We start from the raw sequence: 57,141 nt of genomic DNA, 5'->3' as shown, positions 1-57,141 counted from the left end.
GGCGTCCGGGCGGTCCACGTACAGCCCGGTCACGCCGTCGACCACGGTGTCCAGGTAGCCGCCGGTGCCGAGCGTCACCGCCGGGACGCCGAACGCCGCGGCCTCCAGCGGCGTGAGCCCGTAGTCCTCGTACGACGTGGCCACCAGCAGCGACGCGTGGCCGTACAGCCACCGCAGCTGCGCGTCGTCGACCTTGCCGACGAACCGCACCCTCTCGTCCGCCAGCCGTTCGAGCCGCTCGCGGTCGGGGCCGTCGCCGACGACGACGAGGGGCAGCCGGAGCCGCCGCGCTGCCGCGACGACGACGTCGACGTTCTTGTACGGCAGCAGCCGCGCCACGCACAGCAGGTAGCCGGGGGCGATCCCCGGCATCGCGGTCACGGGCCCCTCCGGCTCCATCGCGGGCGGGGGCGGCACGACCTCGGCGTCGATGCCGTAGGCCTCGCGCACGGCGCGCCGGGCGACGGTCGAGACGGCCAGGTACACGTCGGCACGGGCGGCGGCGGCCGTGTCGGACGCCCGCAGCCCGGGGCCGAGGAGGTCGAGCGCGGCGCCGGCGATCCCGGTCCGCCAACGGTCCTTCCAGGCCCGCCCGGAGGCCCCGGAGAGGTACCGGTCGCGCTGGTAGAGCCAGCGCGCGGGCGCGTAGCAGTACACGACCGTGCGCCGCGCGCCGCGGTAGCGGTGCGCCCACCCGCTGGAGCTGGCGAGGAGCACGTCGGCGTCGACGGGCTGGCTCTCGACCGCGCCGCGGAGCAGCGGCAGGGCCAGGCGGTGGTGGCGCCGCAGCGTGCCGACCCGGTCCAGGCGCGACGGGCGCACGTCCACGTCCGCGAACTCGGGGAAGGTCCCGTCGGGGTGGTACAGCGTCGTGTAGAGCGGTGCCGACGGGAAGGCCCGGGCCATCGTCAGCGCCACCCGCTCGGCGCCGCCGCGCTGCGTCAGGTAGTCGTGCGCCAGTGCCACCGTCGGGCCCATGGTTCCTCCTCGTGCGGACGGTCGGGACCGCCCGTCGAGCGTAAGGAGACCGGCGCACGGAAAGGACCCCGCGGCGACCTTTCCACCCGGGTGAAGAGCCCGGTCAGGCCGCGGGCCGGGCCGCGTCAGACGTCCGTGTCAGACCTTCGTGTGGAACTTCCCCTGCGCGGCGAGGAGCCCCTCGGCGAGCACCATCTCCACGGCGTCGGCGGCGTCGTCGACGAGGATGGGCAGGTCCTTGCGCTCGGTGGCGGAGAAGTCCTTGAGCACGTGGTCGGCGGTGTCCATGCGCCCCGGGGGGCGCCCGACGCCGACGCGGACGCGGACGTAGTCCTTGGTGCCGAGGGCCTTGGTGATGTCGCGCAGGCCGTTGTGGCCGCCTTCGCCGCCGCCGGACTTGAGCTTGATGGTGTCGAACGGGATGTCGACCTCGTCGTGCACGACGACGACCTGGGCCGGGTCGACGCCGTAGTACTTCACGAGCCCGGCGACCGGGCCGCCGGACGTGTTCATGTACGTGGTGGGCTTCGCCAGCACGACGCGGGGGCCGGGGCGCCCGCCGGGCAGGACGCCGAGCCGCGTCTCGGCGACGACCGCCTGGGCGCGCGCGTGCCGCGAGAACCGCGCTCCCGTGCGTTCGGCGAGCAGGTCGAGCACCATGTGCCCGACGTTGTGCCGGTTGCCCGCGTACTTCGGGCCGGGGTTGCCCAGCCCGACCACCAGCCAGGGGGTGTCGGTCATCTGCGTTCTCTCTCCGTGGTGCAGCAGGTGGTCGGCCAGCTCAGGGCGCGGACGCGCGAAGGGCGCCCGGAACCGAACGGTACCGGGCGCCCTGGGCGTGAGGCGTGTCAGCCCTCGGTGGACTCGGCGGCCTCGGTGGTCTCCTCGGCGGCCTCGCCCTCCGCGGCCTCCTCGTCCTCGGCGGCGACCTCGGCGCGCGGCTCGGCGATCTGGACGACGGTCGCCTCGGGGTCGGTGAGCAGCGTGGAGCCCTTCGGCAGCTCGACCTCGCCGGCGGTGACGTGCTGGCCGGCCTCGAGGCCCTCGATGGAGACCTCGACCGACTCGGGCAGGTGGGTGGCCTCGGCCTCGACCGACAGGGTCTGCGCCTCGACGAAGTGGATGGTGCCCGGGGCCGACTCGCCCACGACGTTCACGGTGACGTCGACGGCGATCTTCTCGCCGCGCTTCACGAGCAGCAGGTCGATGTGCTCGATGACGCCGCGGACGGCGTCGCGCTGGATGTCCTTGACGACGGCCATCTCGGACTTGTCGTCCAGCTCGATGGTGAACAGCGCGTTGGAGTGGCGCGTGGCGAGCATCGTCTCGTGGCCCGGCAGGGTGATGTGCAGCGGGTCGGTGCCGTGCCCGTACAGGACGGCGGGGATCTTGTTCTCGCGACGGATGCGGCGGGCGGCGCCCTTGCCGAACTCGGTGCGGGCCTCGGCGGCGAGCTTGATGTCGGACACGTGGATCACTCCTGGGATGTCTGTGCGTGCCGACGGCCAGAGGGAGCCGTCGGCTGTCCACGAGGTGGTGGTCCCCGCGAACTGCGGTTGCGTCGGCGTGGGACACGTGACGGACGCGATCGAGAGCGCGCCGTGGGGGCACCCGCAGAGTGCGGTGCACCGACAGCCGCCCAGTCGATCACGGAAATCCGACGGATCCTGCGCTGAGGGTGGCGGCCGGGTCGCAGGTGCTGGACCTGTACGACCTGGGTGACCGGCGCCCGTCAGACGTCCCTCGCCGAGGCAACCGGACGAGTATAGCCCCCTCGGGACGGGGTGTCAGTGCCGGGCGTCCTCGCCCGCGCGCGCCCGGGCCCGCGCCGCCCCGCGGGGGCGGTAGACGACCTGCGCCTGGAAGACGAACCGCACGACGAACGCGACGAGGATGAGCACCGCCTGCACCAGCTCGGGGTGCGGCACGGCGCGCTCGACGATCCACCACAGCAGCAGGGTGCGGACCGCGGCCTCGGTGCCGTTGAAGGCGAAGGACCGCACGAAGCGGCCCCAGAAGCCGTGCGCGCCGTCACGCAGGTCGGCGAACACGAACCGCTCCTGCAGCAGGAAGTTGATGACGATCGTCACGGCGTTGGCCCAGATCACCGCGGGGAGGTAGTGCACGCCGAGCCCCTGGAGCCCCGCGAGGATCGCGAGGTTGAGCACGGCGCCGAGCGCACCGATCAGTGCGAACGGGGACAGCCGGCCGAACCGGAGCAGGGTGAGCTGCTGCACGTAACGCAGCCCGTTGGCGACGGTCGCCTTCGACCGGCCCGCGAACCGTTCCCCGAAGACGAACGGTTCCTCGACCACGACGAGCCGCTGCCGCGCGAGGATCTCGAGCAGGATCTTGAAGCCGCGCGGGCGCAGCCCCGCGAGGTCGACGGCGCCGGTGCGGACGACGAAGAACCCGGTCATGGGGTCCGAGACGTCGCGCAGCTTGACGGGGAACATGGACCGGGCCAGCAGCCCCGAGGCCTTGGAGACCCAGCGCCGGTAGCGCCCGTCGAGGCCGCCGGCGTCCCCGCGGCCCGTGTACCGGGAGGCGACGACGACGTCGGCGTCGGTCTCGCGCGCGGTGGTGAGCAGCACGGGCACCATCTCGGGCGGGTGCTGCAGGTCGCCGTCCATCACGACGACGCGCTCGCCGGCCGCGGCGCGCAGGCCGGCGACGACGGCGCCCGAGAGGCCGCCGTCGGGCACCTCGCGGTGGATCAGGCGCACGGGCACCGCGGAGGTGGCGGCGACCCGTTCGATGACGGCGGGGGTGTCGTCCTTCGAGTCGTCGACGAACAGCACCTCGACGCCACCGGGCGCGACGCGGCGGCCCTCGCCGTCGGGGCCGAGCGCGGCGGCGAGCCGGCGGACCAGCTCGGCGACGTTCGGGCCCTCGTTGTACGTGGGGACCACCACGGTCACGTCCACCGTCATGTCACCGTGCCTCCCCTCCGGGGGACGCCGCGGCCCGGGACGACGCACGCCCCGGGCCACCGGCGTCGGTCAGGCGTTGCCGTCGAACAGGCTCGTCACGGAGCCGTCGTCGAAGACCTCGCGGATGGCGCGGGCGACGAGCGGGGCGATGGACAGCACGGTGAGCTTGTCGAACCGCTTGTCGGCCGTGATCGGCAGCGTGTCGGTGACGACGACCTCGGTGGCGCCGCACTCCTGCAGGCGCTGCGCGGCGGGGTCGGACAGCACGCCGTGCGTGGCGGCCACGGTGACGGAGCGGGCCCCGGCGTCCATGACCACCTTGACCGCCTCGGCGATGGTGCCGCCGGTGTCGATGAGGTCGTCGACGAGCACGCAGTCGCGCCCCTCGACCTCGCCGACGACGCGGTTGGCGACGGCCTGGTTGGGGCGCGTGACGTCGCGCGTCTTGTGGACGAAGGCCAGCGGGCAGCCGCCCAGCTTGGCGGCCCACTGCTCGGCGACGCGGATGCGGCCGGCGTCGGGCGAGACGACGGCGGCGTTGGACACGTCCACGCGGGTGCGCACGTAGTCGACCAGCACGGGCATGGCCCACAGGTGGTCGACCGGGCCGTCGAAGAAGCCCTGGATCTGCGGCGTGTGCAGGTCGATGCTGAGGATCCGGTCCGCGCCCGCCGTCCTGAGCATGTCGGCGACGAGGCGGGCCGAGATGGGCTCGCGGCCACGGCTCTTCTTGTCCTGGCGTGCGTACGCGTAGAACGGCGCCACGGCGGTGATCGAGCGCGCCGAGCCGCGCTTGGCCGCGTCGACCATGAGCAGCTGCTCCATGAGCCACTGGTTCACCGGGGCGGTGTGGCTCTGCAGCAGGAAGATGTCCGAGCCGCGCACCGACTCGCTGAACCGCACGTACGTCTCGCTGTTCGCGAAGTCGTACGCCGACACGGGCAGCAGCTCGATGCCGAGCTCCTTCGCCACGGCCTCCGCGAGCTCCGGGTGCGCCCGGCCGGTGGCGAGGACGAGCGTGCGCTCACCGGTGCCGGGGATGAAGTTGTTCATCGCTGCGTGCTTCCTTCGGTCGGGTCGGCGGTCGGGTCGGAGCTGTCGGCGGGAGGCACCACCGGGATGGCGCCGGTGAGGGCATTGTGCGCGGCGAGCTGGCGCTGCGCCTGCGCACCGAGCTCCCCGCCCGAGCCCTCGGTGCGGGCGCGGGCGGCGGCCTCGGCGGCCGGCGTCCCGGGCCAGCGGCGCTCGACCCAGCCCTCGACGTTGCGCTGCTGCGCGCGGGCGACGCCGAGCGCGCCGGCGGGGACGTCCTTGATGATGACCGAGCCCGCGGCCGTGTACGCGCCGTCGCCCACCGTGACGGGGGCGACGAACATCGTGTCGGCGCCCGTCTTCGCGTACGAGCCGATCACCGTGCGGTGCTTCTTCTGCCCGTCGTAGTTCACCGTGACCGACGCGGCGCCGACGTTGGTGTGCTCGCCGATGGTGGCGTCGCCGACGTACGACAGGTGCGGCACCTTGGAGCCCTCGCCGATCTGCGCGTTCTTCGTCTCGACGAAGGTGCCGATCTTGCCCTTCGTGCCCAGCTCGGTGCCGGGGCGCAGGTAGGCGAACGGGCCGACGGACGCGTTCTCGCCGATGACGGACAGCGAGCCGTGCGTGCGCACGACGGTCGCGCCGGGGCCCACCTCGACGTCGGTCAGCGTGGTGTCCGGGCCGATCGTCGCGCCCGAGGACACCTTCGTGGCGCCGTGCAGCTGCGTGCCGGGCAGGAGCGTGACGTCGGGGGCGAGCTCGACGTCGACGTCCACCCAGGTGGTCGCCGGGTCGACGACGGTGACGCCGGCCTGCATCCACTCCGTGAGCACGCGGCGGTTGAGCTCGGCGCCCAGGGTCGCGAGCGCCACCCGGTCGTTGACGCCCTCGACGAGCATGGGGTCGTCGCTCAGCACGGCGCGCACGGCGCCGCCCTCGGCCCGCGCGGACGCGACGACGTCGGTGAGGTAGACCTCGCCCTGCGCGTTGTCGCGGTCCAGGCCGCCGAGCCCGCGGCGCAGCACCGCGGCGTCGAAGACGTAGACCGAGCTGTTGATCTCGCGGACCTCGAGCTGCTCGGGCGTCGCGTCCTTGTGCTCGACGATCGCCACGACGTCGCCGGTGCCGGGCTCGCGCACGATGCGGCCGTAGCCGTTCGCGTCCGCGACCTCGGTCGTGAGGATCGTTACGGCGTTGCCGTCCGCGTGGTGCGCGGCGAGCAGCTGGCCGAGCGTGGCGCCGTCCAGCAGGGGGATGTCGCCGGCGAGGACGACGACGGCGCCGTCCAGGCCGTCGCCCAGGGGGTGGTCGCCGCCGTTGGCGTGGTCGGCGTGCAGCTCGTCGTCGACGGCGTCGTCGTGCACGAGCTGCGCGGCCCGACCGGCGTGGGCGCGGGCGTCGAGCGCGTCGAGCGCGCACTGGACGGCGCGACCGGTGCCGGGGATCTCGTCCTGGTCGACGACGAGGGCCGCCGGGTCGATCTGCGCCGCGGCGGCGGCCACGACGTCGCGCTCGTGGCGGACGACGACCGCCACCTGCTGCGGGTCGAGCTCGCGGGCCGCGGCCATCGCGTGCCCGAGCATCGTCCGCCCGCCCAGGGCGTGCAGCACCTTCGGTGTCGCGGACCTCATCCGCGTCCCCTGCCCCGCGGCGAGGACGACGACGGCCGCCGGTCTCGCCACGGTGTCGTCCTGAACGTCGTCCTGAACCACGCGTCCTGCGGCGTCCGGTCCTGTCGAGACCACGAGTGCTCCGTCTCTTCTCGGGTGTGCTCTGTCGATGGTGCCGAGCTCCGCCCCCAGGACTCGAACCTGGACCAAAGGCACCAAAAACCTCTGTGCTGCCGATTACACCAAGGCGGATCGGTCCCCCGGGCCGGGTTCACGCCCCAGCAGGCGCGGCACCGTCGGGCGTCCGTCCTCAGTCTGCCAGGTCCGCACCACCGCCCCGGCACGCGTCCCGCCCCTCGGCGTCCACCGGCGCCGTGGCACGCGCCACACCGGCCGCATCGTCCGGAGGGCACAATGGGGCCCATGCCCACCGACTCCCGTGCGCCCAAGCGTCCGCCGCGCGCCCGGATGACGGCGAGCCAGCGGCGCGAGCAGCTGATCGCGGTCAGCCGCGGCCTGTTCGCCGAGAAGGGCTTCGACGGCACCAGCGTCGAGGAGATCGCCGCCCGCGCCGAGGTGTCCAAGCCGGTGGTCTACGAGCACTTCGGCGGCAAGGAGGGCATCTACGCCGTCGTGGTCGACCGCGAGGTCCGCGCGCTGACGTCCGCGCTGACCGGCGCGCTCGAGGAGGGCGGCCACCCCAAGGTGCTGGTGGAGCGTACGGCGCTGGCCCTGCTCGGGTACATCGAGGCGTCGGAGGACGGCTTCCGCATCCTGGTGCGCGACTCCCCCGTCGCCCAGGCCACCGGCACGTTCTCCAGCCTCATCGGCGACGTCGCGACCCTGGTGGAGCACATCCTCGGCGACCAGTTCAAGGCCAACGGGCTCGACCGCAAGGCCGCGCCGCTCTACGCGCAGATGCTGGTGGGCATGGTCGCGCTCACCGGGCAGTACTGGCTCGACGCCCGCAGCCCCGACAAGGCCGAGGTGGCCGCGCACCTGACCAACCTCGCCTGGAACGGGCTGTCCGGGATGGTCAAGAAGCCGGAGCTGACGAAGTCCCGCTGACGGCGCGTCGAGCGTCAGCCGGGGCCGACGAGGTGGTCGAGCAGCCGGTCGACGACGGCGAGCGCCGTCTCGCCGGTGACGTGCCCGGCGAGGACACCCTGGGTGAGCCCGGCGGCCGACGCGAGCACCACCTCCGCGTCGAGCCGTGCCGCGTCGAGCCGGGCCGCGTCGTCCGGCCCTGAGCCCTCCCCCGCGCCCGTGCCGTCTCCGCGCGCCCGCAGCAGCAGCGCCGCGACGAGGTCGACGAGCGCCCGCGGGGCGCCGCGCAGCTCCTCCGGCGTGACGGCCTCGTTGGTCAGGGCGGCGGCGTGGAAGGCCGCGAGGACGACGGCGTCCGCGCGGCGGGCGTCGTCGAGCGGCAGCAGCGCGGCGAGCACGGCGCGCAGGACGGCGCGGGGCGGAGCCGGCTCGGCGCTCTCCCCAGGGGACGTCCCGCCGCCGAACCGGGCCGCCGACCCCTCGATCACCGCGCGGTGGGTCGCGACGAGCAGCCCGTGCTTGTGGCCGAAGTAGTACTGCACGAGGCGCACGGAGACGCCCGCCTCGGCAGCGACGGCCTGGAACGTGGCCGCCTCGAGCCCGTCGCGCGCGACGACCCGGCGGCAGGCGTCGGTGATCTGGCGGCGGCGTTCGTCGTGGTCCACCCGTCGCGGCACGGGTCACTCCCCTCGGCGGTGCTGGTCGGTCGCGTTGATGATACGTCCGTACCACGTTGGTGGTACGGTCATACCATTAACCCGCGCACCAGGAGGTCCGATGCCGTCGACAGGCCGGTTCACCAGCGAGGCCGCACGCACCGCCTACGAGGCGGCGTACCGCGACCTCGAGACCCGCTGGCCGCTGCCGTCCGAGGACGTCCGGGTCGAGACCGCCTACGGCCCCACGCACGTGCGACGCTCCGGCGCCGGGACCCGTACGCCCCTCGTGCTGCTGCACGGGCTGAACGGCACGGGCCTGAGCTGGCACGGAGTGGTGCGCTCCCTCGCCGCGGACCGCGTCGTCTACGCGCCCGACGTCGTCGGCACGGCCGGGCGCAGCGAGCAGACCGCCGCGCTGCGCTCGGCCGACGACTACGCCGCGTGGGGCGTCCAGCTCCTCGAGGGGCTCGGGCTGGAGCGCGCGCACGTCCTCGGCTACTCCGAGGGCGCCTGGTTCGCCGCGCTGCTGGCGTCCGGCACGCCCGACCGCGCCACCGACCGCGCCACCGACCGCGTGGGCGCGCTCGTCCTCGGCGAGGGCATCACCGCGCTGGTCAGGCCCGACCGGAAGGTGGTCTCACGCATGGTCCGGGCCGCGGCCCTGCCGACGGCGCGCCACCTCGCCCGCCTCGACGAGTGGCTGACCCCCGGCGTGACGCTCGCCGACGAGGACCGCGCCCTCGCCCGCGCGGCCCTGCGCTACCGCCGTCGGACGCCGTGGCCGAGCCCCCTGACCGACGAGCGGCTCCGCGCGATCACCGCGCCCACCCTGGCGTTCTTCGGCGCGGCCACCAGGCTCGGCGACCCGGTCGCCGCGGGCCGCCGCGTCACCGACCAGGTGCGCGGCTCCCGCGTCGAGCTCGTGCCCGGCGGCGGGCACGGCGTCCTGTGGCAGCTCCCCGACCAGGTGCTCCCGCTCGTCGACGGGTTCCTGCGCGAGCACGACGACGCCTGACCCCCGAGCCGTCAGGGCCACGCGCAGCCCGTCGTGCGCGTGGCCCCGACAGGTCACTTGCCGTCGAGGTAGCCGTTCGCGTTGATGACGTACTTCGTCGCGGCGCCGGCGTCGAACTCGGCGTACCCCTGCGGGGCCTGGTCGAGGGTGATCGCCTTCGCGTTGACGTTCTTCGCGATCTGCACCCGGTCGTGCAGAATCGCCTGCATCAGGCCGCGGTGGTACTTCATCACGGGGCACTGGCCGGTGGTGAACGCCAGCGACTTCGCCCACCCCGTGCCCAGGCTGAGCGAGAGCGACCCCTTCTTCGCGGCCTCGTCGATGCCCCCCGGGTCGCCGGTGACGTACAGCCCCGGGATGCCCAGCGCGCCGCCCGCGGCGGTGATCTCCATCAGCGAGTTCAGCACCGTCGCCGGGGCCTCGTGCCCGGAGTCCGACCCGTGCCCCTTGGCCTCGAAGCCGACGGCGTCGATCGCGCAGTCGACCTCGGGGACCCCGAGAAGCTGCTCGATCTGCTCGGCCGGCCCGCCCTTCGTCAGGTCCACGGTCTCGCAGCCGAACGAGCGGGCCTGCGCGAGCCTGTCGGCGTTCATGTCCCCCACGACGACGACGGCCGCGCCCAGCAGCTGGGCGCCGGTCGCGGCCGCGAGGCCCACCGGGCCGGCCCCGGCGACGTACACCGTCGACCCCACCCCGACGCCGGCGGTCACGGCACCGTGGAAGCCGGTCGGGAAGATGTCGGACAGCATCGTCAGGTCCATGATCTTCTCGAGCGCCTGGTCCTTGTCCGGGAAGACCAGCAGGTTCCAGTCGGCGTACGGGACCAGCACGTAGTTCGCCTGCCCGCCGACCCAGCCGCCCATGTCGACGTACCCGTACGCGCTGCCCGGGCGGTCCGGGTTCACGTTGAGGCAGATGCCGGTCTTGCGCTCCTTGCAGTTCTTGCAGCGCCCGCACGCGATGTTGAACGGGACGGAGACGAGGTCGCCCACCTTGACGAACTCGACGCCGGGTCCCACCTCGACGACCTCGCCGGTGATCTCGTGGCCCAGCACCAGATCCTTCGGCGCGGTCGTGCGGCCGCGGACCATGTGCTGGTCCGACCCGCAGATGTTGGTCGCGACGGTCCTGACGATCGCGCCGTGCGGTACCTGCCGGCCGACGTTCGCCGGGTTCACCCCGGGGCCGTCCTTGAGCTCGAACGTCGGGTAGTCGATGTCGATGACCTCGACCTCGCCCGGCCCCTTGTACGCGACCGCGCGATTCGTGTCTGCCATGGTGCTCCTCCTTGAACACGTCCGGCCCGGTCTGAGCCGGTCCTCCGACCGTAGGCGCGTCGCGCGTCCTCGGCAGGTCGAGCGCGGGTCGCCCCGACGCGCTGCCGTTGTGCCCGGCGCGGGGGTCTGCTAGGCCTGCGGGTATGACCCGCGTCACCGTCCGACGCCGCGTCAGGCGCGTCACCATCGGCGGCCGCACCGCGCGCCGCGACGACCTGCTCGCCGGCGAGGAGCCGCTGGAGATCCGCGTGGGCGGGCGCTCGTACGCGGTGACGATGCGCACCCCGGGGCACGACGTCGAGCTCGCGACCGGCTTCCTCGTCTCGGAGGGCGTGGTGACCGACGGCGCGCAGGTCGCCGGCGCGCGCTACTGCGCGGGTGCCGGCCGGGCCCCGGGCGAGAACGCCTACAACGTGCTCGACGTCGCCCTCGCCACGGGCGTGCGGCCGCCCGACCCGGCGCTCGCGCGCGAGTTCTTCACCTCCAGCGCCTGCGGTCTGTGCGGCAAGGCGTCGATCGACGCGGTCTTCACCCGCAGCGCGTTCGACGTCGCCGACGACGCCGTCCGGGTCGAGGCCGCCCTGCTGGCCGCCCTGCCCGACCGGCTGCGCGCGGCGCAGGACGTCTTCGCCCGCACCGGGGGGCTGCACGCGGCAGGACTGTTCGACGCCGCGACCGGCGAGGCCCTGGTGGTGCGCGAGGACGTCGGCCGGCACAACGCGGTCGACAAGGTGGTCGGCTGGGCCGCCGCGGCGGGGATGCTGCCGCTGCGCGGCACGGTGCTCGTGGTGTCGGGGCGGGCCAGCTTCGAGCTCACGCAGAAGGCCGTCATGGCGGGGGTGCCGGTGCTCGCCGCCGTCTCCGCGCCGTCGTCGCTCGCCGCGGAGCTCGCGGACTCCGCGGGGCTCACGCTCGTCGGCTTCGTGCGCGACCCGACTCTCGTCGTCTACGCCGGCGACCACCGCGTCGTCGAGGACGGCGGGCACCGCGACCGGAGGGGGGACGCCGCATGACCACGCAGCAGCCGGAGGACGTCCGGGACGAGGGCGAGCCGCTGGAGCCGCAGCCGGAGGAGGTCCGACCGCCGAAGGACTGGGCGGCCGGCGTGCCCGGCATCGTGCACGCGCTGGTCCCGGCGCTGCGCGACATGGGGCCCACTCGCACCGCGCGCCTGCTGCTGTCGATGAACCACCGCGAGGGCTTCGACTGTATGAGCTGCGCCTGGCCGGACCCGGACCGGCGCAAGCCCGCCGAGTTCTGCGAGAACGGCGCGAAGGCCGTGACGTGGGAGGCGACGCCGCTCGTCGTCGAGCCGTCGTTCTGGGCCGAGCACCCGGTCTCGGACCTGCTCACCCGGACCGAGCACTGGCTCGGGCAGCAGGGGCGGCTCGTCGAGCCGGTGCACAAGGCGGCCGGGTCCGACCACTACGTCCCGGTCACCTGGGACGAGGCGTTCGCGATCCTCGCGGACCGGCTGAACGCCCTCGGCTCCCCCGACGAGGCGTCGTTCTACACCAGCGGGCGCACGTCCAACGAGGCCGCGTTCGTCTACCAGCTGTTCGTGCGCGCGTTCGGCACGAACAACCTGCCCGACTGCTCCAACATGTGCCACGAGTCCACCGGCGCCGCCCTGGGCGAGACGATCGGCGTCGGGAAGGCGACGATCACCTACGACGACTTCGCGCTGGCCGACCTCATCGTGATCATGGGGCAGAACCCCGGCACCAACCACCCGCGCATGCTCACCGCCCTGGAGGAGGCCAAGGAGAACGGGGCGAGCATCGTCGCCGTGAACCCGCTGCCCGAGGCCGGGCTCAAGCGGTACAAGAACCCCCAGACGGTGCGCGGCCTGGCGGGTCGCGGCACGGGGCTCGCCGACCAGTTCCTGCAGATCCGGTTGGGCGGCGACATGGCCCTGCTGCAGGCGGTGTCGAAGCGGGTGCTCGACGCCGAGGCGGCCGCGCCCGGCACGGTGCTGGACCACGAGTTCCTCGCCGCGCACACGTCGGGGCTCGAGGAGCTCAGGGCGCACCTGGCGGACCTCGACGAGGACGCCGTCCTGGCCGCGACCGGCCTCACGGGCACCGAGATCGACGAGCTCGCCGACCGCTACCTGCGCGCCGAGCGCGTCATCGTCACGTGGGCGATGGGCCTGACGCAGCACACCAAGGCCGTGCCGACCATCAAGGAGATCGTCAACCTGCTGCTCCTGCGCGGGAACATCGGCCGGCCCGGCGCGGGCGCCTCCCCCATCCGCGGCCACTCCAACGTGCAGGGCGACCGCACGATGGGCATCTGGGAGCAGATGCCGGACGCCTTCCTCGACGCGCTCGACGCCGAGTTCGGGCTCCGGGTCCCCCGGCAGCACGGCCTCGACGCGGTCGGCACGGTCGAGGCGATGGCCGCAGGGCGCGTGAAGGCGCTCGTGGCCCTGGGGGGCAACCTCGTCGGGGCGATCTCCGACACGGGCGCCGCCGAGGAGGCGGTGCGCCGCGCCGACCTCACCGTGCAGATCTCGACGAAGCTCAACCGGTCGCACGCCGTCGTCGGCCGGGAGGCGCTCATCCTGCCCACGCTGGGCCGCACCGACGTCGACCGGCAGGCGTCGGGGGAACAGTTCGTGTCGGTGGAGGACACGGTCTGCGCGGTGCACGCGTCGCGCGGCAAGGTCGAGCCGGTCGCGCCGGGCCTGCTGTCGGAGGTCTCGATCGTCACGCGGCTGGCGCGCGCCGTGCTCGGCGCCCGCCCCGACGGCCCGGGCTCGACGGACCGCCCCGTGGACTGGGCGGCGATGGAGCGGGACTACGACGTGATCCGCGAGCACATCGCGAGCGTCGTGCCGGGCTGCGAGGACTACAACGCCCAGCTGCGGCGCCCGAACGGCTTCCGCCTGCCGCACGGCCCGCGCGACTCGCGCACCTTCCCCACCTACGACGGGCGGGCCCACCTCACCGTCAACGAGCTCGCGCCCGTCGAGTGCCCGCCCGGCCGCCTGCTGCTGCAGACGATCCGCTCGCACGACCAGTTCAACACCACGATCTACCGCCGCGACGACCGGTACCGCGGCATCAAGGGCGGCCGCTCCGTCGTGCTGGTCAACCCCGACGACCTCGCGGAGCTCGGCATCGCCGACGGCGCGACGGTCGACGTGCACTGCGAGTACCACGACGGCGTCGACCGCGTGCTGCGCGGCCAGCGCGTCGTCGCCTACCCGACGGCGCGCGGGTGCGCCGCCGCCTACTTCCCCGAGGCGAACGTGCTCGTGCCGCTGGGCGCGACCGCGGAGACGAGCCGCACGCCGGTGTCCAAGGCGGTCGTCGTCCGGCTCGAGCCCGCCTGACGCCGACGTGGCTCGCACCGTGCCGAGGTAGTTCAGGCCCCGCCGAGGTAGTTCAGGCCCCGCCGAGGTAGTTCAGGGTTCCTGCGCGCGGGGCTCGACGAGGGCCTCCGCGAGCGCGTCGAGGGCCGGCAGCGCGCGGAGCGCGGCGTCGCGCACGTCGTCGGGCACGCCCCCGAGCCGGCGGCTCCAGAAGTCGCGGATACGGGCGAGGTGCTCGTCGGCCAGCGGGGTCGCGACCAGCCGGACGGTCCGCCGGTCGCCGTCGGCATGCTCGCGCACCACGAGCCCCCGCGCCTCGAGGGTGCGCAGCGCGGTGCTGACGTTGCTGCGCGCGAGCCCGGTCGCGACGGCGATGCGCGACGGCGTCGGGCGGGCCGTGCGGTGGACCTCGCGGATCACGGCCACCTCGGTGCCGGTCAGCGGGACGATGCCGCGCAGCTCCGGGGAGCGGACGTCCAGGTGGCGGGCCACCTCGACGACGGCGTCGGCGAGGTCGGCGAGGCCGGGCGTGACGATCGTCTCGTCGGGCATGGCCCGATCCTAGGCGGTCTCGATAGTTATAGTTTCATAATCATTCTGCCCGGGTCCGCCCGGGCATCTCTCTGCCCGAGCCGCCCGCCGCCCGGCGGCGCGCGACCACCTCCGAGGAGCCACCGTGAGCAGCGCCCCCACCCTCGCCCCCGACGCCATCGCGTCCCCGACGGCACGCCGCCCGCTGCGCGGCCGCCCGGGGCTGACGCTCGTGGGCGTCGCCTTCGGCCTGTTCCTCGTGGGCCTGGACGCCACCGTCGTCTCGATCGTCAACCCCGCGATCGCCGCCGACGTGGGGACCACGTTCGTCCAGCTGCAGTGGGTCACGCACAGCTACCTGCTCGGGCTGGCCGTCACGCTGATCCTGGCGGGCAAGCTCGGCGACCGGTACGGCCACCGCACCCTCTACCTGGCCGGGCTCGTGCTGTTCACCGTCGCGTCGACCGCCATCGGGCTGTCGACCACCGCCGCCGGGCTCATCGCGTTCCGCGTGGTCCAGGGCGTCGCGGCCGGCGTCCTCATGCCGCAGACCCTCGCGATGCTGCGGGCCACGTTCCCGCGCGAGCGCTTCGGCATGGCCGTCGGGATCTGGGGCGGCGTCTCCTCCATCGCGATCGCCGTCGGCCCCACGCTGGCCGGCGCGCTCGAGGCGGCCGCCGGCTGGCAGTCGGTGTTCTTCGTCAACATCCCGGTGGCCGCGGTCGGCCTCGTCTACGGGCTGTGCCTGCTCCCGCGCACCAGCTTCCCCGCCACGGGCCGGTTCGACCTGCGCGGCGTCGTCGTGCTGGCGCTCGGCCTGGTCGCCACCGTCTTCGCCATCGTGCAGTCCGAGGCCTGGGGCTGGGGCGACCCCCGCACCCTCGCACTGCTCGGCCTCGGCGTGCTCGTCATCGTCGGCTTCGTCGTCCTGGAGGGGCGCACCGAGGCGCGCACGGGCGACGCCCTGCTGCCGCTGTCCCTCTTCCGCGGGACGACGGTCGGGACCGGCGGGCTGATGATCGCCGCCAACTTCTTCGTCCTCATGGGGGCCACGTTCCTGCTGCCCATGTTCTTCATCAACCTGCGGGGCGTCTCCGCGCTCGACGCCGGCCTCATGCTGCTCCCGATGTCCGCCGTGTCGATCGTGTCGGCCCCGGTCGGCGCCCTGCTCGTGGCGCGGATCGGCACCCGCGCCACCGGCACCTTGAGCCTCGGCCTCACCGCCGTGGGGCTGCTGGTGCTGCTCGGCGCGACGGCCACCTCGCCGTACGGGGTGATGGCGGCCGCGTTCGTCGTCCTCGCGATGGGCACCGGCATGACCATCACCGCGGGCGCCGAGGCGATCGTCGGGTCCGCGCCGGTGCACCTGGCGGGGGTGGCCGGCGGGTTCCAGTCCACCTGCATCCAGATCGGCGGCGCCCTCGGCACCGCCGTGATGTCCGCCGTCGTCGCCGCCCACGTCCACGCCGGCACCGCCGGGCTCGGCCTCGACGACGGCGAGCACCAGGGCCTCGTGCAGGGCTCCGTGCCCGCCGGGCTGGACGCCGTCGCCGCGCGGACCGCCGAGGGCGCCTACGTCGCGGGCGTGCACGCCGCGTTCCTCGTCGCCGCGGCCGTCGTCGCCGTCGTCGCCGTCGTCGCGGCCCTCACCCTGCGCCCGAAGCCTCAGGCGAGGTAGTGCGAAGCCCGCCGAGGTGGCTCGAACTACCTCGGCACAGATCACACGCGTCAAGATTCTTGACGTCGAGAGACCGGGAGTAGTCTCGGCGCATGGATGTGGAGGCACGGTCCGACGAGGTCGACCGGATCGTCGACGCGTGGCGCCGCGAGCGCCCGGACCTGGACGTCGAGCCGCTGACGGTGTTCTCGCGCGTCAGCCGGCTGGCGCGGCACCTGGACCGCGCGCGGCGCGGCGCGTTCGCCCGGCACGACCTGGAGACCTGGGAGTTCGACGTGCTGTCCGCGCTGCGGCGCGCCGGCGAGCCCTACCGCCTGTCCCCCGGCGTCCTCGTCGCCCAGACCCTCGTGACGAGCGGCACCATGACCAACCGCATCGACCGGCTCGAGGAGCGCGGGCTGGTGGAACGCCACCGCGCGCCGTCCGACCGACGCGGTGTGCTCGTGCAGCTCACCGCCGCGGGCCGGCAGCGGGTCGACGCGGCGATGAGCGACCTGCTCGACGTCGAGGCCCGCGTGCTCGACGCGCTGCCCGCCGCGGTGCGCCCGCAGCTCGCCGCGCTGCTGCGCACCGTCGTCGCCCAGTTCGACGAGTGACCCGCGTGCCCACCACGCCGCCCCGCCCGGAGATGCCCGCCGCGTGACGTCCTACCCCTCCCCCTCCGCCCGCGACGACGGCGCCCGCGCCGGCCTCCTGCTGGCGGCGCTGCTGCTCGTCGCGCTCAACCTGCGGGCACCCATCACGTCGCTGCCGCCCGTGGTCGACGACGTCGCCGCCGCCCTCCAGCTCACGCCCGCGGGTGCGGGCCTGCTCACCTCGGTCCCGGTGCTCTGCTTCGCGCTCTGCACGCCGCTGGCGTCGGTGCTGGTGGCCCGGCTGGGACCGGAGCTCGCGCTCGGCGCCTCGATGGCGGGGATCCTCGCGGGCACCCTGCTGCGCTCGGCGGGCTCCGTGCCGACGGCGCTCGCCGGCAGCGCGGTGCTCGGTGTCGCGATCACGATCGGCAACGTCGCGGTGCCGGTGGTCATCACCCGCGACTTCCGCCGTCGGGCCGCCGCGGTCACGGGCGCGTACAGCGCGACGATGAACCTCGGGTCGACGTTCACCACGATGCTCACCGTGCCCCTCGCGACGGCGTTCGGCTGGCAGTGGGCGCTGGCGGGCTGGGGCGTCCTCGCGGTGGTCGCGCTCGCGGCCTGGGTGCCCGCCGGGCGACGGCTCGCCGCCCGGGGACGGGCCTCGGCCCCGCGGGGGGACGGCGGCGCCCGCGTCCGGCCGCCGTCGGCGCGCGCGGAGCTCGACGCCCTCGACCCGCACGCCCGGTCCGCCGTCCGGCGGCTCGTCGTCCTGCTGTCGGTGGCGTTCGCCGGGCAGGCCTTCGGCTACTACGCGGTGACGGCGTGGCTGCCCGAGATCCTGCACGACCGGCTCGGCATGACCGCCGCCGGCGCGGGCAGCGCGGCGGCCCCGTTCCAGCTGTGCGCGGTGCTGGGGTCGTTCCTCGTGCCGGCGGCGTTCTCGCGCGGCCTGTCGGCGCGCGCGGTCGCGGTCCTCATGGCGGCGATGTGGATCTCCCTGCCGCTGGGGCTGCTCCTCGCGCCCGGGCTGTGGTGGCTGTGGGTGGGGCTGGCGGGCGCCGCCCAGGGCGGCAACTTCACCGTCATCTTCACGCTCGTGGCGCAGCGCAGCCCGGGCGTCGCGGTGGCGCGCCGGTCGTCGGCGGTGGTGCAGACGGCGGGCTACGGGTGCGCGGTGCTCGCCCCCACGACGATGGGCGCCGTGCACGAGGCGTCCCACGGCTGGACGACGCCGCTGGCCCTCGTCGCGGGTGTGCTCGCCACGATGGCCACGGCGATGTGGGTGGCGTCGGCCCGGCCCGCCGACCCGCCTAGCGGTCCTCCGTCAGGGTGACCGCGAGGGCGCCGAGCGCCCGTAGCGTCTCCTCCGCGTGCGACTCGTCGTAGCCGCGGGTGCACACCGCGACGACCAGGGCGCCCGGGCCGGGCGTGCCGACGAACGCGACGTCGTGCCGGATGCCGTCCACCCAGCCCGACTTGGAGCCGTACGGCACGCCCTCGGGCACCGCGGCGGTGAGCTGCCGGTCGGTCTGGCGCGCGAGCAGGTCGATCATCCAGAGCGTGCGCTCCGGCCCGGCGAGCTGCCCGGTGACGACCGCGGACATCAGCGCCGCCAGGTCGGCCGGCGTGGTGCGGTGCGAGTCGCCGCGGGCCTCGGCGGCCAGGTCGCTGTACTTGCGCCCGACGACGCTCGCGGCGGCCCCGACGTCCGCCAGGACGCGGTTGCAGGCGTCGAGGCCGACGAGGTCGATCACCATGTTGGTGGCCTCGTTGGACGACACGACGATCATCCGCTCCACCACCAGCCCCACGGGCATGGACGTGCCGGGCGGCGGCATGCCCGGGTCGAGGTCGTCGGGCTCGATGCGGTAGTCGGGCTCGCCCGGCACCTGGGAGCGGAAGGTGTCGGTGCTGGCCACCTCCTCGTCGAGCGTGAGCTCCCCGGCGTCCAGCGCACGGGCCGCCGCGACCAGCACGGCCAGCTTGACGGTCGACGCCGCGTAGAACGGGGCGTCCGCGTCGCGCTCGGCGAGCACCTCGCCGCCCGCGCGGCGCACCTGGTAGGCGACGACGGGGACGCCGTCGGAGTGCGTGCCCGTGCTCGGCATCAGCGCACCCCCGAGACGTGGTGGGCGTGGTCCCGGCCCTGGTCCTCGGCGTGTCGTGGGCGTGTCCCGTGCTCACGGCGGTCGTGGACCACGGCGGCGAACGCGGCCACGAGCGCACGGGCCTGCTTCTCGTTCTCGGGGGCGCGCTCGAGGGCGGCGGCCAGCAGCTCGTCGCGGTCGAAGCCGAGCTCGGCGAGCTCGTCGACGTCCCAGGTGCCGATGCGCTCCGGCGCCGCCTCGGGGTGGAACTGGAGCCCCCACGCGACGTCGCCCACGCGGAACGCCTGGACACCGCACGCGTCGCTCGTCGCGAGGTGCACGGCCCGCGGCGGCAGCCCCGTGATCGAGTCGACGTGGCTCTCGACCATGCGGACCTCACCGTTCTCGGCCAGCCCGCCGAGCGGTCCCAGCAGCGCGTCGTCGGCCGCGTCGTCGAGGAGGCGCACGGGGCACAGCCCCTTCTCCGTCTCCCCCGACCGGCCCGTCACGGTGCCGCCCGTGACGTGCGCGAGCACCTGCCCGCCCAGGCAGATGCCCAGCACGGGGACGCCGGCGTCCAGGGCCTCGGCGACGAGCGCGCGCTCGTGCGGCAGCCACGGCGCCCGCTCGTCCTCGTCGGGCAGCAGGCCGCCGCCCAGCAGCACGAGACCGGCCACCCCGTCGGGCGCGGCTCCCCCGCCCGCGAGCGACGGGACCTGCTCCACGAGGTCCGCGCCCTGCACGACGACGGCGGTGGCGCCGTCCGCCTCCAACCAGCCCGGCAGGCGGCCCGGGCCGCTGTGCGGCGAGTTCTGGACGAGGACGACGGTCGGTCGGCGGTCGGTCACGGTCAGCGCTCCCTGCTCTCGAGGACGGGGCCTTCGGGGACGGTCTCGGGCACGGCGGCGGCACCCGCCGTCGGGCGCCCGCCGAGCGCGGCCGCCTCCCGGGCGAAGTGGCACGCGGCGGCGTGCGGCACGGTCGGTACCGTCGGCGCCGTCGGCGGCGTCGCCCCACGAGCGCCGACGTCGCCCTCGCCGTCGAGCCGGCCGAGCGGCACGAGCACCGGGTCCTCCGTGCGGCACCGCGCGGGAACGGCGTCCGCGCCGTCGACACCGTCCGGCGGCACGGCCCCCTCCTGCGCGGCGAGCCGGTGGGCGAGCCAGCAGCGCGTGTGGAAGCGGCAGCCGGACGGCGGGTCGGCGGGCGAGGGCGGGTCGCCCTCGAGCATCAGCTCGTCGTCGCGCCGGACGGTGGGGTCGGGCACGGGCACCGCGGACAGCAGCGCCCGCGTGTACGGGTGGTGCGCGTCGTCGTACACCGCGGGCCGGTCGCCCTCCTCGACGACGCGGCCCAGGTACATGACCGCGACCTCGTCGGCGATGTGCTGCACCACGGCGAGGTCGTGCGCGATGAACAGGTAGGCGAGCCCCAGCTCGTCCTGGAGGTCCTCCAGCAGGTTGATGACCTGGCCCTGCACGGACACGTCGAGGGCGGAGACGGGCTCGTCGCACACGAGCACCCGCGGCTTGACCGCGAGCGCCCGGGCGATCCCGACGCGCTGCCGCTGCCCGCCGGAGAACTGGTGCGGGTAGCGGTGGGCGTGGTCGGGGTCGAGGCCGACGAGCTCGAGCAGCTCGGCCACCGCGCGTCGCCGGCCGCCGGCGGGGACGGCGTCGCGGTGGATGCGGAACGGCTCGGCGACGATCTCCCCCACCGACATGCGGGGGTTGAGCGACGTGTACGGGTCCTGGAAGACCATCTGGACGTTGCGCCGCAGCTCGCGGCGCGCGGCGCGCGACATCGTCGAGACGTCCTCGCCGTCGACCAGCACCTGCCCGCGCGTCGGCTTCTCGATGCCGACCAGGACGCGCGCCAGCGTGGACTTCCCGGAGCCGGACTCCCCCACGAGGCCGAGCGTGCGCCCGCGGCGCAGCGCCAGCGAGACGCCGTCCACGGCCTGCACCTGGCCGACCGTGCGCTTGAGGACGACGCCGCGGCGCACCGGGTACGACTTGGCCAGGTCGCGCACCTCGAGGACGACGTCGTCGGACGTCGCGGGTGCGGCGGCGGGGTCGGTCGTGACGGTCTCAGGCACGGGCGCCTCCCAGGAGCTCGGCGGCGAAGTGGCAGGCCGACGTCCGCCCGGGGGCGACGTCGTCGAGCGACGGCTCGTCGGTGCGGCAGACGTCCTGCGCGAGGTCGCACCGCGGGTGGAACGAGCAGCCCGGCGGGACGCGACCCGGTGCCGGGGGCCGGCCGGGCACGACGGGCAGCCGGCCGCCGACGGCGTGCTCGTCGCCGGCGCGGGTGTCGAGCCGCGGCACGGAGCGCAGCAGGGCCCGCGTGTAGGGGTGCGCGGGCGCGGCGTACAGGTCGCGCACGGGCGCGTGCTCGACGGCGCGGCCCGCGTACATCACGGTGACGTCGTCGGCGACGCCCGCGACGACGCCGAGGTCGTGGGTGATCAGCACGAGCCCCATCTGCCGCTCCGCCTGGATCTCCGCGAGCAGCCGCAGCACCTGCGCCTGCACGGTGACGTCGAGCGCCGTCGTCGGCTCGTCGGCGATGAGCACGTCCGGGTCGAGGGCCAGCGCGGACGCGATCATCACGCGCTGCCGCATGCCGCCGGAGAACTGGTGCGGGTACTCGTCGACCCGCTGCGCCGCGTTCGGCACCTTCACGAGGTCCAGCAGCTCGACGGCGCGCCGCCGGGCCTCCCGCCGCGACGTCCCGGTGCGCGCCCGCAGGGACTCGGTGAGCTGGTAGCCCACCGTGTGCACCGGGTTGAGCGCGGCCAGCGCGTCCTGGAAGACCATCGCGACGTGCGTGCCGCAGTGCGCCCGGTGCTGGGCGGGCGACAGGGCGAGCAGGTCGGTGCCGCGGTAGCGCGCGGTGCCCCGCACGACGCGCGCCGTCGGGGGCAGCAGCCCCATCACGGCCAGCGAGCTCACCGACTTGCCGCAGCCGGACTCGCCCACCAGGGCCAGGGTGCGGCCCGCCTCCACCCGGTAGCCGAGCCCGTCGACGGCGCGCACCGCGCCGTCGTCGGACCGGAACTCGACCGCCAGGTCCTCCACCTCGAGCAGCACGTCGCCGGCGGACCGCTCGGTGTCGGTCGGTGTGATCAGGGTTTCCGTCATGTCGGTCACCGGAGCCTCGGGTCGAGGGCGTCGCGCAGGGCGTCGCCGAGGGCGACGAGCGCCAGGACCGTGAGGACCAGGCACCCGAGCGGGTACAGGAGCAGGTACGCGTACCCGCCGGTCACCCAGTCCGCACCGTTCGTGATCATGATCCCCCAGCTGATGGCGGGCGGCCGCACCCCGATGCCGAGGAACGCCAGCACCGCCTCGGTGCTGATCACGCCCGCGATCGCCGTCGGCACGAGCGCCGTGACCGGGCCGATCGCGTTGGGCAGCACGTGCCGCACCATGACGCGCAGGTCGGAGGCGCCCAGCGCGCGCGCCGCCGTCACGTAGTCGAGGTTCTTGGCCTCGAGGGTGGCCGCGCGCACGTAGCGCGCGTAGGCCATCCAGCCGAACAGGGTCAGCACCACCGCCGGCAGGAGGATGACGTCGAACGTGCCGCCGCCCACGCTCACCTTGCGGAACAGCGTGAGGAGCAGCAGGGCGGCGAGCAGCAGCGGGATCACGAGGAACACCTCGATCGTGCGGGACACCACCGTGTCCACCCACCCGAGGTAGTACCCGGCCAGCAGGCCCAGCGTGACGCCGATGACGAGGGACGCGCCCACCACCACGAACGCCAGCGTCAGCGACGGACGGGCGCCGTGCACGAGCTGGGCGAGCAGGTCGCACCCGTGCACGTCGGTGCCGAGCGGGTGCTCCGACCCGAGGCCCTGCGGGCGGATCTTCGAGTTCCCGATGACGCAGCTCTGCGGGTTCGTGCTGGTGAACAGCCGGGGGAAGGCCGCCATCACGGCGAAGAAGACCACGACGACGGCCGCGGCGATCACGTCGGGCCGGCGGCGCAGACGGCGCCAGGCGTCCCCGCCGAGCGACGTCGACGCGTCGACCGCCGGCGCGTCCGGGGTGGTGGTGGCCGCCGTGGGTTCGGGTGCGGTGCGGTCAGGCATAACGGATCCTCGGGTCCAGGGCGGCGTAGGCGATGTCGACGACCAGCATCACGACGACCGTCACCGCGGCGAGGATCGTCACGATGCCGAGGATGAGCGCCACGTCCGCGGCGCGGACGGCCTCCCAGAGCACCCCACCCATGCCGTAGATGTTCATCATCCCCTCGGTGACGACGGCGCCCGCGAGCGCCTCGGTGAACGTCAGGCCGACGGCGGTCACGACCGGCACCGCGGAGTTGCGCACCACGTGGTGGGTCACGACGTGCCGCTCGTTCAGTCCGCGCGAGCGCGCCGTGCGCACGTGGTCGCCCGCGTACGACTCGAGCTGGCTCGCCCGAACCAGGCGGATGAACGCCGCCGACCCGGCCAGGCCGAGCAGGATGCCGGGCACGAGCAGGGTCGCCCACGGGTGGTCGTCGTCGAACGACGGCCTGAACCACAGGGCGGGCAGGCTGTCCGCACCGAACGAGTCCTCGGCCCAGCCGTTCAGCGGCACCGCGAACACGTACCGGTACACGAGCAGCAGCACGAAGATGGGGAACGCGTCGATGAGCACCGACGTGAGCCGGATGCCGTGGTCCGCGGACCGGTCGCGCCGGCGCGCAGCCATCGTGCCGAGCCCCATCCCGAGCACGAACCACACGATCGTCACCACGAGGAACAGCTTGAGCGTGTTCGGGGCGGCGGTCGCGACGATGTCCGTGACCTCGCGGCCGCGCAGGTTGGTGCCGAAGTCACCCTGCGCGTACTGCCCGAGCCGCTCCACGAACGGGCCCAGGCACGGGTTGCCGGTCTGGTCGTAGCAGGGGTCGTCGAGGCCGTAGCGCGCCTCGACCGCGGCGAGCTGCGACGCGGTCGGCACCTTGTCGCCGAAGAACGCCAGGGCGGGGTTGCCGTTGAGCTGGATCGCGAACGTCGTGAGCAGGTGCAGCACGAACATCACGAGCAGCAGGGTCGCCACCCCCAGGAGGGAGCGGCGCAGGATGTAGCGGCCCATTCACAGAACTTTCTGGTGGTGATGCCGGTCGAGCCTGTCGGGACCCTGTGACGCGGTCCCGACAGGCCCGACCGACGACGTGGTGACTAGCCGTTCGTGACCTCGAGGAGGCGCAGCTTGGGCTCACCGCTGAACGGGTCGAGCACGACGTTCGACACGTTCTCGCTGTAGTAGTCGGTGTTCTGCGCGACGAAGAGCGGGATCGTCGGGAAGTCGGCCGCGAGGATCTTCTCCGCCTCCTGGTACTGGGTGATCGCCTCGTCGAGCGTCGCGGCCTCGTCGCCGGCCTGGATCGCCGCCTCGAAGTCCGCGCTGTAGTACCCGAACTCCACGTTGCCGTTCTTCTCGTCACCGCTGCCGTACACGGGGGCGAGGTAGTTCTCGTTCAGCGGGTAGTCCGGGAACCAGTTGGCGCGGAACGGGCCGTCGAAGTCGCGGGCCGCGCGCCGGGCGAAGTAGTCCGGCGTCGCGTCGAGCTCGTACGGGATGCCGAGGGTCTCCTGGATCGAGTCGCCGACCGCCTTGAACAGCTCCTGCTCGGTGGCGTCCTGCCCGAGGTGGATGGTCAGCTTCTCGCCGTCGGGCCAGCCGCCGGCCTTCTCCAGCGCCGCCTTGGCGGCGTCCGGGTCGAAGGTGCACCACTCGCACGTGCCGCCGGTGCCGCCGGGCACGACGTCGGGCACCACCCAGCTGTCGGCGGGCACGCGCTGGCCGGGCAGGAGGGCGTCGATGATGCCCTGCCGGTCGACGGCGAGCGAGATCGCCTTGCGGAACTCGACGTCATCCCACGGCCCGTCCTCGTAGAGCGGGAAGGCCATGTAGGTCAGCGCGGCGCCCGGGCCCTCGACGTACCGCTCCTGCAGGTCGGGGTCGTTCGCCGCGGCCTGCTGCTCGGCGGGCGGCGGCACCGCGAAGTCGAGGTTGCCGGCCTGGAAGTCCGGCCAGTTGTCCTCACCCGTGTACTCGGTCCACTCGATGGTGCCGTACTCGGGCGTCTCCTCGAGCGTGTAGTCGTCCCAGCGCTGGGCGGTGAGGTTCACGCCCTGGTCCCACTTCTCGACCTGGAACGGGCCGTTGCCGATCGGCTGGACGGCGCAGGCCTCGATGTCGTCGAGGCACGCCTGCGCGATCGGGAAGAACCCGGTGTAGCCGAGCATGGTCCCGAAGCCGGCGAACGGGCCCGTGAGGGTGACCTCGAGCGTCTGCGGGTCGACGACCTTCAGGCCCGACAGCGTGTCGGCCTCGGGCTCCTTGGTGACGTTGCCGTCGTCGTCGGTCTCGCCCTGCATCTCCTCGTAGCCGGTGATGCGCTCGAAGAAGTAGTTGTTCGCCATGGCGTTCGGGCCGTACGCGGCGTAGTTCCAGGCGCGGGCGAACGCGTCCGCGTCCACCGGCTCGCCGTTCTGGAACGTCAGGTCCGGCTTGATCGTGATGGTCCAGACCGTGTTGTCCTCGGTCTCGACGCTCTCGGCCACGTAGTTGTACGGCTCGGTGGTCTTCGGGTCGTACCGGACCAGCCCGTCGTAGACGACGTCGAGCACCGAGATGTTGTCCCCGACGTTCGAGTCCATCGGCAGCAGCGTCTCGACGTCCTGCGAGAGCGACAGGTGCAGCGTCGCGTCCGGGTCGCTGCCGCCGCCTCCCCCGCCGCCGTCCGTGCCGTCGTCGTCCCCGCCGCCGCCCGAACAGCTCGCCAGCACCAGCGCTACCGCTGTCGCCGCGGCCGCCGCGGCCGCCTTTCGCCCCATCGTCACCGGCTTCTCCCCACGTCCTGGTCGCTCAAGGCGCCGTTGCCCTGCCGTGTTCACGTCGTCGTGCACGGTCGCCGCCCCCGACAGAGCGGGCACGACGACGTTGCCGTGGAACATATCGCCATCATGGCCTCCCGTGGTGAAAATCACTGTTAAGGATGGGTAACGATCGACCGCGTGTCGCCGTCACCCACCTGTGCGCACAGGTACTCGACCAGGGACCGGACGCCGAGCTCCCACCGGGGGACCTCCTCCGTGGGCCGCACAACGTTGACCAGCGTGCCGAGGTGCAGGCTGCTGATGGCCACCGTGTCGCCCGGGCGGTGGGTGAAGCCGCCACCGGGCACGTCGCGGTCCCGCGTCGGGGCGAAGAGCGTCCCGGTGAACAGCACGAACCCGTCCGGGTACTGGTGGTGGTCGCCCCAGGCCGCGCCGACGAGCTCCTCGAACGTGCGGCTGAGGCGCCCGACGTCGTTCTCGTCGGCCAGGACGAAACCGTCGTCGGCGCCGTCCACACGCAGGGCGAGGCGCTCCGACCGGAGGGTGTCGAGGGTGAGGTGCTCGTCGAGGAGCCGCACGAACGGTCCGAGCGCGGTCGACGCCGTGTTGTCCTTCGCCATGCCGAGCAGCAGCGCGCTGCGGCCCTCGACGTCGCGGAGGTTCACGTCGTTGCCGAGGGTCGCGCCCCGCGGCCGGCCGCGGGAGTCCACGACGAGGACGAGCTCGGGCTCGGGGTTGCTCCAGCGGGAGAACCGCGGGACGCCCACGGACGCGCCCGGACCGACGGCGGAGAGCACCGGTCCCTTGGTGAAGACCTCGGGGTCCGGCCCGAGCCCCACCTCCAGGTACGGCGACCAGAGCCCGCGGGACTTCAGGACCTCCTTGACCCGGGCCGCCTCCGCCGACGCCGGCACGACGGACCCGACGACCGCGCCGATGGCCGAGCCCACGGCCGCACGGACCTCGGCGGCCCGCTCCGGGTCGCCGGCGCACCGCTCCTCGATGACCCGTTCGAGCATGCTGTCGACGAAGGTGACGCCGCATGCCTTGATCACCTGCAGGTCGACGGGCGCGAGCAGGCGCGCCACGGTGGGATCGTCGTCCTGCGGCGCGGCGCGCAGCTCGTCGAGTCGCCACCGGCGGGTCGGTGTCGCCGCCCGGACCTGCTCGACGACGTCGTCCAGCTCGAGCAGCCCGGCGACGGTCGGCGCGACGTCGAAGAGGTCGACGACCTCGTCGCCGCGCACCACGACGGGCCGCGGCCCGCGGGTCACGGGATCCCAGACGCGGCCGACCAGGGTCGCCCGCGCCGCGTCGGCCGGGAGCAGCTCCCGCACCGAGGTCGTGCCCGCAGTGCCCGCAGTGCCCGCAGCGGGCACGCTCACGACCGCGCCGCCGTCCCGTGCACCGCGGCGCGGTCGCCGACCCGGCGCCATCCCTCGCCCGCGGGGAACTCCCACGCCTCCAGCGACCCGGGGTGCATCTCCGCCCCAATACCCGGCAGGGCCGGCGCCTGGTACCGGCCGCCGCGGACGCGGACCGGCTCGACGAAGTGCTCGTGCAGGTGGTCGACGTACTCAATCGCGCGGTCCGCCATCGTCCCGCTCACGGCGGCGTAGTCGAAGAACGAGAAGTGCTGCACGAGCTCGCAGAGCCCCACCCCGCCGGCGTGGGGGCACACGGGCGTGTCGAACCGGGCGGCCAGCAGCAGGTTCGCCACGTTCTCGTTGACGCCCGCGACCCGGGTCGAGTCGATCTGCATGACGTCGATGCCGCCGGCCTGCAGGAGCTGCTTGAAGACGATCCGGTTCGCGACCGCCTCGCCCGTCGCGACCTTGACCGGTGCGACGGCACGGCGGATCGCCGCGTGGCCCAGGATGTCGTCGGTGCTCGTGGGTTCCTCGATCCACCACGGCCGGAACTCGGCCAGCGCGTTGACCCGCTCGATCGCCTCGTCCACCTCCCACCGCTGGTTCGCGTCGATGGCGATGCGCACGTCGGGCCCCACCGCCTCGCGGGCCAGCCGCAGTCGTCGACGGTCGTCGTCCAGGCTGCCGCCGACCTTGAGCTTGATCAGGTCGAAGCCGTCGGCCACCGCCTGCCGGGAGAGTCGGACGAGCTTCTCGTCGCTGTACCCGAGCCAGCCGGGGGTCGTCGTGTAGGCGGGGTAGCCGTGCGCGGTCAGCTCGGCGACGCGCTCGGACCGGCCCTGGGCGCCGGTGCGCAGGATCTCGAGCGCCTCGTCGGGGGCGAGGGCGTTGCGGATGTGGGTGAAGTCGACGACGCTGACGAGCTCCTCGGGCGTCATCTCGCTGAGCAGGCGCCACAGCGGCTTGCCCTCGCGGCGGGCCCGCAGGTCCCAGAGGGCGTTGACGAGCGCGCCGCACGCCATCTGGCCCACGCCCTTCTCCGGGCCCAGCCAGCGGAGCTGGGAGTCGTGCACGAGCAGCCGCGAGGCGGCGCCCAGGTCGCCGACCAGGCCGTCGACGTCGAGCCCGGCGAGGAGGCGGCCGTAGCTCTGGATCGCCGCGACGACGACGTCGTTGCCCCGCCCGCAGGTGAAGACGAAGGCGCGGCCCTGCTCGCCGTCGGACGTCGTGAGCGTCACGTACGCCGCCGAGTAGTCCGGGTCGACGTTCACCGCGTCCGAGCCGTCGAGCTCGAGCGAGGTGGGGAAACGGATGTCACGTGCCTGGACGGACGTGATGCGGGACATCGAGGCTCCTTACGAGGACGGACGCGTGTCGTCCGGGGTGGATGGTTGCCGCGCGGCGAGCACCTCGCGCACGGGGGACGTGTGGAAGGCCGCCGCGAGCACGAGCGCGAACGGGGCCGGGACGAGGAGGAACAGGCCGTTCGACACGCCCGTCGACACCGCGACCCCGAGGGCGCCGACGACGGCGGCGGCGACGAAGGGCACGGGGCGGCGGGCGAAGAGGTGGAGCGCGAGCAGCCAGGCGCGGGGGCCCGAGGGCTCCGGGCAGCTCGCCCGCAGCGGCAGCAGCACGATCCACGCCACCGACGCGAGGACGGTGGCCGTCGTGCCGACGCCCGCGGGGAGCAACGTCCACGCGCCGCCGCCCGCCGCGCGCGCGACCAGCGCGACGACGGTGAGCGCGGCCAGCACGGCGGGGACGAGTGCGGCACCGATCGCCCCCGCGGCCACACGACGCACCGCCGCCCCGTAGTCGCGCACCCCGACGTCGTCGCCCGTCGCGACGTCGCAGCAGCAGGCCACGAGCGCAGCCAGGGTCGGCGACACGGCGACGACGGCGACCGCGGCCCCGAGCACGGGCGAGGCGTCCCCGGCCACGACCGCGGCGGCCGACGCCGCCGTCACCGCGACACTGCCCACCAGCAGCACGGGCAGGTGGGCCCAGGCGCCGCGGAACGTGGCACGCAGGTACGGGTCGGCCGGCGCCCGGCCCGGGCGTGCCGTCGCTCCCGGCACGGTCAGCCCCGGATCCCGGCGGTGGCGATGCTGGCGACGAAGTGCCGCTGGAAGACCAGGAACACGACGAGCACGGGCAGCACCACGGCCGTGATCGCGGCGAACACGCTGGTCGGGGACACACCGCCCTGGGCGGACTGCAGCGCGACCAGGCCCAGCGGCAGGGTCATGTTCTCCGGCGTGCTGATGAAGATCAGCGGCGCGAAGTAGGAGTTCCACGAGGCCTCGAAGACGAGGATCGCCACGGCGGAGATCGCCGGAGCCGACAGCGGAACGACCATCCGGAACAGGATCCAACCGTGCCCGGCGCCGTCCAGCTTGGCCGCGTCGTCGAGCTCCCGCGGGATGCTGTTGAAGTACTGGCGCAGGAAGAAGATCGAGAACACCTGGATGAGCGCGGGCAGCCAGAGGGACGCCAGCGTGTCCACCAGGCCGAGCGCCCGCATGAGCATGAACACCGGGATGACCAGCAGCTGCGCCGGGACCATGAGCGCGGTCAGCATCACGAAGAAGATGCCGTCGCGCCCCCGGAAGCTGAACCGCGAGAACCCGTAGGCGGCCAGCGCGCTGACCACGAGCGACCCGAGCGTCGCGACCACCGCGACCACGACGCTGTTGACCGCCATCCGGCCGAACGGCAGGAGGTCGCCGACGGTCGCGAAGTTCTGCAGCGTCGGGTCCACGGGCAGCCAGTTCGGCGGGACCTGGAACGCCTTCGCCGGGTCGGTGAGGCTGGTCGAGACCAGCCACACGAGCGGGGCCACCATCACGAGCCCGACCGCGACGAGGACGACGTCGAGGACGACGGAGCCGGTGGTGGGCCGGCGTCGGCGGAGCACGGGTCCGGACGGGGCGGGACGGGGCGGGGCGGCGGTCGTCATTGCTGGTACACCCACTTCCTGGACGCCCAGAACTGCAGCAGCGTCACGAGCATGATCACGACGAACACGACGATGGCGACGGTCGAGGCGTAGCCGATCTGGAACGCCTGGAAGCCCTGCTCGTACAGGTACATGACGAGCGTGGTGGTGGCGTCGTCGGGCCCGCCGCCGGTGATGATCTGGATCGGGTCGAAGATCTGGAACGCCCCGATGAACGTGACGACGGTGGCGAAGAAGAGCGTCGGCGACATCATCGGGACGGTGACGTTCCAGAACACCTGGCGCCGGTTCGCGCCGTCGGTCCGGGCTGCCTCGACGAGCTGCTGCGGCACGGTCTGCAGGCCGGCGAGCATGATGATGAAGGTGAACCCGAGCGTGTGCCAGAAGTCGATGCCGATGATGGCTGGCAGCGCCCAGCCCGGGTCGAGGAACCAGTCCGGCGGCGTGAGGCCGAGCCGTTCGATGTAGTGGTTGACCAGGCCGAACGCCGGGTCGAGCATGTACTGCCACAGCAGCGCGACGGCGGCCCACGAGATGATGAACGGGAAGAACACCGCGGTCCGGACGAAGTAGGAGACGGCCCGGCGGGCGACCCGGTTCACCGCGAGCGCCAGCAGCAGGGCACCCACGACGTGCGTCACGACGGAGGCGAACGCGAAGACGAACGTGTTCCCGAACGCCTGGAGCAGGGTCGGGTCCTCGAACAGGAGCCGGAAGTTGTCCGCCCCGACGAACTCCGGCGGGGTGAGCATGTCCCACCGGAAGAGGCTCAGCCCGATCGCGACGAGGAACGGGCCACCGATGAAGACTCCGAAGAGCACCAGCGCCGGGCTGATGAACAGGTAGCCGAGCCAGTCACGGCCCAGGCCACCGGCACGCGGCCGGGCGGGTGCCGCGGGGGCGACCCGCGCGGGAGGGTTCTGGGTGACGGTCACAGCAACGGCCCGATCTTGTCGTAGGTCCGGTTGAGCTGGCTTCGCGCGTCGGAGTACCCGGAGACCACCTGCAACCACCCTTCCTCGACGGCGTCCTGGATCTCCGGGCCTCGTTCGGGCGAGGGCACCGGCGTCGCGTACTCGAGCTCGAGCGCGTCGACGAGCCGCTCGCTGCCTCGCGGCGCGCCGCCGAGGAAGGCGTCGCCGCGGGCGACGGAACGGCGCGCGGGCACGATCGTGCCGCCGGTCCGCGCGTAGAACTCGCCGGCGTCGCGCGACATCAGGTACTTGATGAAGGTCCAGGCGTCCTCGGTGTGCTGGGACTCGTCGGTGATGTCCCACGCGTCCCAGCCCACGGGCGTGCCGTGCACCCCGTTGTTCGGGAAGTCGACCACCTGGATCTTGTCGGTCAGCCCGATCCGGTCGGCGTTGACGATGCCGAAGGCCCCGTCGTGGAACGACGCGAGCCTGCCCTGCTGCATGAGGGTCGGGGGGTCGTAGCTGCCCCCCGGGTCGGGCGCGTACCCGGCCTTGACGAGGGCGCGCGCCATCTCGGCCGCCTCGACGGCTTCCGGGCTGTTGATCGTCGCCTCGCGCCAGTCCGCGTCGAGGCTCGACGTCCCGTTGTTGGTCAGCCAGGGCAGGACGTCGTGCCAGTACCCGTTCTGGACCGTCATGAGGAAGGCGCCCTGCGCCTTGACCTTCCGCCCGGCCGTCATGAGGTCGTCCCAGTGCCACCCGTCGTCGGGCACCTCGACGCCGGCGCGGTCGAGCAGCTCCGTGTGGCAGAACTGCACGATGGGGTTGTAGCCGCCGGGGACGTAGTACGTGTGCTCGTCGGGCGAGCCGTACCGCTGGGTCCAGGTACGCAGCTTGTCGTGGATGTCGTCGTAGTACTCGTCGACCTCCGCCTGGTCGGCGGCGATGAGGTCGTCGAGCGGCGCGAGCACCCCCTTGGACGCGAAGAGCCGCTGCCCCTCGGTCGCGATCTGCACGATGTCCGGAGGCTGGCCGCCGGCGATCTGCGTGGCGACGGCGTAGACGAACTGGGCCCAGCTGCCGGACTTCCCGGACGCGGCGAGCGCGATCTCGGGGTGCTGCTCGTTGAACTCGGCGAACAGCGCCTCGAACTGTGCTCGTTGGTTGATGTCCCCGAGGTAGACGAAGTCGAGATCCCCCTGCGCCTCCGGCCGGGACCGTGTGCTGCACCCGGCGAGCCCGCCCGCGAACGGGAGCAGCGCTGCGCTGCCCAGGACCTCGAGCATCCGTCGGCGGGTCAGGCCGGGTGCCGGCCGGCCCTTCCCCGCGTGTGGTGCGTTCATCGCTTGCTCCATCCGTCGTCGCACAGAGTGGGAACGGCTCGCCGGTCAGCGGACCACGGCCGCCTGTTCGGGCGTCGTGGTGGCGGTCTCGACGCACCGGACGCCCGGGTCGCCGTGGACGGGGACGACCTCGACGTCGCCTCCGTCGGTGCGGTGGACGTACCCCCAGCCGCTGCCGGTGAGCACGGGGAGCCGCTCCCCCGGGCGCGGGGTCCGGAGCACGAGGGTGCCGGAGACGGAGTCCCACGACCGCCCCGTCAGGGCGTGGAGCACGGTCCACCCGGCCATGCCGCGGACGTAGTGGTCACCGCACTCGACGTGGTTGTACGGGTTGCGGCGGGAGCCGTCGTACCGCGCCCACAGCCCGCGCAGGATCGCCCAGCCCTCGTCGTCGAGCCCCTCGCGGAGGCAGTGCGCGGCCACCTGCTGCTCGGTGCCGGTCCACACCTCGTCGGCGTAGCGGGTCGGCACGTCGGGCCGGCCGCCCGTGGGCCACGAGCAGACCAGCAGGCCGGTGTCGTCCCGGTCGGCGAACACGCGGTACGGGTGGTCGAAGCCCTCGAACCCGGAGCGCAGGTTGTGGCGCAGGATCGCCCGCAGGGCCGACCGCACGTGGGCGGCGGGCAGGACGTGCCCGAGGTCGAGCTCGTGCGCCCACCACTGGCCGATGAGCTGGTCGGAGAGGCAGCCCTGCCCCCACTGGTACTCGTCCGGCTCGTCCGGGTCGAGGACCTGGACGTAGTACTCGCCGTTGAAGAGCAGCGCGTCGTAGGCGGCGCTGCCGCGCTCGAACAGCGCGTGCAGCTCGTCGGCGAGCGCCGCCTCGTCGCGCAGCCGCGCCATCTCCTCGAACGCCCGCAGCGCGGCGAGCCACAGCGTGCCCATGAAGCTGTTGACCCCGCGCAGGTCGATGTCGTGGGTGCTCGGCTGGATGCCGCGCAGCACCCCGGTCGACCCCGGGTCCCACTTTCCGCGCACGTGGTCCAGGAGCAGGAGGAGCCTCGGCCACCTGGTCTCGAGCCAGTCCAGGTCGACCGCCCCGCTGCGCAGCTCGCGATAGCACTTGAGGACGACGCCGAGCATGCCGTCGAGCGCCGGCTCCTCGGGTCCGCCGATCGGCCGTCCCCACAGCTGCGGGAGGTAGGTCGGCGAGATCACCCGGTGCGGGACGGAGCCGTCGGGCGCCTGCAGGACGTCGAGCTCGGTGTCGCGCATCGAGCGCTCCAGCTCGGGGAAGAGAGCGGCGAGGGCGTGCTCGTAATTCCACACGTGCGTGCAGTTCAGCGGGCACGACCCGCCGGTGTCGCCGGCGTGACCGCGGGTGGAGGCGCCGTTGACCCCCTCGAACCCGAAGAAGGCCCCGTCGGCCGTGCGGAAGCAGGTCGGGCTGCGCAGCGCGGCGGCCTGGGCGGCGAGGTGCTCGACCGCCTCGTCGTCCCACCCCGACCCGGCCAAGAGGTCGGTCCAGGCGCGCGAGTCGCGTTCGAGGTCCGACCATTCCTCCTGGACCCGCCTGGCCACGTCGAGGGCGTCGTCGTACACCGTCGTGTAGTGGTTGCCGAGCCAGAACCTCGTCGGCCCCCACTGCGGGTTCGCCTCGCCGAACTGGTTGAAGTTCACGTACCGGTTCGGGAAGTGCCACGTGATGGCGTACCGCACGACGACGGTCTGCCCGGGCGCGAGGTGCATCGGCGCGGCGAGACCGCCGTTCCACGTGCTCCCGGCGGGGCTCGGCCCGACGGCCCCGGCAGGGGCGCCGGGCTGGTGGTCGGCCAGGTGGCCCGCGGCGTCCAGACGGGTGCGCTCGGCGAACGGGGACCGCGCGTCGAGGAAGCCGATGAACTCCGCGGGGTCGGTCCACTGCGGCATCGCCGCCGTGTAGGGGGTGTCGCAGGTGAGGACGGCCTGCCCGGCCCCCGCCGCCAGCGGGTCGAGCCCGGCGTTCTCCATGACCAGCGAGGTCCATCCGCGCGACCGGCGCACCCGGTTCGTGTTGCCGCCGTACCCGGCGGCGTGCACGCCGTCCGCCGGCGACGCGCCGTCGCGCCCGACGGGGTTCTGCATCGCGGCGCCGAGCCACGCACCCACGGGGAGGTCGGAGGTGTTCGTCAGGGTGAAGGTGAACATCGCCGCCGGTATCGAGCTGCGGTCGACGTCGAGCGGCACCATCGGCGTGAACGCCTGCATGCCGACGCGCACCGGTCCGTCGAGGTCGTAGTCGAGCTCGGCGAACGGGTAGGCGCCGCGGAAGGTGGTGCCGCGGACCCCGCCGAAGCGGGCGACGAGGTCGCGCTGCCAGGCGGGCACCTCGTGGTCGGTGACCAGGGGCGCCGGGTCGGAGGGCTCGGCCGGGGCCGCTTGAAGGACGCGCGTCTCGCTCAGGGGTGGTTCGCCGCGCTGCACCCGGAGCGCGAAGAACGTGTGCGGCAGGTCGCCGCGGTGGTTGCCGATGTGGTGGAGCTGCCACTGTCGCAGGCCGCCGTCCGCGCAGACGGCGACGTTGCCGGTGCCGATGCCGCCCAGCGGGAGGGCGAGGCTCGCGCCGTCGCCGTCGTGGATGTTCCTCATTGCACGTCCGCCAATCCGAGTGGGTCTCATTCGCGCCGTTCGAGCTCTGAGCAGGGAGATGGGGTCACTTGAAGCCGGCGTTCTTGATGGACTCGACGATCTGCCGCTGGAAGAAGAAGAAGATCAGCAGCGTGGGCAGGGCGGCGACGGTGGCCGCGGCGAGCACGTAGTTCCAGTCCCCCACGTACTGCTGCTGGAACGTCGCGATGCCGAGCTGCACGACGCGGAGGTCGGGGTCCGAGGTGATGGTCAGCGGCCAGACGAACGCGTTCCAGTTCGCCAGGAAGAAGAACACCGCGAGGGCCGAGAGGATCGGCTTCGACAGCGGCAGGATCACGCTGCGATAGATCCGCCAGTAGCTCGCCCCGTCGACCAGGGCCGCCTCCTCCAGCTCGGCCGGGAGCGACACGTAGAACTGCCGCAGCAGGAAGATCCCGAACGCGTTGAAGATCGCCGGGACGATGAGCCCCGCATAGCTGTCCACAAGCCCCAGCGCGCGCACCACGACGAATGTCGGGATGAGGATCACCGGCAGGCTCACGAGCAGCGTGGAGAAGATCAGCAGGAAGAGCGTGTCGCGGCCCTTGAACTTCAGCCGCGCCAGCGCGTACGCCGCCATCGAGTGGAACCACAGCGCCAGCACGGTGATCGTCGCCGAGATGAAGAAGCTGTTCAGCATGTACCGCAGGAACGGCACCTCGGTGAAGACGTACCGGTAGTTGTCCAGCGTGGGGGCGCTCGGCAGCAGGGTGGCACTGTTCACCTCGGCCGCCGTCTTGAACGACCCGGAGACCATCCACACGAGCGGGAAGATCGTCAGCAGCCCCAGCACGATCCCCAGGACAAGGAGCGCCACCTTCGAACGCGTCCACCGCCTGTCGGTGCGGCGGGTGCGGACGGGGCGTGCCGGCGCGTCGGCCGCGGCGTCGTCGCGGGGCGGGGTGCCCGTCAGGGTGTCAGTCATTGTCGAAACGACCTCCTCGGGTCACCGCGAACATGAGCGCCGACCACGCGAGCATCACCAGGACCAGGACGGACCCGATCGCGGCGGCGTAGCCCAGCTCGCCGAACAGGAAGGCCTGCTCGTAGATGTAGAAGATGAGCAGCGTCGTCGAGCCGGCCGGGCCGCCACCGGTGAGGACGAACACGAGGTCGAGGCCGCCGGTGATGACGCTGACGGTGGCGGTGATGATCACGAAGAAGCTGGTGGGCCGCAGCAGCGGCAGCGTGATCGCACGGAACCGCTGCCACGCGCCGGCCCCGTCGATCCGCGCGGCCTCGTAGTACTCGCCGGGGATGTCCTGCAGGCCGGCCAGGAAGATCACCATGTAGTAGCCCATCTGGAACCACACGGTCACGACCACGACGGTGCCGAGCGCCAGGCTGGGCTCCCCCAGGAACGACACGTTCTCGAACCCGAGGGACGCGGCCACGCGGCTGAGCACGCCGGTCCGGTCGCCCAGCATGAACTCCCAGACCATCGCCACGACGACGAGGCTGATGACGTACGGCACGAAGAGCATGCTGCGGATGGCGCCGACGAAGGGGATCTTCTGCTGCACCAGCAGCGCGAGGCCCAGCCCGACGACGAAGATCGCCGGGACCACGCCGACCAGGTAGAGCAGGGTGATCCGCACACTGCTCCAGAACTGCGGGTCGCCCGCCATGCGGACGTAGTTGCCGAGCCCGATGAACTGGAACGACCCGAACCCGTCGATGCGGAAGAACCCGAGCACCACCGCGAGGACCATCGGGACGGCGACGAAGACGAGCAGCCCGAGCGAGTCGGGCAGCAGGAACCAGAACGCGGCGCGGCGCTGCCGCCGCTCCTGGGCGGCCCTGCCCACGCCGTCGGGGCGCGGGACCGAGCCCGCCCGCGCCCGTCCGGCGGTGCGTGAGACGGTGACGGCACTCATACCAGCGGCCCTCCCTCGTAGGTCTCCATGTAGCTCTCGATCGCCGACTGCGCGGCCTCGGCCTCGACCCGCGCGTCGGCGCCCGCGAGCATGACGTTCTGGATGGCGTTGGAGACGGCCTTGTAGATGACCGGCGGGTAGCGGGGCTCGCCCCGTCCGGTGGGCAGGATCTCGTCCCGGAACTGCTGCATCACGGGGTTCTCGAACGCCCCGGAGTTGCCGATGGCCTCGGTCACGGAGCGGCGAGCAGGCATGTTGCCCTTCGCGACGCCGTTCCACCGCGCCGCGGCGTCGACCGACTCCTTCGACGTCGACCCCATGACCTCGACGGCGAACCGGGCGGCCGACTCCGGGTCGCGGCCACGGCTGTTCACCACCCAGGCCCAGCCCCCGAGCGCCGTCACCGACTCCCCGCCCGGCGGCACCGGGAGGCGGAAGACGCCGTAGGGGTGGTCGGGCGCGTTCTGGCGCATGGCCTCGACCTGCCAGACGCCGGTCTGCCACATGGCCGCGTACCCGTTGGTGAACGCGCCGACCAGGTCGCCGCCCGCGGGGAGGGTCCGTGCGGCGGCGCCGCTGCCCACCGCGTCCCCGTACATGGCCAGCGCCTGGACCGCCGCGTCCGAGTCGAACGTCGGCCGCTGCGTCCGCGGGTCGACCACGTCACCGCCGCCCTGCCAGACCCACGGGTAGAAGGTGAAGTTCTGGTAGTAGCTCGGCGTCGTGTCGAGCACGAGGCCCGTCCGCGGACCGCCGGTGAGGCGGCGCCCCAGCTCGAGCATCTCCTCCCACGTCGTCGGGAGGTCGCCCTCGGAGAGCCCGGCCTCCTCGAACGCGGGGATGTCGTAGAAGATCGCCAGCGGCTCCTGCTCCATCGGCAGCCCGTAGACCTTGCCGTCGACGGTCCGGGTCGCGAGGGCGTCGGGGTAGAAGTCGTCGATCGCCTCCTGCGACATGTAGGGGGTGAGGTCGGTGAGGACCCCGCCGTTGTAGTAGCGCAGGAAGTCCCCGGGTGAGATGAGGAAGATGTCCGGCCCGTCCCCGGAGGCGAACGCCGTCGCGAGCCGCGTGTTCGTGGGGTCGGTGTAGGCGGGGATGTAGACCATGTCCACGGGCCGCTCGCCGGCGGCGGCCCAGCGCCGGGTCCCCTCGAGGAACCACTGGCTCTGCGCCACGATGTTCGGGTCCTGCTGCGGCGCGGGGGCGTACATCTGCCAGAACTGCATCGGGTCGGCCGGGGCGCCGACGGCGCGCGTGCAGCCCGCCGTCGCCCAGGCCGCGGCGAGCGTCCCCGCGCCGGCCACGCCGAGTCGCAGCACGTCCCGGCGGCTGACCTGCCGTCCGTTCAGGTGTCGACCGTTCATGTCGGACCTCTCTGTCAGAGCACCTCGAGGGCGTCGGCGTCCGGGGTCTCCGGGCGCCGGGCGGTCGGGCGGTCGAGGTAGAAGAAGGCGGTCGAGGCGATGTCGTCGTGCAGCGGCAGGTACCGGTGCCCCGAGCGCCAGCCCAGGGCCTGGATGTCGACCGTGAGGTCGGAGGCGAAGTGGATCGGGTCGGCCACGTGCCAGCGGTACATGCCGAACCGCTGCTGCGACCGGTACAGGCCGTCCGGCCGCAGGATCTGGTGCAAGCCGAGGTACGGCGTCGTGAACGCGGTGTACCCCTGCCCGGGGACGTCGAAGTTCCAGGCACCGCCGAAGTAGTCCTCGGTCCCGGTGCCGCAGATCGTGGGGTATCCGCCGCCGTCGCCGTCGAGGTCGCCGTCGAGGTAGAACTTGATCTCGCCCTCGCCCCACCACCCGGAGCTGTTCACCCCCCAGGCGAGGTACGTGCCGACGTAGTGGCCCTGCCCCTCGACGCCGGCGAGGATCGGGTGGGTGGTGCGGTCGGGCAGGGGGTTGCTGCGGCGCCACTGCGCGTGCAGGTAGCCGGCGCCCTCCTCGGCGGCCTGCTCCCCGACCTCGTACGTGACCTGGTAGTACACGACGGCGGTCTCGGACCCGAGGTTCTCGATCGTCAGGTGCGCGGACTCGCGGAACGGCATCGGCCAGTAGCTGTTGAAGCCGCCCTGCGGGTTGACGGCCACCGTCGCCGAGCTGAGCTGGGCGAACTCGCCCCACCCCTGACCGAAGAAGTCGCCCACGGGGACCTCGACCGCGGGCTCGGCCGCGCCGTCCCAGGAGGCGCGCAGCAGCAGCGATCGCCAGTGGTCGGTGTGCGTCGTGAGCCACACGTGGGTGATGCGCCCGGGCCCGGCGATCCGCGCCATGTCGAAGGTCTCGCCCGGGCCGATCTCGACGCTCGGGGAGACCTTCCACCCCGTCCCCAGATCCCGGGCGGGCCCGGCCCCGGTGCCTTCGGTGGCCCGGCCGCCGCCCCCCTTCTCCCCGGTGAAGTTCTCGGGGCTGATGGAACGGGTGGCGACGGGCCGCAGCGCGGCGATGTCGCTTCGGAACATGTCCTGTCTCCTTCGACGAGAACGGGTGTCACATGCTGTAATCGATTTCACGGATGCTAGGAGCCGACGGCGGCAGGTGTCAACCACCTGGGCACCACCACGTGACCGGGCTGCCATAAGGTGGGCCCACGTTCCCCGGGAGGGCGAGATGACGAGGATCAAGGACGTCGCGGCACGGGCGGGCGTGTCGACCGCGACGGTGTCGCGGGTGCTCAACGGCGCGACGGTCACCCCCGACCTCGCCGCGGCCGTGCGTCAGGCCGTGGACGATCTGGGATACACCCCGGACCGCACCGCCCGGTCCCTGCGCCGGCGACACTCCGAGCTCATCGCTCTCGTCGTGCCGGACATCGAGAACCCCTTCTTCACCTCGCTCGCGCGCGGCGTCGAGGACGTGGCCCGCGAGGCCGGACTGTCCGTCGTGCTCTGCAACACCGACGAGGAGACCGCGGCGCAGGAGCACTACCTGCGCATCGCCGCCGACGAGAACATGGCAGGCGTGGTCGTCGCCCCCGCCGGCCCCTCCCCGTGGCTCGCCAAGCTCGCGGGGCGCGACCGCGCCGTCGTGGTCGTCGACCGCGAGGTGCCGGACGACGTGGACCAGGTCGTGTTCGACAACGTCGACCTGGGCCGCCGCGCCACCAGGGCGCTCGTCGCGCAGGGGCACCGCCGCATCGCCTGCGTCACCGGGCCCCACGCCACGCCGACGGCCTCGGACCGTGCCCGGGGCTGGCGCGAGGCGCTCGCCGAAGCCGGGCTCCCGGCCCCGGACGACCTCCTGGTGCACGCCAGCTTCCGCGTCGAGGGCGGCGAGAGCGCGGGTCGGCAGCTGCTCGACCTGCCCGAGCGGCCCGACGCCGTGCTCGCGACGAACAATCTCGTCGGCGTCGGCGTGCTCCGGGTGCTGTCGGCGGCTCACCACCCCGAGGTGGGCCTCGGGATCATCGGCGACCTCCCGTTCGTCACGTCGCGCATGGACAGCACGGTGCTGCTGCCGCTGCGCCCCCGCGAGATGGGGCTGACCGCCGCCCGCATGCTCGTGGCACGGATCCAGGGCGAGCCCGGGCCTGCCCGGCGGGTGGTCCAGCCCACGCGGCCGATCGCCATGGACGGCACCTCGCTCTGACCCCCGCCGCACTCGTCTCACGTCTCGTCGTTGCACCTGTAATCGATTTCTGCCACAGTGTCCGGCATGCCAACCCGAGCCTTCCTCGGCGTCGACGTCGGTACCTCGAGCAGCAAGGGCGTGCTCGTCGGGCCGACGGGCGAGATCCTGCGCACCGCGGCGCGGGCCCACGACGTCGACCGGCCCGCCCCGGGCCACGTCGAGATGGACGCCGAGACCTGGTGGTCCGAGCTCCGCGAGCTCGCGCACGAGCTCACCGCCGACCTGGCCCCCGGCGCGGTGCGCGGCGCCGACCTGCCCGACGACCTCGAGGTCGCCGCCGTCGGCGTCTCCGGCATGGGCCCGTGCGTGCTGCTGACCGACGAGGCCGGCACCCCGCTGCGCCCGGCGATCCTCTACGGCGTGGACACCCGCGCCACCGACCAGGTCGCGCGGCTCGACGCCGAGCTCGGCCGGGACGCGATCCTCGAGTCCTGCGGCTCCGCACTGTCCTCGCAGGCCGCCGGCCCCAAGATCGCGTGGGTCCGCGAGCACGAGCCCGACGTCTACGCGCGGGCCCGACGGCTCTTCATGCCCGCCTCGTACCTGGCGTTCCGCCTCACCGGCGAGTACGTCCTCGACCACCACTCCGCCTCGCAGTGCACGCCGCTGTACGACCCCGCCGCCCTCGACTGGCATCCCGGCCGGGCGGACCGCGTCGCCCCCGGGCTGCACCTGCCCCCGCTGCGCTGGCCCGGGGACGCCGCGGGCCGGACGCGGGAGGCGCTCGCGGGGGTGCCGGCCGGCACCCCCGTCATCACCGGCACGATCGACGCCTGGTCGGAGGCCGTGAGCGTCGACGCCCGGCACCCGGGCGACCTGATGCTGATGTACGGCACGACGATGTTCCTCGTCGCCACCGTGCCCGCCCCGCTGCGTAGCCCGACCCTGTGGGGCACCGTCGGCGCGTTCCGCGGCACGCACAACCTCGCAGGCGGGATGGCGACCTCCGGTGCCGTCACCGCCTGGCTGCGCGACCTCACGGGGGCCGACTACCCCGAGCTCCTCGCGGAGGCCGCCGCCTCCGGCCCCGGCGCGCGGGGGCTGCTGATGCTCCCCTACTTCGCCGGGGAGCGGACGCCCGTCCAGGACCCCGACGCCCGGGGCGCGGTCGTGGGCCTCACCCTCGACCACACCCGCGGCGACCTGTACCGCGCGGCGCTCGAGGCCACCGCCTTCGGGGTGCGCCACAACATCGAGACGATGCGCGACGCCGGCGCGACGATCGACCGCGTGATCGCCGTCGGGGGCGGGACGCAGGGCGGCCTGTGGACGCAGATCGTCTCCGACGTGACCGGCCTTCCCCAGGTCGTCCCGACCCGCACGGTCGGGGCCAGCTACGGCGCGGCGGCCCTCGCCGCCGGTCTCGTGCACCCCGTCGACGTGTCCGCCTGGAACCCGCCCGCCGCGGTCCGCGCACCGGACCTCTCCCTCCGCGCGCTCTACGACGAGCGCTACCGCCTCTACCGCGACCTGTACCCGGCGAGCCTCGACGTCGCGCACGCCCTGGCCCGCCAACGACGCCACGAAGGAGCAGCATCGTGACCACCTACGACGTCCCGACCATCCCCGAGCCGCCCGCCGCCCCGCCGCAGACCGTCTACCTCGTCGCGTCGGGCGACCTGCGCGAGTCCGCCAACGTCGCGGGCTGGCCCACCCAGGTCGGCCTGGAACGCCTGCTCGGCGACGCCTTCGCCGGCCACGGATGGAAGGTCGTCCGCGCCCACGAGGTCGACCCGGAGACCGGCCACGGGTTCATCAGCAGCCAGCGCATGGGCCTGGAGGTCTTCCGCGACGTCCCGCCCGACGCCCCGCTGGTCGTCGCCGAGGCGGTCTGGCAGTACAGCCACCACGTGCTCGCGGGGCTGCGGACCCACCGCGGCCCGATCCTCACGGCCGCCAACTTCGTGGGCGACTGGCCGGGCCTGGTGGGACTGCTCGGCCTCAACGCCGGGCTCACCAAGATGGGCCGCGAGTACTCGACGGTCTGGACCGTGGACGGTTCCGACCCGTGGTTCCACGACGCGATCGGCGAGTGGGTCACCACCGGCCGCATCACGCACGACGCGTCCCACGTGCACCCGCTCCCCCCGCTGCGCGGGACGGTGGAGACGGAGCTCGGCCGGGCCCTCGGCGCACAGCTGCTGCGCGACAAGGCGATCGCCGGCGTCTTCGACGAGGGCTGCATGGGCATGTACAACGCGATCTTCGACGACGAGCTGCTCAACGGGATCGGCATCTACAAGGAGCGGCTGTCCCAGTCGGCGCTGTGGGCCGAGATGCAGCGGGTCCCCGACGCCGAGGCCGACGAGGTGCACACGTGGCTCGAGGACGCGGGAATGACGTTCCGGCTGGGCGTGGACGAGGCCACCGAGCTGACCCGCGGGCAGCTGCTGTGGCAGTACAAGATGTACATCGCGGCGCTGCGGATCGCGGACGACTTCGGGCTCGACGCGGTCGGTATCCAGTACCAGCAGGGCCTCAAGGACCTCTCCCCCGCGTCCGACCTCGCGGAGGGCCTGCTCAACAACGTGCAGCGCCCGCCGGTGCGCTCGCGCGACGGCGCGCGGGTGCTGTGGGAGGGCCAGGCCTTCCCACACTTCAACGAGGCCGACGAGGGCGTCGCCGTCGACGCCCTCGTCACGAACCGGGTCTGGCGGGCGATGGGCCTCGACCCCGCGACGACCCTGCACGACGTGCGCTGGGGCGAGGAGTTCGACGGGCGCTTCGTGTGGGTCTTCGAGATCTCGGGGTCGGTGCCCGCCTCGCACCTCGAGGGCGGCTACGCCGGCGCCGAGGGCTGGCGCCAGGACCCGGTGTTCTTCCCCGCCGGGGGCGCCACCATCAACGGGGTCTCCCGCCCCGGCGAGATCGTCTGGTCGCGCGTGTACATCGCCGACGGCCACCTGCAGGTGGACCTCGGCCGCGGCTCGGCCGTCCGGCTCCCCGCGGAGGAGACCCGGCGCCGCAAGGAGGCGACCAACCCCGAGTGGCCGATCATGCACGCGGTCCTGCACGGTGTGTCGCGCGACCAGTTCATGGCCCGGCACAAGGCGAACCACCTCAACGTCGCGTACGCCCCCGACGCCGAGACGGCGGACCGGGCGCTCGAGGCGAAGGCGGCGTTCTTCGACGCCCTCGGGGTGCCCGTCCACCTGTGCGGCGACACCTCCCTGAGCCGCTGACGACCCGGCGAGCACCCCGGCACTGACGGCGCCGTCAGCCGGCGACGGCGGCTCCGGCCAGGTCCACGACGGCGGCCGTCACGGCGTCCAGCGTCGCTGCCGTCAGGCCGGGGTCGCCGTCGACCTCGAGCGAGTGGTCGCCGCCGTCCACCTCGAGCACGCGCACCCCGGACGCCGCGGCCAGCGCGCCGTCCCAGAGCGCGTCTGCGGTGCCGCCCACCAGCAGCGCCGGCACGCCCGACGCGCCCAGGCCCACGCAAGCGGCACGCACCTCCGGCGCCCGGTCGGTCGTGAGCAGCGGCGTCAGCCACGCGCCGGGCAGCCCCAGCTCGACGGCGACGGGCAGCGCCAGCGTGCCGAGCGACTTCGCCAGCACCAGGTGCACCGCGTCCGGCGCGGCGGCGACGCCGTCACGCAGCACGTCGGCGTACGCCCGTCGCGCCACGTCGAAGTCCGGGCGCTCGCCCCACACCACGCTCCGCACCGTCCACCCGGCCGCGCGCAGCGCCGCGGAGGGCCGCGCCAGCACCGGCCCCTCCGCCGTGTACCCCAGGCCCGGCAGCACCGTCAGCACGAGGCCCGGCTCGCCGTCGTCCACCACCACCCGATGACTGCTCACGGCCCGAGCCTGCCACGACCGCGATCCCTGCCGCCGCACGACGACAAGAGCCGGGTCCGGGAGTCGTGCGCACGGTAGTCAAACCCGAAGTGGAGGGCGCCCTGGCGCCCGTGAACGCTACCGTGCGCACGACTCCCGGAGCCGGCGTCTACCAGGTGCGAGGTGTCGACCGATTAGCCGCCGACCCGGGAGACGACCGTGTCAAGCACCGCGACGGCGGCATCCAGCACCGACTCGTCGACGGTCAGCGCCGGCCGGAACCGCACGGACCGCTCCCCGCACCCGAGGACGAGGAAGCCCTCGGCGTGCAGGCCGGCGAGGACGGCGTCGCGCACGTCCCGCGACGGCAGGGAGACGGCGCACATGAGCCCGCGGCCGCGGGGGTCGGTGACGACGCCGGGGTGCGCGGCCGCCAGCGCCTCGAGCCGCGACAGCAGGCCCGCACCGACGCGCGCGGCGCGCTCGATCAGCCCCTCGGCCTCGATCACCTCGAGGATGCGGCGCGAGCGGACCATGTCGGCGAGGTTGCCGCCCCAGGTGGAGTTGATGCGCGAGGACACGTGGAAGACGTTGTCGTCGATCTCGTCGACGCGGCCGCCGGCCATGACGCCGCACACCTGGGCCTTCTTGCCGAAGGCGACGACGTCGGGCTGCACGCCGAGCTGCTGGTAGGCCCAGGCGGTGCCGGTCATGCCGACGCCGGTCTGCACCTCGTCGAGGACGAACAGGGCGTCGTGCTCGCGGCACAGGGCCTGCATCGCCTGGAGGAACTCGGCGCGCAGGTGGTGGTCGCCGCCCTCCCCCTGGACGGGCTCGGCGACGAAGCAGGCGATGTCGTGCGGGTGGGCCTCGAAGGCGGCGCGTGCCTCGGCGAGCGCCTGCGCCTCGAGGGCCTCGACGTCGCGCGGGGTGCCGTCGGCGTCGTGCCCGGGGTACGGCGAGGAGATGCGCGGCCAGTCGAACTTGGGGAAGCGGGCGACCTTGCCGGGCTCGGTGTTGGTGAGGGACATGGTGTACCCGGAGCGGCCGTGGAAGGCGTGCTGCAGGTGCAGCACCCGGGTGCCCAGCTCCGGCGAGCGGCCGTGCGCCTCGTTGTGCCGCGACTTCCAGTCGAACGCGACCTTGAGCGCGTTCTCGACGGCGAGGGCGCCGCCGTCGACGAAGAAGAGGTGCGGCAGCGCGGGGTCGCCGAGCACGCGGGCGAAGGTGTCGACGAACCGGGCGAGCTCGACGGTGTAGACGTCGGAGTTGGAAGGCTTGTTGATCGCGGCGCGGGTGAGCTCCTCGCGGAACAGCGGGTCGCGGAACAGGGCGGGGTGGTTCATCCCCAGGGGGTTGGAGGCGAAGAAGGTGAACAGGTCGGTCCACTCGCGGCCGTCGCGGGCGTCGACGAGGGTCGATCCGTGCGAGCGGTCGAGGTCGAGCACGAGGTCGAAGCCGTCGACGAGCAGGTGCTCGCGCAGCGACTCGAGGACGGCGGTGGCCTCGATCGAGCCGCCGACGCTGGAGGCTGTGCGCTGAGAGATTGTCTCGGTCATACCCTGACGGTAGAGGAGAACTTCCTGCCGAACCAGAGCATGACCGTAAGAAATCTTGTCAGTGCGCCAGCGGCCGTCCCTCGAAGTACGTCCGGAGCACCACGGTGGAGCGCGTGGACACGCTCGCCTCCCGCCGGATGACGCCGAGCAGGTCCTCCAGCGCCGACGGCGAGGACACCCGCACCAGCAGCAGATAGTTCGCGTTGCCCGCGACGGACCAGCAGGCCTCGATGCCCGGGACGTCGCGCAGCCGCTCGGGGGCGTCGTCGGCCTGCGACTGGTCCAGCGGCGTGATCTCGACGTACGCCGCGATCGGCAGCCCGACGGCGTCGGGGTCGACGACGGCGCGGTAGCCGGTGATCACCCGCCGCGCCTCCAGCTTGCGCACCCGCGCCTGCACGGCGGACTGCGACAGCCCCGTCACGCCCGCGAGCGCCGCCAGCGTCGCGCGCCCGTCCTCGCGCAGCGCGCGCACGAGCGCCCGGTCGACGTCGTCCAGCACTGGGTCGTTCATGGGGCGATCATCCGGCCACCTCGGCGGACTCCAACCAGGCCATCTCGAGCTCCTCCTTCTCGGCGCCGAGCTCCCGGAGGCGCTCGTCGAGGGCCGCCACCGCGGTGTAGTCCGTCGGGTCGGCGGCGATCTGCTCGTGCAGAGTGTTCTCCTCGTCCGCGATCCGAGCCAACCTCCGCTCAATCCGTGAGATTTCCTTCTTGGCGGCCCGCACCTCCGCCGCGGAGGCCCCGGGCGGCGTCGTCGCAGGTCGCGCAGCAGAACCGGCGGTCCCGGCCGCGGCCGGCGGGGCGCCCGGTGAGGCGGCGTCCACCGACGGGCCCGAGGTGCCCGCCCGGCGCAGCTGGAGGTACTGCTCCACGCCGCCCGGCAGGTCCCGCAGCGCGCCGTCGCCGAGCAGCGCCCACTGCCGGTCGCACACCCGCTCCAGCAGGTATCGGTCGTGGGAGACGACGATCAGCGTGCCGGGCCACCCGTCGAGCAGGTCCTCGACGGCGGCGAGGGTGTCGGTGTCCAGGTCGTTCGTGGGCTCGTCGAGCAGCAGCACGTTCGGCTCCGAGACGAGCAGCCGCAGCAGCTGGAGGCGCCGCCGCTCGCCTCCGGACAGGTCGCGCACGATGGTGTGCGCCCGCTCGCGGGTGAAGCCGAGACGCTCGGTGAGCTGCCCGGCGGTGAGCTCCTTGCCGTCGACGACGACGGTGCGCTTCTCGCGGTCCACGACCTGCACGGCGGTGAGGTGCCCGACGTCGTCGAGCTCGCCGACGTCCTGGGTGAGCTCCGCGACGTGCACCGTCTTGCCGCGCCGCACCCGACCGGAGTCGGGCTCGCGCCGCCCGGCGAGCAGCGAGAGCAGCGTCGTCTTGCCCGCGCCGTTCACGCCGACGACGCCGTACCGGTCGCCGGGGCCGAGGCGCCACGTGACGTCGTCGAGCAGCACGCGCCGCCCCGCCGCGTCGCGCGGCCCGGCCTCGTGGCCGTCCCGCGCGGGGACGGTGACGGTGACGTCCTCGAGGTCGAGCACGTCCTTGCCCAGGCGGCGGGTGGCCATCTGGGTGAGCTCGAGGGTGTCGCGCGGCGGCGGCTCGTCGTCGATGAGCGCGGCCGCGGCGTCGAGGCGGAACTTCGGCTTGGAGGTGCGTGCGGGCGCGCCGCGCTTGAGCCAGGCGAGCTCCTTGCGCAGCAGGTTGTTGCGCTTCTCGGCCGCGGTGGCGGCCTGCCGGGCGCGCTCGGCGCGCGCCAGGATGTAGGCCGCGTACCCGCCGTCGTACCCGTCGACGCCGCCGGAGCCGTCGCCCCGCACCTCCCACGTGCGGGAGCAGACCGCGTCGAGGAACCAGCGGTCGTGGGTGACGACGACGAGCGCGCCCGTGGCGCCCGGCCGGCCGTAGCGGGCGGCGAGGTGCTCGGCCAGCCAGGCGACGCCCTCGACGTCGAGGTGGTTGGTGGGCTCGTCGAGGAGCAGGACGTCCGGGTCCTCGACGAGCAGGGCCGCGAGCGCCACGCGACGCCGCTGCCCGCCGGAGAGGGTCGACGCCGGCTGGTCCAGGTCGAGGTCGGCCAGCAGGCCGGCGTGCACGTTGCGGATGCGCGCGTCGGACGCCCACTCGTGCGTCGCGTCGTCGCCGTGCACGAGGTCGCGGATCGTCGCCGCGTCGTCGTCCACGTCGCGCTGGACGAGCATGCCGAGGCGCGAGCCGCCCACCCGGGTGACGCGCCCGGCGTCGGGGGCCTGCGTGCCCGCGAGCAGACGCAGCAGGGTCGACTTGCCGGCCCCGTTGGGGCCGACGACGCCGATGCGGTCGCCGTCGTCGAGCCCGAGCGAGACGTCGCGCAGGAGGGTGCGGGTGCCGATGGTCAGCGCGATGCCGTCCGCGCCGAGGAGATGTGCCACCCGACGAGGGTAGTCGCCAAGCGGGCACGCGATCCGTCACGGTGTGCGGCCGGACACCGCGACGGATCGCGCGCCGGGCGGTCAGCGCCGCACGCGCAGCGTGACCACCTGGAACGGCGTCATCTCCAGCAGCACGGCGTCGCCGTCGCGCGCGGGGGCGCCGGCCGCGCCCGCCAGCGGGCGCTCGAGCAGGTCGGTCACCTCGACGGACGCGTGCGCGAACGCCGGCGCGACGCGCGCCCGCGCACGCCCGCCCCGGCTCTCGTAGAGCCGCACGACGACGTCGCCGCTGCCGTCCTCGGCCAGCTTGACCGCCTCGACGACGACCGCGTCGTCGTCGACGGTGACCAGCGGCTCGACGCCGTGGTCGCCGGTGACGACGCGCTCGGGCAGGTTGAGCGCGTAGCCGTGGCGCACGGCGTCGTCGATGCCGGCGCCGACGACCAGCTCGCAGGTCAGCTCGTGCTCGCCCTGGTCCGCGTCGGGGTCGGGGAACTTCGGCGCGCGCAGCAGCGAGAGGCGCACGGTGGTACCGCGGGCGCCCTGCGCGTCGGTCGCGTCGTCGGCCCGGGTGCGGGTGATGTCGTGCCCGTAGGTCGAGTCGTTCGCGACGGCCACGCCGAAGCCGGGCTCCCCCACGTGCACCCACCGGTGCGCGACGGTCTCGAACCGCGCGTGGTCCCAGGAGGTGTTGACGTGCGTGGGCCGGTGCACGTGCCCGAACTGGATCTCCGACGTCGCGCGCTCGGCCCGCACGTCGAGCGGGAACGCGAGCTTGAGCAGCTTCTGCCGCTCGTGCCAGTCGACGCGGGTCGTGATGCGCAGCCCGCGCCCGTCGACGGGGAGCGCGAGGTCCTGCTCGACGCGCGAGGAGCCGAACTCCCGCAGCACGCGCACGACCGGCCCGGACGCACCCTCGGCCACCTCGGCCTTCACCGCCGCGACGAGGTCGGTGGTGGCGCGCCGGTAGTGCTCGTCGATGTCCCACGCCTCCCACTCGTTGGGGACGTCGCGGTGCAGCTGGAGCAGGTTCGCCATCGCGCCGGGCAGCACCGCCTCGCGCCCGCTCGCCCGGTCGACCGCCGAGACGACGTGCCCGTCCGGGTCGACGACGACGCGCACCAGGTCGTTCTCCAGCACCCAGCCGTCACCGTCGGCCACCGGTGCCACGGTGCCCGCGCCGCGCGGGGCGTCGAGGGCCGCGGCGCCGAGCGCCGCGACGCCGTCGCGCGCGAACGGCCCGGCGTTCACGGCCACCGTCCGGTCACCCTCCCCGACCAGCGCCCGCAGCGCCTCGGCGACGATCTCCTCGAGCTCACGGGCGACCTCGGCGTAGTTCCGCTCGGCCTCGCGGTGCACCCAGGCGATGGACGACCCCGGCAGGATGTCGTGGAACTGCTGCAGCAGCACCGTGCGCCAGAGCCGCTGCAGCCGCTCGGCCGGGTAGTCGGCGCCGGTCCGCACGGCCGCGGTCGCGGCCCACAGCTCGGCCTCGCGCAGCAGGTGCTCGCTGCGCCGGTTGCCGCGCTTGGTGCGGGCCTGCGACGTGTAGGTGCCGCGGTGGTACTCGAGGTACATCTCCCCCGTCCACGTGGCCGGGTCCGCGTACTCCGCCCGGGCCGCGTCGAAGAAGGTCTGCGAGTCGGACAGCTCCACCCGCGGCGACCCCTCCAGGTCGTGGGTGCGCCGCGCGGCCGCGACCATCTCGCGGGTGGGGCCGCCGCCGCCGTCGCCGTAGCCGAACGGCACGAGCGACGTGTTGGCGCGGCCCTTCTCGGCGTACTGCCGCTCGGCGCGGTCGAGCTCCTCGGCCGACAGGTCGGAGTTGTACGTGTCGACCGGCGGGAAGTGCGTGAAGACGCGCGACCCGTCGATGCCCTCCCACCAGAACGTGTGGTGCGGCATCCGGTTGGTGTCGTTCCACGAGATCTTCTGCGTGAGGAAGTTGTCGCTGCCCGCCAGCCGGGCGAGCTGCGGCAGGGCGGCCGTGTACCCGAAGGAGTCGGGCAGCCAGACCTCCTTCGGCTCCACGCCCAGCTCCTCGATGAAGTACCGCTTGCCGGCCACGAGCTGGCGGGCCAGCGCCTCGCCGCCCGGCATGTTCGTGTCGGACTCCACCCACATGCCGCCCACGGGCACGAACCGGCCCTCGCGCACGCGCTCGCGGATCCGCTCGAACAGCTCCGGGAAGTGCTCCTGGACCCACGAGTACTGCTGCGCCGACGAGCACGCGAACCGCACGTCCGGGTCCTCGTCCATGAGCGACAGCACGTTGGAGAACGTGCGCGCGCACTTGCGCACCGTCTCGCGGGTGGGCCACAGCCACGCGGAGTCGATGTGGGCGTGGCCGACGGCGTGCACGCGGTGCGCCGACGCCGTGGCCGGGGCGGCCAGGGCCGGCGCGAGGGCCGCACGACCCGCGGCGGCGGTGCCGGCGACGTCGTCGGGGTCGACGGCGTCGAGCATGTCCTCCAGCGCGCGCAGCACCTCGGCCGCGCGGGGGCTCGTGCCGGGCAGCACCCGCACCAGGCCGTGCAGGGCGCGCACGTCCTGCAGCAGCTCCCAGGCCGTCTCGTCGACGAGCGCGACGTGCATCGTCCGCAGCGCGTAGATCGGGTCGGGCCCGGACGTCTCCCAGGCGCCCATCGGCGTGGGCCGGGTCCAGGCGCCTCCCGGCACGTCGGGGTTGGCGGCGGCCTCGACGTAGAGGTCGACGCGGCCGTCGGCGTCGAGCGCCTGCCCCTCGACGAGCGGCACGTGCTGGTTGCGCGGCTCGACGGCCTTGACGATCCGGCCGTCCGGGGTCCAGGCGGTGCCCTCGGCCTGGAAGCCCGGGCCGGCGCCGGTGAAGCCCAGGTCGACGACGAGCTCGACACGCGTGCCCGCGGGTGCCGCGTCGCCGGACCACTCGGCCGGGACGGCTCCGGTCACGTGGAACCACGTCGTGTCCCACGGCCGCCCCCAGGGGCTCCCGAGGGCGAACGGCGCGTACGTCGCCGCGACCGCGTCGGCGAAGGGCACGGGCTCCCCGCCGACGGTCCACGCCGCGACGTCGAGCGGCCGGGTCTCGCGCAGGACGGCGGGCTCCAGCCAGTCCTTCACGAAGCGCTCGAGGCGCATGGTGGTGCGGGCGGTGGTGTCGTGCATGGATCAGGCTCCTGGTGACGGTGCGGGCGGTGGAACGGGGCTCGGTCAGCCCTTGACGGCGCCGGCGAGCGCGAACGAGCCGCCGGACAGCCGCGAGACGAGCACGTACAGGCCGACGGCGGGCAGGGCGTAGAGCATCGAGTAGGCCGCGAGCTGGCCGTAGGCGACCGAGCCGTACTGGCCGAAGAACGCGAAGATGCTCACGGCCGCCGGCTGCTTCTCCGGGGTCAGCAGCAGCACGAAGGGGACGAAGAAGTTCCCCCACGCCTGGATGAACACGAAGATGAAGACGACGGCGATGCCGGGCCGCATGAGCGGCAGCACGATCGTGCGCAGCGTGGTCATGGCCGACGCGCCGTCGGTCCACGCCGCCTCCTCGAGGGAGATCGGCACGGAGTCCATGAAGTTCTTGGTCATCCAGATCGCCATGGGCAGCGACGTCGCGGCCATGAAGAACGTGGTGCCGGCCAGCGAGTCGAGCAGGTTGAGCCGCACGAACAGCGAGTAGACCGGCACCATCATCGCCGTGATCGGCAGGCAGGTGCCGAACAGCACGGCGTACAGGAACGGCTTGTTGAAGCGCATCCGGTAGCGCGACAGCGGGTACGCCGCCAGCACGGACGCGACCACGGTGATGAGCCCGGTGCCCGCGGACAGCACGAACGCGTTCGCCAGCGGCACCCACGTCTGCTCGGGGGTCATGACGGCCGTGAAGTTCTCGAGCGTGAACGTCTCGGGCAGCCGGACGGCGAGCGTGGCGCTCGGGTCCAGCGACGCCAGCACGATCCAGCCGAGCGGCAGCAGGAAGCACAGCCCCACGACGACCAGCACGACGTTCGACAGCACGCGCGCGGCGCGCGGCCCGGGGGCGGCGACCGACGGCGTCGCCCGCCGTCGTGCGGGGGGCGCGCCGGCGACGTCGGGCACGGGGGAAGGGACGGACGCGGGGGCTGCGGTCTGGGCCATCAGTCGACCTCCGGCTTCAGGCTGCGGATGTACACGACGGAGAAGACGGCGCCGATCACCAGCATCACGGTCGCGATCGCCGTGCCGTAGCCGACCTGGGCGAACTTGAACGCCTCCTGGTAGGCGAGGATCGGCAGCGTGGAGCTGTCGGTGCCGGGGCCGCCGCCCGTCATCACGTAGATGAGGGTGAACACGGACAGCGTCTGCAGCGTCGTGAGCATGAGGTTGGTCGAGATGCTGCGCCGGATCGTGGGCAGCGTGACCCACACCAGGCGCTGGGCAGCGTTCGCCCCGTCGACCGTCGCGGCCTCGGTGATCTCCGGCGGCACCTCCGCGATCGCGGCGGAGTAGACCATCATCGAGAACGCCGTGCCCCGCCAGACGTTGGCGAGGATGACGGCGAGCATCGGGTACTCGAAGAGCCAGTCGGGGCCGGTGACCCCCACGCCCGCCAGCAGCGAGTTGAGCGTGCCGTCGGCGTGGAAGAACGCGTAGGCGGCGAAGGCGGCGACGATCTCGGGCAGCACCCACGCCGTCACGACGAGCGTCGAGACGACCGCCCGCACGGGCCTGAGCGCGGAGCGCATGAGCATCGCGAGGCCGAGGCCGGCCACGTTCTGCCCGATCACCGCGGACGCGATGACGAACAGCACCGTGAGCCACAGGGCCTTCGGGAAGTCGGGGTCGGCGAGCAGCGCGACGTAGTTGTCCAGTCCGACCCACTCGGGGGCGAGGGCGTTCGGGCCGGTGAGGGCCGCGTTGGTGAACGACCCGTAGAACGACCACACGACGGGGCCGAGCATGAACAGCGCGAGCAGGGCGACGGCGGGCAGCATCGGGACGAGGCGGCCGGCGGTGCGGCGCGCGTGCGCGCGCCGCACCGGCGACGGCCCCGCCCCCGGCCCGCCGACGGGGGCGGGGGCGAGGGTGGCGGTCACGTCGTCAGCCGTTCGTCGTGTTCTCTTCGCCGACCTGGGCGATCACGGCCTTGTCGTACACGGCCGCGGCCTCCTCCGGGGTCTGCTGCCCGGTCATGACCGACTCCATCGCCACCTGGATCGCGTTGGAGATCTGCGCGTAGTCGGAGGTGGCGGGGCGGAAGTTCGTCACCTCGACGAGGTCGGAGAAGAACGGCACCGTCGGGTTCGCCTCGGAGTACGAGGGCTCCTCGGCGACGTCGGTGCGCACCGCGATCTGGCTGTTGTCGATCGCGTATCGCAGCGAGTTCTCCTTGTCGAGCGCGTGGGTGATGACGTCGAACGCCACGTCGGGGTTCTTCGACCCGGAGCCGATCGCCATCGTCCAGCCGCCCGACATGCTCACCGCGCCGGGGGCCTGGCCGTCCTGGGTGGGCATCGCGGCCGTGCCCATGACGTCGGTCCACTCGGGCCAGGGCGCCGTGCCCGCCTCGAGCCAGGTGCCGGGCATCCAGGACCCGTCGAGGGAGATGCCGAGCTTGCCCTTCGGGAGCCACTCGGCCGAGACCGTGTTGCCGACGTTCGGGTCGAGCGCCTGCTGCGGCGTCGGCGCGAGTCCCTCGGTGTAGATCGTCTTGATGAAGTCGAGCGAGTCGACGAACTCCTGCGACCCGACGATCCACTTCGACGCGCCGGTGTCGTAGAGCGTGCCGCCCGTGCCGTACAGCAGCATCTCGAAGCCCTGCATGGTGGAGCCCTCGCCCATCGGCTTGCCCGAGTAGACGTTGAGCGGGATGACCTCCGGGTCCGCCTTCTTGATCGCCCGGGCGGCCTCGAGGAGCTCGTCCCAGGTCTTCGGGGCCCAGTCCTCGGGCAGCCCCGCCTTCGCGAGCACCTCCTTGTTGAACCACAGCCCGCGCGTGTCCGTGCCCATGGGGACGCCGTAGGTCTTGCCGTCGTCGCCCAGCCCGGCCTGCTTGGCCTGGTCGACGAACTGGCCCCAGTCGTCCCACTCGGCGAGGTAGTCGTCCATCGGCAGCAGGTACCCCGCCTCGACGTCCGACTTGATCATGAACGTGTCCTCGTACATGAGGTCGGGCGCCGTCCCGGGCGCGCGGTTCATGAGCGCGAGCTTCGTGAAGTAGTCGTTCTGGCTGGCCTCGATCGGCACGAGCTCGATCGTGACGTCCGGGTTCTCCTTCTCGTACTCGGCCTTGACGTCCTTGAACAGCTCGTCGGCCTGGGTGAAGTTCCCGAACTTCTGGTACGCGATCTTGATCGTCGCGTCCCCGCTGCTGCCCTCGCCGCCCCCCGAGCCGCAGGCTCCGAGGGTGAGGACGAGCGCCGTGACCGCGGTCCCCGCGGCGAGGTGTCGTGCCAGTCGCATGCTGCTCCTTTGCCCACATGAGTGGCCCGACGACGCCGGGCCGGCTGACACGAATAACTCAAGCGAATTGAGTTATTGCTGTCAAGCATGCCGGCCCGGCGGTTCGAGGTCGGTCCCCGGTCGGGCGCCCGCGGGCTACGGACGCACGAGAGCGCGCGCCGTGCCCCCGCCGACGAGCCCGGAGGGACGCGGCGTGAACAGCCCGTCGAGCACCAGGCTCGCCGCCCCCACCGCGCCGACGTGGTCGCCGACGGCGGACCCCAGCACCTCGACGGCGTGCACCTCGCGCAACGTCGCCTGCACCGTGAGCTCCCGCCGCACGACGGGCAGGTAGTGGGGGGCCAGCCGCGCCCACGCCGGGCCGCCGAAGACGACGACCTCCGCGTCCACGAGGTCAGCCACCACGGTGATCCCGCGCGCGACCCGCCGCGCGGACGTCGCGAGGATCCCCGCGGCGACCGCGTCGCCGTCCGCGGCAGCCCGGCACAGCGTCGTGAGGGCCGCGTCGAGCTCGGCCGGCGTCGACGCCGGGGTGCCCGGGGGGAGCACGCCGCCCGCGACGGCCTCGGCCACCAGCGTCGCGGGGGCGGCGGAGACGCCGATGCACCCCCGCTGGCCGCAGCCGCACAGCGGGCCGTCGTTGTCGACCACCAGGTGGCCGACCTCACCGGCGTTGCGCGACGACCCCGCGAGGAGCTCGCCGTCGTGCGCCACCGCGACGGCGACGCCGAAGCCCGTGTAGAAGAAGAGGGACGTGCCGCGCAGCATCCGGTTGCCGCGCCACAGCTCCGCCACCATCGCCGCCGACACGTCCTTGTCCAGCACGACGTCGAACCCCGTCGCGGCGGCCAGCAGGTCGCGCACCGGCACCTCCTCCCAGCCGTCCAGGAGCGGCGGGCGGATCACCGTGCCGGCGGCGAGGTCCACCGGCCCCGGCGCCGCCACCCCCAGCCCGAGGACGCCGGAGCGGTCGACGCCGGCCCGCTCGAGCATCGCGGCGGCCGCCGCGGCGACGGCCTCGGCCACCGCCCCGGGGCCGGCCGGCGTCGGCTCGACGACCTTCTCGACGGTGCGGCCGTCGAGGTCCACGAGCACCGACGTCACCACCACCGGGTCGATGTGCACGCCCAGCGCGAACGCGCCCTGCGGCTCGAGGTAGAGCATGGTGCGGGGCTTGCCCCGGCCCTCGGCCCGGCGCTCCCCCTCGACGACGTACCCCAGCGCGATGAGCCGCGCCACGATGTTCGACACCGCCTGGAGGGACAGCCCGGAGCTCGCCGCGAGCTCGCTGCGGCTCGTGCCGCCGGACGCCCGCCGCACCTGGTCGAGCACGACCATCTGGTTGAAGTCGCCCACCCGCGGCAGGTTGGTCCCGCGTCGCACCGTGTCCTCACCTCGCCCGTCCGAGTGGTTGCAGCGTAGACGTCCGGGAGGGGAAGCGTTCTCCCGCGGCCCCGGCCGTCCCGGCTACAGTGCAGCCCGACACCGCACCGCTGCGGGAGGTCCCGCAGGAAGTCCCCGGAGGAACCCGATGGCCCAGTTCGACCTGCCCGTCGCCGAGCTCGAGACGTATGTGCCCGAGATCGACGAGCCCGCCGACTTCGACGCGTTCTGGTCGCAGACCCTCGTCGAGTCCCGCGCGCACGACGACGGCCCGACGCTGGAGCGGGCGGACACCGGCCTCACGGAGCTCGTGGTGGACGACGTGACGTTCCCGGGCTTCGACGGGCAGCCGGTCAAGGCGTGGCTGACCCGGCCCGCGCGCCACGACGCGGCGGCCGACGGACCGCTGCCCGCCGTCGTCGAGTTCGTCGGCTACGGCGGCGGGCGCGGGCTGGCGCACGACCACCTGGGCCCCGCCGCCGCGGGCTACGCGCACCTCGTCATGGACACCCGCGGCCAGGGCTCCGGCTGGGGCCACGGCGGCGACACCCCGGACCCCGTGGGCAGCGGCCCGGCCTCGCCCGGCTTCATGACGCGCGGCGTCCTCGACCCGCACGAGCACTACTACCGGCGCGTCTTCACCGACGGCGTGCGGGCCGTGGACGCCGTGCGCCGCGTGGAGGGGATCGACCCCGCGCGCGTCGCCGTCGCCGGCACGAGCCAGGGCGGCGGCATCGCGATCGCCGTCGCCGGCCTGGTGCCCGACGTCGCCGCCGCCGTGCCGAACGTGCCGTTCCTGTGCCACTACCGCCGCGCCGTGCAGATCTCCGACGCGTTCCCGTACGGCGAGATCACGCAGTACCTGTCCGTGCACCGCGAGCACGAGGACGCCGTCTGGCGCACGTTCTCCTACCTCGACGGCGTCTCGTTCGCCCGCCGCGCCCGCGCGGCCGCGCTGTTCTCGACCGCCCTGCGCGACGACGTCTGCCCGCCGTCGACCGTGTACGCCGCGTACAACCAGTGGGGCGCGCTGGGCGAGACGGCGCCGGACACGGCGATCGACGTGTACCCCTACAACCGCCACGAGGGCGGCCAGGGCTACCGCTTCGCCCCGACCCTCGCCTGGCTGGCCAAGCACGTCTGACCGCCCCCGACCGCCGGGGTAGCCCGGGTCTCCGCGAGGTAGCACGAGACCTGCCGAGGTAGTCCGGGTCTCCGCGAGGTAGCACCAGACGTGCCGAGGTAGTCCGGGCATCAGGGAGATATCACCCATGATGACCACCAAGGGCCAGCTACCTCGCCGGGAT

Annotated in this window: 47 protein-coding genes and 1 tRNA gene (1 of these 48 cut by a window edge); 11 read left to right on the top strand and 37 right to left on the bottom strand. The window is 73.4% G+C overall.

The window, feature by feature from the left end; all coding sequences use genetic code 11:
* The 7 genes from ACFQ8E_RS01445 to ACFQ8E_RS01415 all read right to left on the bottom strand — a co-directional run.
* Positions 1–978, bottom strand: the 5' portion of a protein-coding gene (locus ACFQ8E_RS01445; protein ID WP_430548781.1) for a glycosyltransferase. The gene continues 180 nt to the left of window position 1, outside the view; the window shows 978 of its 1,158 coding nt (coding positions 1–978); the start codon lies at positions 976–978; its stop codon lies beyond the left edge, outside the window.
* A gap of 138 nt (positions 979–1,116) precedes the next feature.
* Positions 1,117–1,719, bottom strand: a complete 603-nt coding sequence (pth, locus tag ACFQ8E_RS01440; protein WP_430548780.1) for an aminoacyl-tRNA hydrolase — start codon at positions 1,717–1,719, stop codon at positions 1,117–1,119.
* Positions 1,720–1,826: 107 nt separating this feature from the next.
* Complete coding sequence (locus ACFQ8E_RS01435; RefSeq protein WP_430548779.1) at positions 1,827–2,447, bottom strand: 50S ribosomal protein L25/general stress protein Ctc; 621 nt, start codon at positions 2,445–2,447, stop codon at positions 1,827–1,829.
* A 318-nt stretch (positions 2,448–2,765) separates the two neighbouring features.
* Positions 2,766–3,905 carry a glycosyltransferase family 2 protein gene (locus ACFQ8E_RS01430; RefSeq protein WP_430549032.1) on the bottom strand — a complete coding sequence of 380 codons (1,140 nt, stop codon included), beginning with the start codon at positions 3,903–3,905 and terminating at the stop codon, positions 2,766–2,768.
* A 75-nt stretch (positions 3,906–3,980) separates the two neighbouring features.
* Positions 3,981–4,964, bottom strand: a complete 984-nt coding sequence (locus ACFQ8E_RS01425; RefSeq protein WP_430548778.1) for a ribose-phosphate diphosphokinase — start codon at positions 4,962–4,964, stop codon at positions 3,981–3,983.
* Entirely contained in the window at positions 4,961–6,577 is a 1,617-nt protein-coding gene (gene glmU / locus ACFQ8E_RS01420) for a bifunctional UDP-N-acetylglucosamine diphosphorylase/glucosamine-1-phosphate N-acetyltransferase GlmU (RefSeq protein ID WP_430549031.1), read from the bottom strand. The genes ACFQ8E_RS01425 and glmU overlap by 4 nt, the downstream gene beginning before the upstream one ends.
* Positions 6,578–6,736: 159 nt before the next feature.
* A tRNA-Gln gene (locus ACFQ8E_RS01415) sits at positions 6,737–6,808 on the bottom strand.
* A 216-nt stretch (positions 6,809–7,024) separates the two neighbouring features.
* Here ACFQ8E_RS01415 and ACFQ8E_RS01410 point away from each other — a divergent pair.
* Positions 7,025–7,624 (top strand): TetR/AcrR family transcriptional regulator, encoded by a 600-nt coding sequence (locus tag ACFQ8E_RS01410; RefSeq protein ID WP_430549030.1) that lies wholly within the window; start codon positions 7,025–7,027, stop codon positions 7,622–7,624.
* A gap of 14 nt (positions 7,625–7,638) precedes the next feature.
* Here the strand turns inward: ACFQ8E_RS01410 and ACFQ8E_RS01405 are convergent, their stop codons facing one another.
* Positions 7,639–8,280, bottom strand: coding sequence for a TetR/AcrR family transcriptional regulator (locus tag ACFQ8E_RS01405; protein ID WP_430548777.1), 642 nt, complete (start codon positions 8,278–8,280; stop codon positions 7,639–7,641).
* Positions 8,281–8,380: 100 nt separating this feature from the next.
* Here ACFQ8E_RS01405 and ACFQ8E_RS01400 point away from each other — a divergent pair, with 100 nt between their 5' ends.
* Positions 8,381–9,277: an alpha/beta fold hydrolase gene (locus ACFQ8E_RS01400; protein ID WP_430548776.1), complete on the top strand. Its 897-nt coding sequence runs from the start codon at positions 8,381–8,383 to the stop codon at positions 9,275–9,277.
* 53 nt (positions 9,278–9,330) lie between these two features.
* Here ACFQ8E_RS01400 and fdhA read toward each other — a convergent pair whose 3' ends face one another.
* The gene (gene fdhA / locus ACFQ8E_RS01395) at positions 9,331–10,554 is read right to left on the bottom strand and encodes a formaldehyde dehydrogenase, glutathione-independent (protein WP_430548775.1); all 1,224 of its coding nucleotides are present in this window, start codon (positions 10,552–10,554) and stop codon (positions 9,331–9,333) included.
* A gap of 143 nt (positions 10,555–10,697) precedes the next feature.
* Between fdhA and fdhD the strand changes: the two genes are divergently transcribed.
* Both fdhD and ACFQ8E_RS01385 read left to right on the top strand, forming a co-directional pair.
* A complete protein-coding gene (gene fdhD / locus ACFQ8E_RS01390) occupies positions 10,698–11,567 on the top strand; it encodes a formate dehydrogenase accessory sulfurtransferase FdhD (protein WP_430548774.1) in 870 nt (289 codons plus the stop codon).
* Positions 11,564–13,894: an FdhF/YdeP family oxidoreductase gene (locus tag ACFQ8E_RS01385; protein WP_430548773.1), complete on the top strand. Its 2,331-nt coding sequence runs from the start codon at positions 11,564–11,566 to the stop codon at positions 13,892–13,894. The genes fdhD and ACFQ8E_RS01385 overlap by 4 nt, the downstream gene beginning before the upstream one ends.
* A gap of 72 nt (positions 13,895–13,966) precedes the next feature.
* On the opposite strand, the gene ACFQ8E_RS01380 is transcribed toward ACFQ8E_RS01385, so the two are convergent.
* The gene (locus ACFQ8E_RS01380) at positions 13,967–14,425 is read right to left on the bottom strand and encodes a MarR family winged helix-turn-helix transcriptional regulator (RefSeq protein WP_430548772.1); all 459 of its coding nucleotides are present in this window, start codon (positions 14,423–14,425) and stop codon (positions 13,967–13,969) included.
* A gap of 124 nt (positions 14,426–14,549) precedes the next feature.
* On the opposite strand from ACFQ8E_RS01380, the gene ACFQ8E_RS01375 reads away from it, so the two are divergent.
* From ACFQ8E_RS01375 to ACFQ8E_RS01365, 3 genes are all read left to right on the top strand, one after another.
* On the top strand, positions 14,550–16,082 hold the full coding sequence (locus tag ACFQ8E_RS01375; RefSeq protein ID WP_430548771.1) for an MFS transporter: 1,533 nt from the start codon (positions 14,550–14,552) through the stop codon (positions 16,080–16,082).
* A 92-nt stretch (positions 16,083–16,174) separates the two neighbouring features.
* Positions 16,175–16,678: a MarR family winged helix-turn-helix transcriptional regulator gene (locus tag ACFQ8E_RS01370; RefSeq protein WP_429764450.1), complete on the top strand. Its 504-nt coding sequence runs from the start codon at positions 16,175–16,177 to the stop codon at positions 16,676–16,678.
* Between the two features lie 43 nt (positions 16,679–16,721).
* On the top strand, positions 16,722–17,993 hold the full coding sequence (locus tag ACFQ8E_RS01365; protein WP_430548770.1) for a CynX/NimT family MFS transporter: 1,272 nt from the start codon (positions 16,722–16,724) through the stop codon (positions 17,991–17,993).
* On the opposite strand, the gene ACFQ8E_RS01360 is transcribed toward ACFQ8E_RS01365, so the two are convergent.
* The 18 genes from ACFQ8E_RS01360 to ACFQ8E_RS01275 form a co-directional block, all read right to left on the bottom strand.
* On the bottom strand, positions 17,971–18,768 hold the full coding sequence (locus ACFQ8E_RS01360; protein ID WP_430548769.1) for a serine hydrolase: 798 nt from the start codon (positions 18,766–18,768) through the stop codon (positions 17,971–17,973). The genes ACFQ8E_RS01365 and ACFQ8E_RS01360 overlap by 23 nt on opposite strands.
* Complete coding sequence (locus ACFQ8E_RS01355; protein WP_430548768.1) at positions 18,768–19,595, bottom strand: type 1 glutamine amidotransferase; 828 nt, start codon at positions 19,593–19,595, stop codon at positions 18,768–18,770. Before ACFQ8E_RS01355 ends, ACFQ8E_RS01360 begins: the two co-directional genes overlap by 1 nt.
* A gap of 2 nt (positions 19,596–19,597) precedes the next feature.
* Positions 19,598–20,845: an ABC transporter ATP-binding protein gene (locus ACFQ8E_RS01350; protein ID WP_430548767.1), complete on the bottom strand. Its 1,248-nt coding sequence runs from the start codon at positions 20,843–20,845 to the stop codon at positions 19,598–19,600.
* On the bottom strand, positions 20,838–21,890 hold the full coding sequence (locus ACFQ8E_RS01345; protein WP_430548766.1) for an ABC transporter ATP-binding protein: 1,053 nt from the start codon (positions 21,888–21,890) through the stop codon (positions 20,838–20,840). Before ACFQ8E_RS01345 ends, ACFQ8E_RS01350 begins: the two co-directional genes overlap by 8 nt.
* A 5-nt stretch (positions 21,891–21,895) precedes the next feature.
* A complete protein-coding gene (locus ACFQ8E_RS01340; protein ID WP_430548765.1) occupies positions 21,896–22,843 on the bottom strand; it encodes an ABC transporter permease in 948 nt (315 codons plus the stop codon).
* A complete protein-coding gene (locus ACFQ8E_RS01335) occupies positions 22,836–23,840 on the bottom strand; it encodes an ABC transporter permease (protein WP_430548764.1) in 1,005 nt (334 codons plus the stop codon). The genes ACFQ8E_RS01340 and ACFQ8E_RS01335 overlap by 8 nt, the downstream gene beginning before the upstream one ends.
* Positions 23,841–23,926: 86 nt before the next feature.
* The gene (locus ACFQ8E_RS01330; RefSeq protein WP_430549029.1) at positions 23,927–25,588 is read right to left on the bottom strand and encodes an ABC transporter substrate-binding protein; all 1,662 of its coding nucleotides are present in this window, start codon (positions 25,586–25,588) and stop codon (positions 23,927–23,929) included.
* Positions 25,589–25,743: 155 nt separating this feature from the next.
* A complete protein-coding gene (locus ACFQ8E_RS01325) occupies positions 25,744–26,976 on the bottom strand; it encodes a fumarylacetoacetate hydrolase family protein (RefSeq protein ID WP_430548763.1) in 1,233 nt (410 codons plus the stop codon).
* Positions 26,973–28,307 (bottom strand): enolase C-terminal domain-like protein, encoded by a 1,335-nt coding sequence (locus tag ACFQ8E_RS01320; RefSeq protein WP_430548762.1) that lies wholly within the window; start codon positions 28,305–28,307, stop codon positions 26,973–26,975. The genes ACFQ8E_RS01325 and ACFQ8E_RS01320 overlap by 4 nt, the downstream gene beginning before the upstream one ends.
* 9 nt (positions 28,308–28,316) lie before the next feature.
* The gene (locus ACFQ8E_RS01315) at positions 28,317–29,042 is read right to left on the bottom strand and encodes a hypothetical protein (RefSeq protein ID WP_430548761.1); all 726 of its coding nucleotides are present in this window, start codon (positions 29,040–29,042) and stop codon (positions 28,317–28,319) included.
* Between the two features lie 2 nt (positions 29,043–29,044).
* A complete protein-coding gene (locus tag ACFQ8E_RS01310) occupies positions 29,045–29,923 on the bottom strand; it encodes a carbohydrate ABC transporter permease (protein ID WP_430548760.1) in 879 nt (292 codons plus the stop codon).
* Positions 29,920–30,858 (bottom strand): carbohydrate ABC transporter permease, encoded by a 939-nt coding sequence (locus tag ACFQ8E_RS01305; protein WP_430548759.1) that lies wholly within the window; start codon positions 30,856–30,858, stop codon positions 29,920–29,922. Before ACFQ8E_RS01305 ends, ACFQ8E_RS01310 begins: the two co-directional genes overlap by 4 nt.
* Entirely contained in the window at positions 30,855–32,180 is a 1,326-nt protein-coding gene (locus tag ACFQ8E_RS01300) for an ABC transporter substrate-binding protein (protein WP_430548758.1), read from the bottom strand. The genes ACFQ8E_RS01305 and ACFQ8E_RS01300 overlap by 4 nt, the downstream gene beginning before the upstream one ends.
* A gap of 45 nt (positions 32,181–32,225) precedes the next feature.
* On the bottom strand, positions 32,226–34,748 hold the full coding sequence (locus tag ACFQ8E_RS01295; RefSeq protein WP_430548757.1) for a GH116 family glycosyl-hydrolase: 2,523 nt from the start codon (positions 34,746–34,748) through the stop codon (positions 32,226–32,228).
* 64 nt (positions 34,749–34,812) lie between these two features.
* Entirely contained in the window at positions 34,813–35,712 is a 900-nt protein-coding gene (locus tag ACFQ8E_RS01290) for a carbohydrate ABC transporter permease (RefSeq protein ID WP_430548756.1), read from the bottom strand.
* On the bottom strand, positions 35,705–36,664 hold the full coding sequence (locus ACFQ8E_RS01285; RefSeq protein WP_430548755.1) for a carbohydrate ABC transporter permease: 960 nt from the start codon (positions 36,662–36,664) through the stop codon (positions 35,705–35,707). The genes ACFQ8E_RS01290 and ACFQ8E_RS01285 overlap by 8 nt, the downstream gene beginning before the upstream one ends.
* Positions 36,661–38,028 (bottom strand): ABC transporter substrate-binding protein, encoded by a 1,368-nt coding sequence (locus ACFQ8E_RS01280; RefSeq protein ID WP_430548754.1) that lies wholly within the window; start codon positions 38,026–38,028, stop codon positions 36,661–36,663. The genes ACFQ8E_RS01285 and ACFQ8E_RS01280 overlap by 4 nt, the downstream gene beginning before the upstream one ends.
* 14 nt (positions 38,029–38,042) lie before the next feature.
* Positions 38,043–39,122: a glycoside hydrolase family 172 protein gene (locus tag ACFQ8E_RS01275; RefSeq protein WP_430548753.1), complete on the bottom strand. Its 1,080-nt coding sequence runs from the start codon at positions 39,120–39,122 to the stop codon at positions 38,043–38,045.
* Positions 39,123–39,270: 148 nt separating this feature from the next.
* Here ACFQ8E_RS01275 and ACFQ8E_RS01270 point away from each other — a divergent pair, with 148 nt between their 5' ends.
* From ACFQ8E_RS01270 to ACFQ8E_RS01260, 3 genes are all read left to right on the top strand, one after another.
* Positions 39,271–40,248 carry a LacI family DNA-binding transcriptional regulator gene (locus ACFQ8E_RS01270; protein ID WP_430548752.1) on the top strand — a complete coding sequence of 326 codons (978 nt, stop codon included), beginning with the start codon at positions 39,271–39,273 and terminating at the stop codon, positions 40,246–40,248.
* 66 nt (positions 40,249–40,314) lie between these two features.
* Entirely contained in the window at positions 40,315–41,832 is a 1,518-nt protein-coding gene (locus ACFQ8E_RS01265; RefSeq protein ID WP_430548751.1) for an FGGY-family carbohydrate kinase, read from the top strand.
* Positions 41,829–43,472 (top strand): fucose isomerase, encoded by a 1,644-nt coding sequence (locus tag ACFQ8E_RS01260; protein ID WP_430548750.1) that lies wholly within the window; start codon positions 41,829–41,831, stop codon positions 43,470–43,472. Before ACFQ8E_RS01265 ends, ACFQ8E_RS01260 begins: the two co-directional genes overlap by 4 nt.
* A 34-nt stretch (positions 43,473–43,506) precedes the next feature.
* Here the strand turns inward: ACFQ8E_RS01260 and ACFQ8E_RS01255 are convergent, their stop codons facing one another.
* The 9 genes from ACFQ8E_RS01255 to ACFQ8E_RS01215 all read right to left on the bottom strand — a co-directional run bounded on the left by ACFQ8E_RS01255 (position 43,507) and on the right by ACFQ8E_RS01215 (position 55,834).
* Complete coding sequence (locus tag ACFQ8E_RS01255) at positions 43,507–44,091, bottom strand: hypothetical protein (protein WP_430548749.1); 585 nt, start codon at positions 44,089–44,091, stop codon at positions 43,507–43,509.
* Positions 44,092–44,264: 173 nt separating this feature from the next.
* Positions 44,265–45,629 (bottom strand): L-lysine 6-transaminase, encoded by a 1,365-nt coding sequence (gene lat / locus ACFQ8E_RS01250; protein WP_430548748.1) that lies wholly within the window; start codon positions 45,627–45,629, stop codon positions 44,265–44,267.
* Between the two features lie 58 nt (positions 45,630–45,687).
* A complete protein-coding gene (locus tag ACFQ8E_RS01245) occupies positions 45,688–46,143 on the bottom strand; it encodes an Lrp/AsnC family transcriptional regulator (RefSeq protein WP_430548747.1) in 456 nt (151 codons plus the stop codon).
* Between the two features lie 7 nt (positions 46,144–46,150).
* Positions 46,151–48,034, bottom strand: a complete 1,884-nt coding sequence (locus ACFQ8E_RS01240; RefSeq protein ID WP_430548746.1) for an ABC-F family ATP-binding cassette domain-containing protein — start codon at positions 48,032–48,034, stop codon at positions 46,151–46,153.
* Positions 48,035–48,115: 81 nt separating this feature from the next.
* A complete protein-coding gene (locus ACFQ8E_RS01235; RefSeq protein ID WP_430548745.1) occupies positions 48,116–51,181 on the bottom strand; it encodes an alpha-mannosidase in 3,066 nt (1,021 codons plus the stop codon).
* 45 nt (positions 51,182–51,226) lie between these two features.
* Positions 51,227–52,147 carry a carbohydrate ABC transporter permease gene (locus ACFQ8E_RS01230; protein ID WP_430548744.1) on the bottom strand — a complete coding sequence of 307 codons (921 nt, stop codon included), beginning with the start codon at positions 52,145–52,147 and terminating at the stop codon, positions 51,227–51,229.
* Positions 52,147–53,085 carry a carbohydrate ABC transporter permease gene (locus ACFQ8E_RS01225; protein ID WP_430548743.1) on the bottom strand — a complete coding sequence of 313 codons (939 nt, stop codon included), beginning with the start codon at positions 53,083–53,085 and terminating at the stop codon, positions 52,147–52,149. The genes ACFQ8E_RS01230 and ACFQ8E_RS01225 overlap by 1 nt, the downstream gene beginning before the upstream one ends.
* 4 nt (positions 53,086–53,089) lie before the next feature.
* Positions 53,090–54,451 carry an ABC transporter substrate-binding protein gene (locus ACFQ8E_RS01220; protein WP_430548742.1) on the bottom strand — a complete coding sequence of 454 codons (1,362 nt, stop codon included), beginning with the start codon at positions 54,449–54,451 and terminating at the stop codon, positions 53,090–53,092.
* A 135-nt stretch (positions 54,452–54,586) separates the two neighbouring features.
* Positions 54,587–55,834: an ROK family protein gene (locus ACFQ8E_RS01215; RefSeq protein ID WP_430548741.1), complete on the bottom strand. Its 1,248-nt coding sequence runs from the start codon at positions 55,832–55,834 to the stop codon at positions 54,587–54,589.
* Positions 55,835–55,982: 148 nt separating this feature from the next.
* On the opposite strand from ACFQ8E_RS01215, the gene ACFQ8E_RS01210 reads away from it, so the two are divergent.
* Positions 55,983–56,978 carry an acetylxylan esterase gene (locus tag ACFQ8E_RS01210; RefSeq protein ID WP_430548740.1) on the top strand — a complete coding sequence of 332 codons (996 nt, stop codon included), beginning with the start codon at positions 55,983–55,985 and terminating at the stop codon, positions 56,976–56,978.
* Positions 56,979–57,141 lie beyond the last annotated feature (163 nt).

The organism is Isoptericola sp. NPDC056573 (genome assembly GCF_042793335.1).
Taxonomy (GTDB): domain Bacteria; phylum Actinomycetota; class Actinomycetes; order Actinomycetales; family Cellulomonadaceae; genus Isoptericola.
This window is presented reverse-complemented; position numbering and strand designations above follow the sequence as displayed.

What these genes read in the sequence shown, in the direction of transcription:
- ACFQ8E_RS01295 (WP_430548757.1), bottom strand. Translation starts at nt 34,748, where the DNA reads ATGAGGAACATCCACGACGGCGACGGCGCGAGCCTCGCCCTCCCGCTG.
- ACFQ8E_RS01220 (WP_430548742.1), bottom strand. Translation starts at nt 54,451, where the DNA reads ATGCGACTGGCACGACACCTCGCCGCGGGGACCGCGGTCACGGCGCTC.
- ACFQ8E_RS01345 (WP_430548766.1), bottom strand. Translation starts at nt 21,890, where the DNA reads ATGACGGAAACCCTGATCACACCGACCGACACCGAGCGGTCCGCCGGC.
- fdhA (WP_430548775.1), bottom strand. Translation starts at nt 10,554, where the DNA reads ATGGCAGACACGAATCGCGCGGTCGCGTACAAGGGGCCGGGCGAGGTC.
- ACFQ8E_RS01330 (WP_430549029.1), bottom strand. Translation starts at nt 25,588, where the DNA reads ATGGGGCGAAAGGCGGCCGCGGCGGCCGCGGCGACAGCGGTAGCGCTG.
- ACFQ8E_RS01320 (WP_430548762.1), bottom strand. Translation starts at nt 28,307, where the DNA reads ATGTCCCGCATCACGTCCGTCCAGGCACGTGACATCCGTTTCCCCACC.
- ACFQ8E_RS01230 (WP_430548744.1), bottom strand. Translation starts at nt 52,147, where the DNA reads ATGGCCCAGACCGCAGCCCCCGCGTCCGTCCCTTCCCCCGTGCCCGAC.
- ACFQ8E_RS01270 (WP_430548752.1), top strand. Translation starts at nt 39,271, where the DNA reads ATGACGAGGATCAAGGACGTCGCGGCACGGGCGGGCGTGTCGACCGCG.
- ACFQ8E_RS01300 (WP_430548758.1), bottom strand. Translation starts at nt 32,180, where the DNA reads ATGAACGCACCACACGCGGGGAAGGGCCGGCCGGCACCCGGCCTGACC.
- ACFQ8E_RS01340 (WP_430548765.1), bottom strand. Translation starts at nt 22,843, where the DNA reads ATGCCTGACCGCACCGCACCCGAACCCACGGCGGCCACCACCACCCCG.
- ACFQ8E_RS01265 (WP_430548751.1), top strand. Translation starts at nt 40,315, where the DNA reads ATGCCAACCCGAGCCTTCCTCGGCGTCGACGTCGGTACCTCGAGCAGC.
- pth (WP_430548780.1), bottom strand. Translation starts at nt 1,719, where the DNA reads ATGACCGACACCCCCTGGCTGGTGGTCGGGCTGGGCAACCCCGGCCCG.
- ACFQ8E_RS01310 (WP_430548760.1), bottom strand. Translation starts at nt 29,923, where the DNA reads ATGACGACCGCCGCCCCGCCCCGTCCCGCCCCGTCCGGACCCGTGCTC.
- ACFQ8E_RS01370 (WP_429764450.1), top strand. Translation starts at nt 16,175, where the DNA reads ATGGATGTGGAGGCACGGTCCGACGAGGTCGACCGGATCGTCGACGCG.
- ACFQ8E_RS01285 (WP_430548755.1), bottom strand. Translation starts at nt 36,664, where the DNA reads ATGAGTGCCGTCACCGTCTCACGCACCGCCGGACGGGCGCGGGCGGGC.
- ACFQ8E_RS01400 (WP_430548776.1), top strand. Translation starts at nt 8,381, where the DNA reads ATGCCGTCGACAGGCCGGTTCACCAGCGAGGCCGCACGCACCGCCTAC.
- ACFQ8E_RS01290 (WP_430548756.1), bottom strand. Translation starts at nt 35,712, where the DNA reads ATGACTGACACCCTGACGGGCACCCCGCCCCGCGACGACGCCGCGGCC.
- ACFQ8E_RS01385 (WP_430548773.1), top strand. Translation starts at nt 11,564, where the DNA reads ATGACCACGCAGCAGCCGGAGGACGTCCGGGACGAGGGCGAGCCGCTG.
- ACFQ8E_RS01360 (WP_430548769.1), bottom strand. Translation starts at nt 18,768, where the DNA reads ATGCCGAGCACGGGCACGCACTCCGACGGCGTCCCCGTCGTCGCCTAC.
- ACFQ8E_RS01410 (WP_430549030.1), top strand. Translation starts at nt 7,025, where the DNA reads ATGACGGCGAGCCAGCGGCGCGAGCAGCTGATCGCGGTCAGCCGCGGC.
- ACFQ8E_RS01425 (WP_430548778.1), bottom strand. Translation starts at nt 4,964, where the DNA reads ATGAACAACTTCATCCCCGGCACCGGTGAGCGCACGCTCGTCCTCGCC.
- ACFQ8E_RS01210 (WP_430548740.1), top strand. Translation starts at nt 55,983, where the DNA reads ATGGCCCAGTTCGACCTGCCCGTCGCCGAGCTCGAGACGTATGTGCCC.
- fdhD (WP_430548774.1), top strand. Translation starts at nt 10,698, where the DNA reads ATGACCCGCGTCACCGTCCGACGCCGCGTCAGGCGCGTCACCATCGGC.
- ACFQ8E_RS01275 (WP_430548753.1), bottom strand. Translation starts at nt 39,122, where the DNA reads ATGTTCCGAAGCGACATCGCCGCGCTGCGGCCCGTCGCCACCCGTTCC.
- lat (WP_430548748.1), bottom strand. Translation starts at nt 45,629, where the DNA reads ATGACCGAGACAATCTCTCAGCGCACAGCCTCCAGCGTCGGCGGCTCG.
- ACFQ8E_RS01245 (WP_430548747.1), bottom strand. Translation starts at nt 46,143, where the DNA reads ATGAACGACCCAGTGCTGGACGACGTCGACCGGGCGCTCGTGCGCGCG.
- glmU (WP_430549031.1), bottom strand. Translation starts at nt 6,577, where the DNA reads ATGAGGTCCGCGACACCGAAGGTGCTGCACGCCCTGGGCGGGCGGACG.
- ACFQ8E_RS01235 (WP_430548745.1), bottom strand. Translation starts at nt 51,181, where the DNA reads ATGCACGACACCACCGCCCGCACCACCATGCGCCTCGAGCGCTTCGTG.
- ACFQ8E_RS01335 (WP_430548764.1), bottom strand. Translation starts at nt 23,840, where the DNA reads ATGGGCCGCTACATCCTGCGCCGCTCCCTCCTGGGGGTGGCGACCCTG.
- ACFQ8E_RS01280 (WP_430548754.1), bottom strand. Translation starts at nt 38,028, where the DNA reads ATGAACGGTCGACACCTGAACGGACGGCAGGTCAGCCGCCGGGACGTG.
- ACFQ8E_RS01380 (WP_430548772.1), bottom strand. Translation starts at nt 14,425, where the DNA reads ATGCCCGACGAGACGATCGTCACGCCCGGCCTCGCCGACCTCGCCGAC.